At 62.8% G+C, this 57,059-nt stretch carries 48 protein-coding genes, 7 pseudogenes and 1 riboswitch (1 of these 56 running past the window's edge); of the genes and pseudogenes, 32 read left to right on the forward strand and 23 right to left on the reverse strand.

The genetic code is table 11. From position 1 onward, the window contains the following. Positions 1-178: 178 nt before the first annotated feature. Positions 179-547, reverse strand: a complete 369-nt coding sequence (locus V5B59_RS00005; protein ID WP_332351226.1) for a DUF4351 domain-containing protein — start codon at positions 545-547, stop codon at positions 179-181. 124 nt (positions 548-671) lie between these two features. On the opposite strand from V5B59_RS00005, the pseudogene V5B59_RS00010 reads away from it, so the two are divergent. Continuing rightward, a pseudogene (locus V5B59_RS00010) lies at positions 672-1,285 on the forward strand (nucleotide sugar dehydrogenase); the annotation flags it as partial. A 10-nt stretch (positions 1,286-1,295) separates the two neighbouring features. On the opposite strand, the gene V5B59_RS00015 reads toward V5B59_RS00010, so the two are convergent. Next, complete coding sequence (locus V5B59_RS00015; protein WP_332351228.1) at positions 1,296-2,831, reverse strand: DUF6399 domain-containing protein; 1,536 nt, start codon at positions 2,829-2,831, stop codon at positions 1,296-1,298. A 201-nt stretch (positions 2,832-3,032) separates the two neighbouring features. On the opposite strand from V5B59_RS00015, the gene V5B59_RS00020 reads away from it, so the two are divergent. The 3 genes from V5B59_RS00020 to V5B59_RS00030 are packed head-to-tail and all read left to right on the forward strand — an operon-like array spanning position 3,033 to position 3,524. Continuing rightward, a complete protein-coding gene (locus V5B59_RS00020; RefSeq protein WP_332352207.1) occupies positions 3,033-3,221 on the forward strand; it encodes a hypothetical protein in 189 nt (62 codons plus the stop codon). Further along, entirely contained in the window at positions 3,137-3,397 is a 261-nt protein-coding gene (locus V5B59_RS00025) for an ISAzo13-like element transposase-related protein (protein ID WP_332351230.1), read from the forward strand. The genes V5B59_RS00020 and V5B59_RS00025 overlap by 85 nt, the downstream gene beginning before the upstream one ends. Beyond that, positions 3,315-3,524 carry an ISAzo13-like element transposase-related protein gene (locus tag V5B59_RS00030; RefSeq protein ID WP_332351232.1) on the forward strand — a complete coding sequence of 70 codons (210 nt, stop codon included), beginning with the start codon at positions 3,315-3,317 and terminating at the stop codon, positions 3,522-3,524. The genes V5B59_RS00025 and V5B59_RS00030 overlap by 83 nt, the downstream gene beginning before the upstream one ends. 96 nt (positions 3,525-3,620) lie before the next feature. On the opposite strand, the gene V5B59_RS00035 is transcribed toward V5B59_RS00030, so the two are convergent. The 5 genes and pseudogenes from V5B59_RS00035 to V5B59_RS00055 all read right to left on the reverse strand — a co-directional run. Continuing rightward, positions 3,621-4,574 (reverse strand): ISAzo13 family transposase, encoded by a 954-nt coding sequence (locus V5B59_RS00035; RefSeq protein WP_332352159.1) that lies wholly within the window; start codon positions 4,572-4,574, stop codon positions 3,621-3,623. After that, positions 4,571-4,792, reverse strand: a complete 222-nt coding sequence (locus tag V5B59_RS00040) for a hypothetical protein (protein ID WP_248594609.1) — start codon at positions 4,790-4,792, stop codon at positions 4,571-4,573. The genes V5B59_RS00035 and V5B59_RS00040 overlap by 4 nt, the downstream gene beginning before the upstream one ends. Positions 4,793-4,997: 205 nt before the next feature. Next, a complete protein-coding gene (locus V5B59_RS00045) occupies positions 4,998-5,279 on the reverse strand; it encodes a hypothetical protein (protein ID WP_332351236.1) in 282 nt (93 codons plus the stop codon). 211 nt (positions 5,280-5,490) lie between these two features. Next, a pseudogene (istB, locus tag V5B59_RS00050) lies at positions 5,491-6,225 on the reverse strand (IS21-like element helper ATPase IstB). Positions 6,226-6,537: 312 nt separating this feature from the next. Further along, positions 6,538-7,481 (reverse strand): annotated as a pseudogene (locus tag V5B59_RS00055) (Mu transposase domain-containing protein); the annotation flags it as partial. A 101-nt stretch (positions 7,482-7,582) separates the two neighbouring features. Here V5B59_RS00055 and V5B59_RS00060 point away from each other — a divergent pair. Together V5B59_RS00060 and V5B59_RS00065 are read left to right on the forward strand one after the other, a co-directional pair. Beyond that, positions 7,583-8,362 (forward strand): ISAzo13-like element transposase-related protein, encoded by a 780-nt coding sequence (locus V5B59_RS00060; RefSeq protein WP_332351238.1) that lies wholly within the window; start codon positions 7,583-7,585, stop codon positions 8,360-8,362. Next, complete coding sequence (locus V5B59_RS00065; RefSeq protein ID WP_332351240.1) at positions 8,343-8,639, forward strand: BrnA antitoxin family protein; 297 nt, start codon at positions 8,343-8,345, stop codon at positions 8,637-8,639. Before V5B59_RS00060 ends, V5B59_RS00065 begins: the two co-directional genes overlap by 20 nt. A 282-nt stretch (positions 8,640-8,921) precedes the next feature. On the opposite strand, the gene V5B59_RS00070 is transcribed toward V5B59_RS00065, so the two are convergent. Beyond that, positions 8,922-9,920 (reverse strand): Rpn family recombination-promoting nuclease/putative transposase, encoded by a 999-nt coding sequence (locus tag V5B59_RS00070; RefSeq protein WP_332351242.1) that lies wholly within the window; start codon positions 9,918-9,920, stop codon positions 8,922-8,924. A 99-nt stretch (positions 9,921-10,019) separates the two neighbouring features. Between V5B59_RS00070 and V5B59_RS00075 the strand changes: the two are divergent. The 3 genes and pseudogenes from V5B59_RS00075 to V5B59_RS00085 form a co-directional block, all read left to right on the forward strand. After that, positions 10,020-11,039: pseudogene (locus tag V5B59_RS00075) on the forward strand (IS110 family transposase); the annotation flags it as partial. A 176-nt stretch (positions 11,040-11,215) separates the two neighbouring features. Next, positions 11,216-11,497: a type II toxin-antitoxin system Phd/YefM family antitoxin gene (locus V5B59_RS00080; protein WP_288129322.1), complete on the forward strand. Its 282-nt coding sequence runs from the start codon at positions 11,216-11,218 to the stop codon at positions 11,495-11,497. After that, complete coding sequence (locus V5B59_RS00085; protein WP_169071575.1) at positions 11,490-11,759, forward strand: Txe/YoeB family addiction module toxin; 270 nt, start codon at positions 11,490-11,492, stop codon at positions 11,757-11,759. The genes V5B59_RS00080 and V5B59_RS00085 overlap by 8 nt, the downstream gene beginning before the upstream one ends. Positions 11,760-12,531: 772 nt before the next feature. Here V5B59_RS00085 and V5B59_RS00090 read toward each other — a convergent pair. From V5B59_RS00090 to V5B59_RS00100, 3 genes and pseudogenes are all read right to left on the reverse strand, one after another. After that, positions 12,532-13,983 (reverse strand): annotated as a pseudogene (locus tag V5B59_RS00090) (DUF3375 domain-containing protein); the annotation flags it as partial. Then, on the reverse strand, positions 13,980-14,213 hold the full coding sequence (locus tag V5B59_RS00095) for a hypothetical protein (protein WP_332352208.1): 234 nt from the start codon (positions 14,211-14,213) through the stop codon (positions 13,980-13,982). The gene V5B59_RS00095 and the pseudogene V5B59_RS00090, both read right to left, overlap by 4 nt. A gap of 32 nt (positions 14,214-14,245) precedes the next feature. After that, positions 14,246-15,370 (reverse strand): annotated as a pseudogene (locus tag V5B59_RS00100) (alanine--glyoxylate aminotransferase family protein); the annotation flags it as partial. 260 nt (positions 15,371-15,630) lie between these two features. On the opposite strand from V5B59_RS00100, the gene V5B59_RS00105 reads away from it, so the two are divergent. Beyond that, entirely contained in the window at positions 15,631-16,578 is a 948-nt protein-coding gene (locus tag V5B59_RS00105) for a DUF808 domain-containing protein (protein WP_332351247.1), read from the forward strand. A gap of 40 nt (positions 16,579-16,618) precedes the next feature. Here the strand turns inward: V5B59_RS00105 and V5B59_RS00110 are convergent, their stop codons facing one another. From V5B59_RS00110 to V5B59_RS00125, 4 genes are all read right to left on the reverse strand, one after another. Continuing rightward, entirely contained in the window at positions 16,619-18,307 is a 1,689-nt protein-coding gene (locus tag V5B59_RS00110) for an AMP-binding protein (protein ID WP_211203495.1), read from the reverse strand. A 39-nt stretch (positions 18,308-18,346) separates the two neighbouring features. Continuing rightward, a complete protein-coding gene (locus V5B59_RS00115; protein ID WP_169071579.1) occupies positions 18,347-18,619 on the reverse strand; it encodes a hypothetical protein in 273 nt (90 codons plus the stop codon). Between the two features lie 565 nt (positions 18,620-19,184). Continuing rightward, positions 19,185-19,838, reverse strand: coding sequence for a TetR/AcrR family transcriptional regulator (locus V5B59_RS00120; RefSeq protein ID WP_169071581.1), 654 nt, complete (start codon positions 19,836-19,838; stop codon positions 19,185-19,187). A gap of 5 nt (positions 19,839-19,843) precedes the next feature. Further along, complete coding sequence (locus tag V5B59_RS00125) at positions 19,844-21,868, reverse strand: NADPH-dependent 2,4-dienoyl-CoA reductase (RefSeq protein WP_332351250.1); 2,025 nt, start codon at positions 21,866-21,868, stop codon at positions 19,844-19,846. Positions 21,869-22,001: 133 nt separating this feature from the next. Here V5B59_RS00125 and V5B59_RS26020 point away from each other — a divergent pair. From V5B59_RS26020 to V5B59_RS00155, 6 genes and pseudogenes are all read left to right on the forward strand, one after another. Then, positions 22,002-22,145, forward strand: a pseudogene (locus V5B59_RS26020) (helix-turn-helix domain-containing protein); the annotation flags it as partial. A gap of 195 nt (positions 22,146-22,340) precedes the next feature. Further along, on the forward strand, positions 22,341-23,567 hold the full coding sequence (locus tag V5B59_RS00135) for a TolC family protein (RefSeq protein ID WP_169071583.1): 1,227 nt from the start codon (positions 22,341-22,343) through the stop codon (positions 23,565-23,567). Beyond that, positions 23,564-24,136 carry a hypothetical protein gene (locus tag V5B59_RS00140; RefSeq protein ID WP_169071584.1) on the forward strand — a complete coding sequence of 191 codons (573 nt, stop codon included), beginning with the start codon at positions 23,564-23,566 and terminating at the stop codon, positions 24,134-24,136. Before V5B59_RS00135 ends, V5B59_RS00140 begins: the two co-directional genes overlap by 4 nt. Continuing rightward, the gene (locus V5B59_RS00145) at positions 24,129-25,301 is read left to right on the forward strand and encodes an efflux RND transporter periplasmic adaptor subunit (protein ID WP_169071585.1); all 1,173 of its coding nucleotides are present in this window, start codon (positions 24,129-24,131) and stop codon (positions 25,299-25,301) included. Before V5B59_RS00140 ends, V5B59_RS00145 begins: the two co-directional genes overlap by 8 nt. 9 nt (positions 25,302-25,310) lie before the next feature. After that, positions 25,311-28,415 (forward strand): efflux RND transporter permease subunit, encoded by a 3,105-nt coding sequence (locus V5B59_RS00150; protein WP_169071586.1) that lies wholly within the window; start codon positions 25,311-25,313, stop codon positions 28,413-28,415. 23 nt (positions 28,416-28,438) lie between these two features. Next, positions 28,439-28,864, forward strand: coding sequence for a hypothetical protein (locus tag V5B59_RS00155; RefSeq protein ID WP_169071587.1), 426 nt, complete (start codon positions 28,439-28,441; stop codon positions 28,862-28,864). A 536-nt stretch (positions 28,865-29,400) separates the two neighbouring features. Here the strand turns inward: V5B59_RS00155 and V5B59_RS00160 are convergent. From V5B59_RS00160 to V5B59_RS00170, 3 genes are all read right to left on the reverse strand, one after another. Next, a complete protein-coding gene (locus V5B59_RS00160; protein ID WP_034912537.1) occupies positions 29,401-29,829 on the reverse strand; it encodes a GlcG/HbpS family heme-binding protein in 429 nt (142 codons plus the stop codon). Positions 29,830-30,030: 201 nt separating this feature from the next. Next, positions 30,031-30,600 (reverse strand): hemerythrin domain-containing protein, encoded by a 570-nt coding sequence (locus V5B59_RS00165; protein ID WP_034912534.1) that lies wholly within the window; start codon positions 30,598-30,600, stop codon positions 30,031-30,033. A 248-nt stretch (positions 30,601-30,848) separates the two neighbouring features. Next, positions 30,849-30,940, forward strand: a riboswitch (cyclic di-GMP riboswitch). A 31-nt stretch (positions 30,941-30,971) separates the two neighbouring features. Further along, on the reverse strand, positions 30,972-31,307 hold the full coding sequence (locus V5B59_RS00170; protein WP_169071588.1) for a hypothetical protein: 336 nt from the start codon (positions 31,305-31,307) through the stop codon (positions 30,972-30,974). Between the two features lie 69 nt (positions 31,308-31,376). Between V5B59_RS00170 and V5B59_RS00175 the strand changes: the two genes are divergently transcribed. The 8 genes from V5B59_RS00175 to V5B59_RS00210 all read left to right on the forward strand — a co-directional run bounded on the left by V5B59_RS00175 (position 31,377) and on the right by V5B59_RS00210 (position 43,020). Continuing rightward, positions 31,377-31,814 (forward strand): type IV pilin protein, encoded by a 438-nt coding sequence (locus tag V5B59_RS00175; protein ID WP_034912522.1) that lies wholly within the window; start codon positions 31,377-31,379, stop codon positions 31,812-31,814. 3 nt (positions 31,815-31,817) lie between these two features. Next, positions 31,818-32,297: a pilus assembly FimT family protein gene (locus V5B59_RS00180; protein ID WP_169071589.1), complete on the forward strand. Its 480-nt coding sequence runs from the start codon at positions 31,818-31,820 to the stop codon at positions 32,295-32,297. Further along, positions 32,288-32,803: a hypothetical protein gene (locus V5B59_RS00185; RefSeq protein ID WP_169071590.1), complete on the forward strand. Its 516-nt coding sequence runs from the start codon at positions 32,288-32,290 to the stop codon at positions 32,801-32,803. The genes V5B59_RS00180 and V5B59_RS00185 overlap by 10 nt, the downstream gene beginning before the upstream one ends. 40 nt (positions 32,804-32,843) lie before the next feature. Then, a complete protein-coding gene (locus V5B59_RS00190) occupies positions 32,844-33,914 on the forward strand; it encodes a PilW family protein (RefSeq protein ID WP_332351263.1) in 1,071 nt (356 codons plus the stop codon). Beyond that, positions 33,911-34,501, forward strand: a complete 591-nt coding sequence (locus V5B59_RS00195) for a pilus assembly PilX family protein (protein ID WP_169071592.1) — start codon at positions 33,911-33,913, stop codon at positions 34,499-34,501. Before V5B59_RS00190 ends, V5B59_RS00195 begins: the two co-directional genes overlap by 4 nt. Before the next feature lie 64 nt (positions 34,502-34,565). Continuing rightward, on the forward strand, positions 34,566-35,114 hold the full coding sequence (locus tag V5B59_RS00200) for a hypothetical protein (RefSeq protein ID WP_332351265.1): 549 nt from the start codon (positions 34,566-34,568) through the stop codon (positions 35,112-35,114). After that, entirely contained in the window at positions 34,997-42,175 is a 7,179-nt protein-coding gene (locus V5B59_RS00205) for a PilC/PilY family type IV pilus protein (protein ID WP_332351267.1), read from the forward strand. The genes V5B59_RS00200 and V5B59_RS00205 overlap by 118 nt, the downstream gene beginning before the upstream one ends. Before the next feature lie 107 nt (positions 42,176-42,282). Then, positions 42,283-43,020 (forward strand): energy transducer TonB, encoded by a 738-nt coding sequence (locus V5B59_RS00210; protein WP_169069522.1) that lies wholly within the window; start codon positions 42,283-42,285, stop codon positions 43,018-43,020. A gap of 24 nt (positions 43,021-43,044) precedes the next feature. Here V5B59_RS00210 and V5B59_RS00215 read toward each other — a convergent pair whose 3' ends face one another. The 3 genes from V5B59_RS00215 to V5B59_RS00225 all read right to left on the reverse strand — a co-directional run bounded on the left by V5B59_RS00215 (position 43,045) and on the right by V5B59_RS00225 (position 45,711). Next, the gene (locus tag V5B59_RS00215; protein WP_034910952.1) at positions 43,045-43,458 is read right to left on the reverse strand and encodes an FxLYD domain-containing protein; all 414 of its coding nucleotides are present in this window, start codon (positions 43,456-43,458) and stop codon (positions 43,045-43,047) included. Between the two features lie 148 nt (positions 43,459-43,606). After that, on the reverse strand, positions 43,607-43,912 hold the full coding sequence (locus V5B59_RS00220; protein ID WP_308240065.1) for a cation-translocating P-type ATPase C-terminal domain-containing protein: 306 nt from the start codon (positions 43,910-43,912) through the stop codon (positions 43,607-43,609). Further along, a complete protein-coding gene (locus tag V5B59_RS00225) occupies positions 43,816-45,711 on the reverse strand; it encodes a cation-translocating P-type ATPase (RefSeq protein ID WP_308240059.1) in 1,896 nt (631 codons plus the stop codon). The genes V5B59_RS00220 and V5B59_RS00225 overlap by 97 nt, the downstream gene beginning before the upstream one ends. Positions 45,712-46,300: 589 nt before the next feature. Between V5B59_RS00225 and V5B59_RS00230 the strand changes: the two genes are divergently transcribed. After that, the gene (locus V5B59_RS00230) at positions 46,301-46,939 is read left to right on the forward strand and encodes a class I SAM-dependent methyltransferase (protein ID WP_169069523.1); all 639 of its coding nucleotides are present in this window, start codon (positions 46,301-46,303) and stop codon (positions 46,937-46,939) included. After that, positions 46,936-47,697, forward strand: a complete 762-nt coding sequence (locus tag V5B59_RS00235; protein WP_169069524.1) for a class I SAM-dependent methyltransferase — start codon at positions 46,936-46,938, stop codon at positions 47,695-47,697. Before V5B59_RS00230 ends, V5B59_RS00235 begins: the two co-directional genes overlap by 4 nt. A gap of 254 nt (positions 47,698-47,951) precedes the next feature. Here V5B59_RS00235 and V5B59_RS00240 read toward each other — a convergent pair whose 3' ends face one another. Beyond that, the gene (locus V5B59_RS00240; RefSeq protein WP_169069525.1) at positions 47,952-48,869 is read right to left on the reverse strand and encodes a DMT family transporter; all 918 of its coding nucleotides are present in this window, start codon (positions 48,867-48,869) and stop codon (positions 47,952-47,954) included. A gap of 125 nt (positions 48,870-48,994) precedes the next feature. Here V5B59_RS00240 and V5B59_RS00245 point away from each other — a divergent pair, with 125 nt between their 5' ends. From V5B59_RS00245 to V5B59_RS00260, 4 genes are all read left to right on the forward strand, one after another. After that, positions 48,995-50,008 (forward strand): aromatic ring-hydroxylating oxygenase subunit alpha, encoded by a 1,014-nt coding sequence (locus tag V5B59_RS00245; RefSeq protein ID WP_169069526.1) that lies wholly within the window; start codon positions 48,995-48,997, stop codon positions 50,006-50,008. Then, the gene (locus V5B59_RS00250; RefSeq protein WP_169069527.1) at positions 50,005-50,622 is read left to right on the forward strand and encodes an acyltransferase; all 618 of its coding nucleotides are present in this window, start codon (positions 50,005-50,007) and stop codon (positions 50,620-50,622) included. Before V5B59_RS00245 ends, V5B59_RS00250 begins: the two co-directional genes overlap by 4 nt. After that, a complete protein-coding gene (locus V5B59_RS00255; RefSeq protein WP_169069528.1) occupies positions 50,619-52,133 on the forward strand; it encodes a GH3 family domain-containing protein in 1,515 nt (504 codons plus the stop codon). Before V5B59_RS00250 ends, V5B59_RS00255 begins: the two co-directional genes overlap by 4 nt. Positions 52,134-52,258: 125 nt before the next feature. Further along, positions 52,259-54,109 carry a hypothetical protein gene (locus tag V5B59_RS00260; RefSeq protein ID WP_169069529.1) on the forward strand — a complete coding sequence of 617 codons (1,851 nt, stop codon included), beginning with the start codon at positions 52,259-52,261 and terminating at the stop codon, positions 54,107-54,109. Positions 54,110-54,294: 185 nt separating this feature from the next. Here the strand turns inward: V5B59_RS00260 and V5B59_RS00265 are convergent, their stop codons facing one another. Beyond that, on the reverse strand, positions 54,295-54,504 hold the full coding sequence (locus V5B59_RS00265) for a hypothetical protein (RefSeq protein ID WP_169069530.1): 210 nt from the start codon (positions 54,502-54,504) through the stop codon (positions 54,295-54,297). Positions 54,505-54,794: 290 nt separating this feature from the next. On the opposite strand from V5B59_RS00265, the gene V5B59_RS00270 reads away from it, so the two are divergent. Next, positions 54,795-56,423 (forward strand): DUF2138 family protein, encoded by a 1,629-nt coding sequence (locus tag V5B59_RS00270; RefSeq protein WP_169069531.1) that lies wholly within the window; start codon positions 54,795-54,797, stop codon positions 56,421-56,423. Next, positions 56,423-57,059, forward strand: partial view of a DUF1175 family protein gene (locus V5B59_RS00275; RefSeq protein WP_169069598.1) — the 5' portion only. 83 nt of this gene lie beyond the right edge of the window; only the first 637 of its 720 coding nucleotides appear in the window; it begins with the start codon at positions 56,423-56,425; its stop codon lies beyond the right edge, outside the window. Before V5B59_RS00270 ends, V5B59_RS00275 begins: the two co-directional genes overlap by 1 nt.

Here is a 57,059-nt window from a genome sequence, read left to right on the forward strand (position 1 = left end):
CTCAAGCAGCCGCTGATTTTTGTCTGCCGCGACCTGTTTGAGTGGACGCTGCTGCGCGGCCTGAGGATCGAGTATTACGCTGTCGAACGCGGTGTGGTGGTTCGACGGGCTGACGCCGAAGCCGGCAAGGCAGACGGCAGCGCCATTCGGGATTTTCTCATCGGAGTCAGGGGCTGCTTCAATGCGTACCCGTCCCGAAAACGTCGTCGAAGCGTGTCGCCTCGATGGCCAACCGGCGTTCAAGTTCCTCTAACGACGCTGTCGAAATTCGCGAGGATACCTCTGCCGGGATGGTGCCAAAGCGCTTGGCCAGCAGACGCTGAAGGGCTGCAGCTTCGCCTTGTTGCAGCCCCTTTTTGTTCGCGAATCGTTCGATCGACGTCACGTAGCGCATTTGTTCCTGCTCCTCGATTAGGTCAATAGTCTGCCACAACTGCTGCGTGAAATGCTCGGGGAGGCGCATCATCCAGTCGAGTACGACAAACAGGTTGATGATGTGCTGTTTTTCCCAACCGCGCCGGTACAGCAACTGGATCAACGCCCGCATGCGCTTCGCCGCGCGCGACAACGTCGATCACCCGGTCAGCCTGTACGCCGCGACCAGGAAGGCCAACGAGCTGATGGCTCACACCTACTGCCATCGTTGTCCTGCCGACCACCGGCGTGCGCTTGCCGCGGTCGAGGACTTCATGCGCCTCGACCGCATCCTCATCGGGGTCGACGACGAACGCGCCAGGGTGCTGATGCGGGCGATCTACGCGCCGTTTTCGCGCAACCGCGACAAGCTGCTGCGGATGGATACGCGCAGCGCCGAACTCACCAAGTACGCGGCGAACGCCATGCTGGCGACGCGCATCCGCTTCATGAACGAACTGGCGCGGCTGGCCGAACGCGTCGGCGCCGACATCGAACGGGTGCGCCACGACATCGGCAGCGATCCGCGCATCGGCACGCACTTTCTCTACGCCGGTACCGGCTACGGCGGATCGTGCTTTCCCAAGGATGTCAAGGCGCTGGTCCGCACCGGCCACGAGGCCACGACAGGGGCATTGATCTGCGCGTGCTGACTGCGGTCGAAGCGGCGAACGATAGCCAGAAGCGGGTGCTGGTCGACAAGGTCGTCGCCCGTTTTGGCGAGGATCTGCAGGGACGCAGCTTTGCCCTGTGGGGCCCGGCCTTCAAGCCGGACACCGACGACCTGCGCGAAGCGCCGGGTCGGGTGATCGTGCACGAACTGCTGCGCCGCGGCGCGGCGATCCGGGCATACGACCCGGTGGCGATGGACGGCTTCCCACTTAAGCCGGGACAATCTCTAACTTCAATGGGTTATGCACAACCCGGTGGCGGGACTTCCTCGGTAAGGGAAGTTCCCCCATCTGGTTGAGCAGCCAATCGAAAAGATCAGGGAAAGAGGTGCTAAACAGACGTTCGGCTGCGATAGTGCCGTCACTACGTCTCACCCCATAGTTGTGGATAACCGTTAGCGCAGCCAGGCGGCATTTCGTCAGACCTCGCCCGTTATGATACAACTGGGACAAGCGGCCATTGCGCCCTTCGACGGCGGAGGAGCTGCGATGGAACTGTCGCACCATCCATTCCCCCCATTCTAGCCAGCGCTGCAACTCACTCTCGGAGAATCCCGAATGGAACGGGTCTGCTTTCCAGGCCTCTAATGCTCGCTGCCAAGCCTCCTGATACCGTTTCCGGTGAACCCTGTTTTGCGTTTTCCGCATTTGGTAGTGCCAATAGAGTACGGGCAACAGCTTGCTCGTCAGCCATTGCCGAGTCGCTTCATCCAGAGACCAGCCCAGCAGGATTTCTTCTACCCAAAGCCACCAAAAGCTGACGTGACTCGATAAGGCGCCGATCTGGGCACGGAACTTCTTCAGGGCGGAACGGGTATCCTGGATCCCTTGTTGCGCCGCCAGAGTTTCCAGGGCCTGTGCTCGCGTTTCCAGTCCTGCCACTACGCTCTCCGCCGTCGTGCGAGTATTCTCCTCCAGGGAGAAGGGATGGATTTCCTCGGCGATTCCCAGCAACTGCTTCTGGTACTCTTGCTGCGCCTGTTCCACTTGCGCGCGGGCTTCCCAGGCACAGGCCTGTTGTGCCGCCAAAGCCGCCTTTTCCTCGGTACTGGCTCCGCGCGACGGCTGATCAAGGGCCTTCTGGGCCAGTTCGCAGCACTGATCCGCCTTGGCTTTTCGACGTCCCAAGGCCGGTGACAACCAGCGACTGAGGCCATATTGCTCGTGGAACGTATCCGCGCCCGAGGTACACTCAAAGCCTGTGACCGCTAATTTGATCAGGGCCTTCGCCCGGTCACTGATGGCGTGGTTGACTTCGATACCCAGTGCTTCCAGGCGCGGGGTCACCTGGGCAAACCAGGTATCGAAACCCCGGTCCTTCTGAATCGACTCCAGCAATAGGTAGCCCGAGGACAAATCCATCAGCACCAAGATCAGAATCTCCCCAAAGAACGTCTCATCCGCGGCCACCACCGCTTGGCGTGTCCGCGTCGGTACCGAGGCTTCACACTGTTGCTGAAACAGGGGCAACAGCGCTTCCATCCGGCTGAGTTGGGTCTGCAAGGCGCTGGGAGACACCCCCACATGGGTATGAAGGCGGATCAATTGGAAGAAATCCGACAAGGCACCCGCCCCCACATGATGTTGCAGCCCGAACGTGTACAGCACAGCAAATACCAGCAATCTCAGCCATGCCTCCCCCTCTTCGGTTTCCCAAAACCCCGATTCAGGATGTCGGTTCCTACGGGCTTGCGCTTGCAGGTGGCGATGAACACTGCTTTTCGGGCGATGAATTAATTCCCCCACTGCACGCAGGCTTCGTTTTCCCTGGTCTGTAAGTGCGGCAAAAATGACGCGGCTGGTTGTCCGTATGGCTTGAGTCGTAGAGTTTTTTTGTCATAAAACTGATGATACAGGAGATGCGGCAACCAGTTCCCATCTCCTCAGCTCCCTTCATCCTCAGACTCTATCGGTAGCATGACTGTCCCGCTTTAAGTGGGAAGCCCGATGGACGAAGCGCTGCGGGTGTTTGGTGACCTGCCGGGGCTGAGCTTCGCCAGCCAGCAGGCGGACGCGCTGCGCGATGCCGATGCGCTGCTGATCGTCACCGAGTGGCGGAAGCTCTCTGGTCCTTGGCGAAAACGCACTCCCAGCAGGACCCGATCTTCCGCAGCACGTCGTCATACAATCGACTGACGGCGGCCGAAGCGCTGAAGCAGTTGCAAGGGCTTGGTTTCGACCCAGAAGTCCTGCCGTCCCCCAGCACGATGGCGGACGTCCTCAACCGCAATGGCTACCGGCTGCGACCGGTGCTCAAAGCCAAGCCCCAAAAAAATTCCAGAAACCGATGCCATCTTCACCAATCTTCATGAAAAAGACAGACAAAACCAGGAGGGAGGTCAAACCAAACGACTGAGCATGGACGGCAAGGCGACCGTGAACATCGGCGACTATTCTCGTGGTGGGAAGACTGTGTATTCCACGCAAACTGGACACTGATTCCACGGCAAACTGGACAGTCGGAGCGTAGCGACGCGGGGTTGATGGGTGGTACTCCAAGACGCTTAGGAACGCCCACGAAATAACTTCCCGGTTTTATGCTGTTGAATTTGGCAGGATGGTGTAATTCCATGGGGGCAGTAGTGCATCGGCGACGATGCGCAGGGATGCCTTGAGATCAAGCGCCGCTTTCCGTCCGGTTTCGTAGACGCGATCGATAATATCGACGGTGACCTGAAGTCCAGTTCGAGTCTGGGTACGCTCGATCAGTTGTTTGACCAGAGGCACGCTTTCAAATACGACGCCTTCGCAAGCGCGCGTGACATGGGGGAAGACGCGGTGCTCAATCGGATTGTGCTTGGAGCAATACGGCGGGAAGTGGGCGATCCGAATTTCCAGCTTGAGCCGATTGGCAAGCGCTTGCAAGTCCTGCTGAAACAACGGCGAGCGTGAGGGGTTGCTGCCACCGCCATCGCACAGAATCAATATCTTATCGGCATTGGGATGATCGTGACGTCCGTGCAAAGACCACCAACGTTCCACGCTGTCACACGCGAACTGCGTGGTGTCATGACTCGTGCCCAGATTGACATGGGCTTTGTTCAAACCGATGTCGTACAAGCCATGCGGTACGACTTTGCCTTCGCTATAGCTGGGAAAGTCATGATCCAGCACGGCCAGGGTCTCTCGGGTGTAAAGCGTGCCGTTCCGGTAAAAATTGCCGAGCATCTCTTTCTTCTTGGTGTCCATGGAGAGTACGGGCTGACCAGCCGCCAGGTACGCGGCCTTGAGCGCTGTGATGTTTTCAAACTGCGGGTTGCGCTCAGGGTGCTGCTTGAACGACGTCTTCTTCTGCGCCTGACGGCGAACAAAGCCATGCTGCTTCAGCAACTGGCGAACAATCCGGCAACTGACCGGGGTTCCCGTCGCGCTAATGCGCCGGGCAATCTCCGGCTGGCGCAGATGGGTCCAACGAATGGCGTGCTGCGGACAGCCCGCCGTATGCTCTCGAACGACGTCCAGAAACGTCGTCGATAATTCGGGCGTCAGGTCGAGCTTACGCTTCCGCCCACCGCCTTTTTTCGGAGCTTATCCCCCGTCGCCTCTTCCGCTATGTCCAGGTCGGCCAGTCCTTGTCGGATCGTCTTGCTATCGATCTCAAACAACTGCGCGATGTACTGCTGGCCCCCATGCCCCAACTTGTCAGACTCCACCGCCGCGTACCGGCGACGATCCTTTTCCGATAGTCGCCGATAGAATTCCTTCATTCGCCGCTCTACGTCTTCCCGGTAATAGCCCACGCTGCATTCCCTTTGCTGTTTTCAGAACAACCAAGCAAGCAAGTGGCATGCCCGAGCGCACAGTCAAAACGGGAAGTTATTTCGTAGGCGTTCCTTACTCTGGTCAAGTTTTTAGCTCACCCGAATAAATGTCTTTGGTCTTTTTAGTGCGTGTCAGTCGGGGCGAATTTCGTTACGGCGTAACGATTTCCGGACCCAATCGACGCTGTTTCTCGTAGTAGTCGGCGCTGCCATTGGGAAGCCTCGACGCCTGCGTTGCGGCGTCGCTATCGGCCTGACGAAGAAGCCTCTCCAGGAACTCCTGTTGTGTTACGCCGTAACAGAATGCCAGACGTTCGAGTGCGCGTTTGGTGTGGAAATGAAGAACGATATTCAGCCGATCGCCGTGTCCGTTTTCATCTTTCAGATGACGTTCCCGGTATTCCAACTGTCGTTGCGCGTTGGTCTTGGCCATTCTTACCTCCTGATGAGCGTTACGCAGTAACGCACGGTTTGCGCGCTGGCACGCAGGAAATCCCTGAAACCGAGGCGCGGGCGGTGGAATGCCTGGCGCCCGGGAGGGGCAAAGCGCAGAGTTATCCACGGGCGCCCGCCAGACGGCGCTCCTTCTATAGCTGGACGGCTGGCGGGCGGCGGTGGATCACTCGTCAGTCTGGCGCGGCGGTTCATTCGGGTTTGCCGTTCTTGCGCAGCGATTCGCCATCGAGATCCAGGACAGGCGCCTGATGCACCAGGCGGTCGAGGATCGCATCGGCGAGCGTCGGGTCACCGATTGCGGCATGCCAGTGTTTGACCGGCAATTGACCGGTGATGATTGTCGAGCGAGTCCCATGGCGATCATCGAAGATCTCCAGGAGGTCGCGGCGGCTCTCGTCGGTCAGCGGCGCCAGCGCCCACTCGTCGATGACCAGCACCTCGGTCTTGGCAAGCTGCGCCAACGTCTTGAGGTAACTGCCATCGCCGTGGCCGATAGCCAGGGTCGGCAGGAGTCGAGTCAAGCGCACCTAGAGTACCGAATGACCCTGCCGGCACGCCTGATTGGCGAGTGCGCAGGCGAGAAAGGTCTTGCCGATGCCCGTCGGGCCACAGAGCAGGACGTTCTGGTGCTCGCCTACCCAGCGGCCGGTCATCAAGCGAGCGAACAGCGCCCGATCGAGGCCGCGCGGATGCCGATAGTCGACATTCTCCGGTGTGGCCGCCTGTTTGAGCCGGGCCCGTTTCAGACGGGCGGCGTTCTGCCGCGACTCGCGGTCGGCGGCCTCGCTGTCGACGAGCAACCCGAGGCGCTCGTCGAACGACAATTGGCCGATGTCCGGGGTTTGCGCCTGACTGGCCAAGGCACGGGCCATGCCGGAGAGACGCAATTGGTGGAGTTTCTCGACGGTGGGATGGTTGAGCATGGCGAGTCTCTTTCAGTGGTAGTAATCGGGGCCACGCAGATTGGCGTGTTCGACGGGCAAACAGGTCTGGGCCGGGGCGCTGACGACGCGCTTCTGGTCCAGACCGTTCTTCAGGATCGATTTCAGGCTGCTGTAGGAGGTGGCGCCGATGGCGACGGCCCGCTCGCAGGCCGCTTCCAGGCGGTCGTCCCCGTAGGCCTTGCCGAAGCGCAGGATGCCCAGGCACGCCCGGTAACCCTGCTGCGGAGGTCGGCGCTGATGCAGAACGCTCTGCACGACGGCAGCGGTATGCGGCCCGATCCGCGTCGCCCAGTCGAGCAGGCGTGGCGCATTCCAGCCGAGGACCGCCTGGTGGCCCGGGGTCATGTGCGCATCGACGGTGGTGTGCCGACCGCGGGCGTCGTTCCGGGCATGGCTCGCGATGCGCACGCCGCGCTGGAACCACTCGACGGTCGTCGCCGTCAGCCGACTATCGACCTTCTCCCGGGCAAAGCGGTAGGGCACCGAGTAGTAGTGGCCAACGACCTCGACGTGATCGTCGATGCCGACCCGCACCACTTTACGTCGGGTTGAGTTCGGGCTCGTAGAAGCAGGGGGGTGGTGACCCCGCTCTTGAGGTTGTCCGGGACCAGGAGAGCCGTACAACCATGGAGGGGCTCGAAGGTGCGCACATGGCTGCCAATCCAGTCCGACAGGCTCTGGCTCCAGGTGGCTTCGCAGTAGGTATAGTTCGAGGCGCCCAGGACGGCGAGGAAGATCGCCGCCTGGCGAATTTCGCCGGTCATCGTGTCGGTAATCGGCACCGTCGGGCCGGCGTAGTCGATGAACAGTTTCTCGCCCGGGGTGTGCGTCTGGCGCAGGCTGACCGAGAGTCGGACGACCCACCGCCGATAGTGGGCGCAGAAGCCGCTGTAGTGGTAGCCCGACGGATGCTCGGCTTTGTATTCCTGCCTCAGCAGGTCGAGCGTGACGCCCTTGCGCCGCAGCTCGCGGTGCACACCCGGCCAGTCGGGTTCGGGGCGACTCTGGCTCGACGCCACCGCCGGCGGGTAGAGCTGCGCCTCCAGCCACGCCTCACTCGTTTCGGCTGGCAGCGGCCACGCCACGCCAACGAGCTTCGCTCGGCGGAGAATTTCGCCGACTGTCGTCGGCGAGCTTTTGACCACTCGAGCGATCTCGCGATGGCTGAGGCTACCCTCGTGGGACAGCCGTAACACGTCAACAATCTTGCGCATGGATAACCTGGTATTCGCCATGTGGGCCTCGGCAAATTTACCGAGGATGCCACGGTTATCCCGCGCGCTACGCTAGTACAAATGACTGTCCAGTTTGCTGTGGAATTGGTGTCCAGTTTGCCGTGGAATACGCAAAGACCCGGGGGGACCATCAGGCTGCCGACCACGATATGGGTTGTGAGGAAAAGTACACGCCATTCGGTTTGGTCGACGAGGATGGCGGGCCACTGGACCTGGCCTTTGGCAGTTCCGCGAAGACCAGCGACTTCATCGCGGACTCCCGGTACGACTGGTGGGAGCGCCTGCCCCCGGACGAACGCCAAAATTTCACCCAGCTCCAGATCAAGGCGGACAACGGACCGGAAAGCAATGGCCGGCGCACCCCGTTCCTCAAACGCATAGTGGAGTTTGCCGACCACATCGGAAAGCCCATCCAACTGCTCTACTACCCGCCGTACCATAGCAAGTACAACCCGGTGGAGCGGTGCTGGGGGATCCTGGAAAAACACTGGAACGGCGCAAAACGAACGGACGTGGACGCCCTGCTGGGATGGGCCAAGAGCATGACCTGGAAAGGCGTCCATCCCGTGGTGGAACTCAGCCGCAAGGTCTACCAGAAGGGCATTTCCTTATCCAAAGAGGCCCAACAAGGCAGCCGCCAATCTGAAGGCCCATGGTGTGCGTTTAGCGAGGCGGCAACGGTGCTCTTGGATGAATACGCTTTGTCTCGGGAGGACCCCGATGCCATCGGGGAGCAACGGTTTGTCGCCCTGGGCATGAGTGCCACTGGTGCGTTGTTGGGAGTGGTGTACACGCACCGCCAGCCAGATGTTTACCGAATCATCTCGTCATGGAAGGCTTCGAAGCCGCAGAGGAAGGTCTATGAAGAAAATCGCTGCTGATCCCGTGAGGGAGATCGACTTTACCCAGGCAACCCGCGGTGCGGTGATTCCTATGGAGCCTGGTAAGACCAAGATTTCTATTCGGCTTGACAATGCAGTCATCGATTATTTCCGCGATCAAGTTGACCGGGCAGGCGGTGGTAACTACCAGACGCTGATCAATGATGCTCTGGTCATGTTCATCCAGCAACGCTCGATGATCGACGCGCTTCGGCAGGTGGTGCGTGAAGAGCTGGCGGGCGGGCAGACCAAACAGCGGGAAACGGGGAGCGTATAGTCGGAATATGGGGCGTGCCAGCCAAGCGCTGCCCAGAGGCTGCTTCAAGCCACCCCAGCCCGTCGTGCCAGGGGGGGTGATCGATTACCCCGCGGGTTGTTGTTGCGGAGGTGGCGCTAGAGGGGTAGAGGGCGGCGGTAGCAGCTGAGCTGTCCGAGCTTGCAATGGAGGGTACGGTCACCGAATTCGCAAGGGTCACCGTTTACCCCATAGCCCCGTTGGCGTGATCGATCCGGGCCGCCGCGGACAGGAACGCGGTCGGCCCGTCGCAGCAGGGGGTGTTCAGGATCGTTCGACGAACACGGCGTCCAGGGTCTGTGCGTCGAGCACGCGCTTCGCCCACGCCTCCAGGCGCTCCGGTTCAGCGCCTGCGAGCTGGCTCTCGACCCAGGCCGGCAAGGCCCCGAAGCGCCAGGTCAACAACTGCTTCAGCAGCCGTGCTTCGCCTTGCTCGATTCCCTTTTCAATTCCCCTTTCGATCCCTTTTTCGATCCATCTCTCCATCGCCTGTTGTTCCCATTGCTCGGCAATCGTCAGCATCAGTTCACCTCCACCACTCAAAGTTTCTGTCACGACCTGGCGCAACTGGTCACCGCTCAAGCGGTCGATGCTCGCCGCCTGCGCCAGGTACCGTAAAAGCGTATGGACATAGTCCAACCCCATCGAGCTCTGCGCGAGGTCCCGCAGCAGTCCCAGAATTTCCGGCAGCCGTTCGCGCAATTCGTTCCGGAAAATGTACTTCAGGGTCAGCAGCGCCGTATGCAGCATGACCGCGCCCTGCAGCTCGTCGTCCCGGTATCCGCTCAAGTCGATCAGGTGATAGACACACGCCGGCACATAGGCGCGCAGGGCCGGAGCATCTTCCACCTCATCGGCGAATTGCCGGCTGACGCGCCAGGTCGCCGTGCCGTGATAGACCACGACCGGCACGATCACCGGCAAGCGGCCGGAATTCCCGGCGTTCCTCCATTGTTCCCAGATCCGTACCCGGTAACGCAGGAGGTCCAGGCCGATTCGCGACTCGACGTAGCTCTTGTGTTCGAACAGCACGTGCACATAGCCGGTTCCGCCGCCGCAGAGATCGACGGTGTACAGCAAGTCCGCGGGATGCAGCGCAAGTTCCGGATCGAGAAACGAATCCTTGGCCGTGCGCAAGGTCTTCCAGTCCAGGGCCTGTCCGGCTGCCGCCGGCAGATAACGTTCCAGGAACTCCGCCGCCACCTCGGTCCGCCCGAACACCGCCTTGAAAAAGCGGTCGTGCGGGCTATTCAACGCTGTCATGTGCGATCTCCGCCAACTCGCTGAAGCTTCATCCTACCACTGTCTCGGTTCTGGCACCCACCGCTTCCCGCCTTCGAGTGTATTGTGAAAGGAGACGGTATGGAACTGGTTCCCATCCACAAACGAGTCATCGGACTCGACGTTCATCAGGCCCAGATCACGGCATGCGCGATCCTTGAGGAAGCGGATGGCGAGACACGCATCGAGCAGCATCAATTGGGATTGGGGGCCTTCAAAAAGGACCGGCGGGCGTTGGCGGCCTGGGCGGCGGCGCTGAATCCCGACGAAGTGGTCCTGGAAAGCACGGGCATCTACTGGAAGAGCCCCTATGCGGCGCTGGAGGTGGTGGGCATCCGGGCGAAGGTGGTCAATGCCCGTCACGTCAAGCAGGTGCCTGGGCGCAAGACCGATGTCGGCGACGCCCAGTGGCTCGCGACCCTGGCGCGTGCCGGTCTGCTGCGTGGGTCATTCGTGCCGCCGGCCAAACTGCGTGAACTCCGGGTGATCTCCCGGCAGCGACAGAAGCTGGTCAGCCTGCTCACCTCCGAGAAGAACCGCCTGCACAAAGTGCTTTCCGATGCAGGCATTCGCTTGGGCGTGGTCGTCAGTGATCTCCATGGCCAGTCGGCACGCGCCATGATCAAGGCGATTCTCGACGGCCAGCCTCCGCATGAGGTGCTCCATCTCGCCAGCCGACGTCTCAAAGCCAGCCGCGAGGAATGGTACGATGCCCTCCAGGGTGAATGGACCGCGAGCCATGGGTTCGTTCTCGACGAACTGTTGCGGCATATCGAAGAACTGGAAGCGAGCATCGCCCGTTTCGACGCCCGCCTGCTCAGTGAGTTGGCGAGCGAGAAAAATGCCCTGGCACTGCTGCAAACCTTACCCGGTGTCGACGTCATCGGTGCGGCCATGCTGCTGGTCGAAATCGGCAGCGACAGGAGCGTTTTCGGTACCCCCGACCGCCTGGCTTCCTGGGTTGGCATCTGTCCAGGAAACTATGAGTCGGCGGGGAAGCGCAAGTCGGGGCATATCCGCAAGGGCAATCCCTACGTCCGCCGACTCCTGTGTGAGTTCGCTCACGCCGCCAGACGCACCAAGTCGGCGTTCCAGTCCAAGCTCTGACTCGCTTCGGCTTCATCCCCGCAGCCGCTTGATTCACGCCAACCCATTTGCATGACCCAGGGGGGTCAGGCCTTCGTTCGCCTTCCGGGTGGCTTCTTTCACATTAAAAAGGTGCAGGATGCAACGGGCTTCATGTACAATAATTCTGTACAATTTATCTGGAGTTGGACATGACCATCGAGACAACCTACAGCCAGGCCCGTGATCAGTTGAAAGCGCTGATGGATCGGGCCGTGGATGATCGCGAGATTGTGGTGGTGCGTCGCCGTTCCGGCGGGGCAGTGGCCATGATTGCTGCGGACGAACTGGAGAGTCTTACAGAAACCGCACACCTTCTGCGTTCTCCCAAGAATGCAGAGCGCATGCTCTCTGCCCTGGCACGCGCTCGGGGGGGCGAAGTGCAGCCGACGCCTGTGCATACCCTGAAGCAGGAACTGGGGCTTGATGGCTAAGGTCGCCCGGCTTGCGGTTTTCCAGCCGGAGTTTATCGAAGATCTGCGCTATTGGGTGGAGACTGATCGCCGTACAGCCAGGCGTCTGCTTGAACTGGTAGAGGCGGTGTTGGGGGATCCGTTTGACGGGATCGGCAAACCAGAACCTTTGAAGTACCTGGGGGGTGACGTATGGTCGCGGCGCATCACCCAAGAGCATCGCTGTGTCTACCTGGTGAAAGCCGATCGCGTGGAGTTCTTGCAGGGGCGGTATCACTATTGAAATTCACGTGACTCGGAGGCGCCGTTAGCCTAGCCTAGGAAAAAAGCGAAAAAAGGGGACAGTATAGTTAATTCCCCACGAGCCCTCGCAACTTCGGTCAAGGTAAACCCGAACGGTTGCTTGGGCGAAAAAGCCCGCATTTTTGCAAGGATGGGTAAACGGTCATGACTTTGCAAAACACCCCCGATGATGAAAGTCATGACCGTTTCCCCTCCCACGGCCCTCGCTGCATCGCGGGCCGGCTGCGGCGGCGCGGAGCAGTGCTTCGCGAAACCCCGCCTTCGCCCCCGCGAGGGGGAGGAGGGCCTTCGACAAGGTTCAGGGCTGGATTCGACACTCCGGCGACGAGAGAAAGAGATACTCGATTGTTCAGACAAGGGTCGGTGCTCGTGTTGTCAGCGGCAACGACATTCGGCTCGCTGTACAGGTTCGCGCCGCCGGGACCGACTCGCCCGGCGGCAGCCATCGGCCCAGCTCCTTTCCGATCACGAACTTCGGCGTGAATCGACTGTCACTTTTGTCCGGTTCGAGAAACTCCACGCCGCAGAGAATCCCTTCGTCCTCCACGCCGCAGCATCAAGGTGCCAGCCAGAGCCGCCGCCGCTACCACCGCGAACAAGGCTGCGGCCTGTACCCAGTGCGCGATCCGCGACAGCCGCCCGCGTTCGGGCTCGGTCAGAGCCAGTTGTTCCCCCACTGATGCGCCAATCCGGGATTCCTGGTCGCGGAGTTGCGTCAGGCCTGGCTCATCTCGCCGGGTTCTCACTCCATTGACGAAAATCACCCGCGACAGCCGCGCCTGCTTCAAATGTTGCTCACCGTCCGCGCCGATGCCTTGCCAGGTGATGACCTCGGTCGCCGTTTCGTCGATCACTGCCTTGAAGGTATCGTCGGCGAGCTGCAGGTAGGCGACGAGTTCGGCCAGGCCATGCTCGAGCGGCCTCGTTCTCGCACAGTTCGCGCAGCGTCACCTGCGAGCGATCCTGCAGGGCATGGCGGATGTGGCGTGCGAGCTGCGCGCGATCGACCACCACCTGCGAGAACAGCACCGCGGCATCGACATCGCCATCGCCCGCCTGCGAGCGCCAGGTCGGCGATCGACGGCTTGATCGCCGGCGTGTACAGCGGCCGCTCGATCGGCAGTTCGATGTCGGCGGCGGTGTCGGCGATGCTCATCACCGATCCCGTCGGCGGCGTGTCGCGCAGCGCCAGCGCCTTGGCCTCGATGCCGTGCAGGATGTCCATGATGCGGCGATTTTCGAGCCAGGCCTGGTCGTCGAGAAAGCGGCGCAACTGCTGCGAGAGCTGGGCGACCGTACGCTGCGTGTGCTCGCCGGCTTCCAGCCAGTCGTAATGCACCCGGCGGGTGCGCACGTCGGGCCGCAGTTCGAGCACCGGTTGCAGCGCCAGCACCCGCTCGAGCAGGTCGTCAGCTCTTCCTGACGGCGGCTCGACATCAGGAAATCCCAGAAGGCGCGAAAGCTGCGCCCCTGGTCGGAGTCGGCAATCGCATCGCGCTCGCCCATGATCTCTTCGAGCAGCGCCCCCTTGGCGCCTTCCCACAAGGCGATGCGCTCGCGCACGCGCCGGTCGAGGCCACGAAAATTGTGCTCGACCTCGCGAAAGTCGGTCAACAGTTCGCGCGCCAGCGTCGTGAACTGCTGGAAGCGATCCTTCAGCCCGGTGTCGTCGAGCATCGGCAGGTCACCCGACAGGACGCGCGCGATCTCGGATGTCGATCTCGTCGCGCCGGCGCTGCAATTCGGCGATGCGCGCCTGCGGGTCGGTCTCGCTGCCCTCGCTCATCTGCTTCAGGAGCTCGAAGAGGGTCAGCAGGCGCGACTCGGTGCCGACGAAGCTGCGTTCGGCGAGCGTCGCCAGCCAGGCGATCGCCTTCTCGGTCGCCGGCATCAGGTCGAAATGCGGTTCGTCCGACCCCTGCGCGTAATACTTGCGCAGCCAGCCCTTGTCGTTCGCCGCCCAGTCGTTGAGGTAATCGAGCGCTGATTTCGGGAAAGCCGCGCCGCCGAGGCGCTCGCGCAGCGCATACAGCTCGTCTTCGAGCGCTTCGGCCAGGTCGGCCTGCGACCATCACCCGCACATTCGGCGCGATGAACACGCGCTGCAGAAAGCTCGCCAGCAGCGGCGCGTGCTCCGAGCGCAGCAAGCGCCAGGCCGGATGGCTCTGGCGCAGCAGGTCGAGGGTGGCGTAGTCGAGGGTCATGACAGCAGCGCGTCAATCGCGTCCCAGCACTTTTCCTGGACCATCACGAAGCAACAGCGGCCCTCGGAAAGCGCCGCCCATAGTCCACTGATCAAGCTCGGCACCAGCATCAGGTTGCCGCTGTCGCTGGCTCCACAGGCCAGTTCCGGCACCGACTCGAGCAGACGGAAGGGTACGTCCTTGGTGATGCCTGACGACGGCTCCTTACCGATCCAGTTGAGCGTTGGCAAGTCTCAGGCCCCGGCTGCGGGTTCATACGCGTCACCGCATCGAGCGCATCGGCGAGGTTGCGCACCGTGCGGTCGGGATTGTGGAGTTTTTCGAGGCCGAACAGGCCGATGCGGAAGGTGGTGAAATCGGCCGGCTCGTCGCACTGCAGCGGCACGCCGGCCGCGGTCTGGACGCCGATGGCGACGAACTTCCTGCCCGACTGGATTTCCGGGATCGTCGGTGTAGCTGACGACGACGCCCGGCGCCTGGAAGCCCTCGGCGGCGACGCTCCTGAAGCCCTTGCCGGTCAGCAAGTGCGCGCACGCGCAGGCCGACTTCGAGCTGCTCCTGGCGTACGCGCTCGAAACCGTAGTTTTCGGTTTCGCGCATCACGTCGCGCAGGGCTGCCAGCGCGTCGGTCGGCATCGTCGCATGATAGGCGTGGCCGCCGTTTTCAAAGGTCTCCATGATCTGCATCCACTTCTTGAGGTCGCAGGCAAAGCTGCTGCTGGTCGTGGCGTCGATCCTGGCGCGGGCGCGCTCGCCAAGCACCACCAGCGCGCAGCAGGGCAGACCGGTCCAGCCTTTCTGGGGGGCGCTGATCAGCACATCGACCGCGTTGGCAACCATGTCGACCCAGACCGCACCGGAAGCGACGCAATCGAGGACGAAAAGGCCATCGACTGCGCGCACCGCCTCACCGACGGCACGCAGGTAGTCGTTGGGCAGGATCATTCCGGAAGCGGTTTCGACGTGTGGCGCGAAGACGAGGTCCGGCTTCTCGGCGTGAATGCGAGCGACGACCTCCTCGATCGGCGGCGGCACGAACGGCGCCTGCCTTTCGTCGCCGAGACGGCGCGCCTTGCAGGACGATGCTGGCCGAAGGAATCCGCCCCATGTCGAGAATCTGCGTCCAGCGGAAGCTGAACCAGCCATTGCGGATGATCAGGCACTTCTTGTCGGTGGCAAACTGGCGGGCGACGGCTTCCATGCCGAAGGTTCCGCTGCCCGGCACGACGATCGCCGTCTTGCCGTTGTAGACCGTCTTGAGAATCCGCGCGATGTCCTTCATCACGCCCTGGAAGCGCTGCGACATGTGGTTCAGGGAGCGATCGGTATAGACCACCGAGTATTCGAGCAGACCATCGGGATCGGGTTGGGGCAGCAGTGCAGGCACGATTGTCTCCAGTTGTAGGGTGAGAAGCGAGAGTTTGATTGGTCAGGGAAGGACGGGGAGCATAACGCCAAGTCCGCATGGCGCGCTAGTCACAAAGCGGCCTGGCGGTGGAAGCGACCCCCCTGGATTCGCGCGCAAAGCATCCTTGACCGGGCACTTCCGGCGACAGCGCAAGCGCCTTATCCCCTAGAATGCAATCCTGCTTACCGCAACCCCGGTAGCGCTCGAATGCACAACCCACTCCTGGAACGGGAACCACCATGGCCGGAGCCAGCCTGCTTGCCCTGATCGATGACATTGCCTCGGTCCTCGACGACGTTGCCCTGATGACCAAGGTCGCCGCCAAGAAAACCGCCGGCGTCCTTGGCGACGATCTGGCACTCAACGCCCAACAGGTGTCGGGCGTACGGGCCGAGCGCGAATTGCCGGTGGTCTGGGCGGTCGCCGTCGGTTCGCTGAAGAACAAGCTGATCCTGGTACCGGCGGCGCTGGTGATCAGCCGCTTCATGCCCGCGGCAGTGATGCCGCTGCTGATGCTCGGCGGCATGTATCTGTGCTTCGAAGGGGTCGAGAAACTGGCTCACCGCTGGCTGCATGGCGCTGGCGATGACGACGCCCAACACGCCGAGCAACTGGCTCTGCTGGCCGACGAAAATGCCGACCTGCCGGCACGCGAAGCCGACAAGGTCAAGGGAGCAATCCGCACCGACTTCGTGCTCTCGGCCGAGATTGTCGTCATCGCGCTCGGCACCGTCGCCGACCAGTCCTTCAGCACGCAGGTCGCGGTGCTGTCAGGGATCGGCCTGATCATGACGGTCGGTGTATATGGCGTCGTCGCCGGCATCGTCAAGATGGACGACATCGGACTCCATCTGCTGACCAAAAGTGGCGCACTGGCGCGAACGATCGGCAAGGGCCTGCTGCTGGCGGCGCCGCGCCTGATGAAGGCGCTGACGGTCATCGGCACGGCTGCGATGTTCCTGGTTGGCGGTGGCATCCTGACGCACGGCATACCGCCGCTACATCACCTGGTCGAACACCTCGCCGGGCTGGCTGGTACCATTGCCGGCGTCGGCGGCGTGCTCAAGGCGCTGCTGCCGCCCCTGCTTGACGTGCTCGTGGGTGTCGTTGCCGGCGGCCTGGCCCTCCTTGGTGTCCAGGCTTTTGCAGCCATCCGTGCTGCGCTTCGCAGGCAGAAAAGACAGTAGCCGACGAGCGCCAGCGGCAACCCCGAAACGCGCGCGCCGCTTACTCTTTCGGCGCGTCACGCAGTTCGCGCCGCAGGACCTTTCCGATCGGCGTCTTGACCAGGGCATCGCGAAACTCGACATGGCGCGGCAGCTTGTAGCCGGTCAGATGGGCCCGGCAGTGCTCGATCACGGACTCCCTGTTCAGCGTCGGATCCTTCCTGACAATCACCACCTTGACCGCTTCACCCGATTTCTCATCGGGCACGCCCACCACCGCGCATTCGAGTACGCCCGGATGCGCCGCGACGACACTTTCGACCTCGTTCGGATAGACATTGAAGCCCGACACCAGAATCATGTCCTTCTTGCGGTCAGTCAGGGTCACGCGGCCATCGGCACACAGATGGCCGATGTCGCCCGTCTTCAACCAGCCGTCCTGCAATACCTTGGCTGTTTCTGCGGGATTGTTCCAGTAGCCCTTCATCACCTGCGGACCACGAATGCAGATTTCGCCGGTGTGTTTCTCGATGTCGCCCGCTCCGGTCCATGCCGGCAACTCCTTGAAATCCTCGTCTCTGATCGACAGCTCCGTGGACGGCAGGGGCAGGCCAATGCTGCCATCCCAGGGTGCGCCCAGAGGCACGGCGCAGGCGCCTGGTGAGGTCTCGGTCAACCCGTAGGCTTCGGTGAGACAACGTCCGGTCACTTTTTGCCAGCGCTCGGCCACCGGCTTCTGTACGGCGGCGCCGCCACCGACCACCACCTTGAGCATCGAAAAATCGAGTTGCTCGAAACCCGGCGTATGTAGCAGACCATTGAACAGCGTATTGACGCCGGTCATGCCGGTGAATGGCCAGCGCCCGAGTTCCTTGACCAGCGCCGGCAGATCACGCGGATTGCTGATCAGCACGATCAGGCTGCCCCACTTCATGAACGACAGCGTCGAGGTCAGGCAGAAAATGTGGTACAGCGGCAGCGGCGCAATGATGATTTCGCTGCCTTCCTTGAAACTGCCCGAGATCCACACACCGGTCTGCTCCAGGTTGGCAAGAATATTGCGGTGGGTCAGCATCGCCCCTTTTGCGACACCGGTCGTGCCACCGGTGTACTGCAGGAAGGCGATGTCCTCACCCTGCAGATCGACCGGCTGCAGGCGCGCCGCCATGCCTCGTTCGAGCGCGTCGCGAAAGGTCACGGCGCCATCGATCTGCCAGGCCGGCACCATTTTCTTCACGGCCCTGATCATGAAGTTGACGATCCAGCGCTTCGGGATCGGCAACAGATCACCGACCTGTGTGGTGATCACATGCTTGAGCGGCGTGCTGCTCAACACCTGCTGCAGTCCACTGGCGAAGTTCTCGACGATGACGATGGCCCGAGCCCCCGAGTCATTCAACTGGTGCTCCAGCTCGCGCGGCGTGTACAGCGGATTGACATTCACCACCGTCATGCCGGCGCGCAGAATGCCGAACAGCGCCACCGGGTATTGCAGCAGATTCGGGGACATGATCGCCACGCGCTCGCCCTTGCCCAGACCCGGCAAGCCTTGCAGGAATGCGGCAAAAGCACCCGACATGCGCTCGAGTTCGGCGTAGCCCATGGTGTAGCCCAGGTTGTGAAACGCCGGTCGCTCGGCAAATTTGCCAAAAAGCCTCTCGAGCAGGTCCGGGATCGACCTGAACTGGTCGGGATCGATCTCGGCGGGGATCCCGGAAGGGTAGTTCCTGAGCCAGATGCGATTCACCATGCTCTCCTGCTCGATGATGGCATAAGTAATTGACCGGATTCAAATATTGAAGCTGCTGCAAATGACATCTGATAGAGAATAGTTTTGATTTCCACGCCAACGCTTGATGGCCACGATCTGCCTCATGCGTAGTGATAACTCAAGACCCCTGATACCATCCGAGTAAAAATTGGTGGGGAAGGCCTCGACCAGGTCAAACTTTCGCTCATGCAAGACTTCCATGATGCGACCAGCCTTCATCATGGCCAACGATCTCTGAACTGCTGCCTCTTGCTTGGCATAAATCTCGTCTGTCTTGACCTCAGCGAACAATAGGAATTCTTGAATTGAAGCGACATGGAGTCGCCGTCGTACAACCAGGTCCAGCGATTATTGGCTTTGTCATGATTCATGCACGACATCGCGGCAAATTTTTTCAGAACCATATTCATATTGCGGATTTTATAGTACAGGCGGACTGGCTGAAATATCTCGCCTGTCATGGTCATTACCAGTGCAGCTTGCTTGTTCATGGCATTTAAATAGGAAAGGGAATCAAACGAAGGGGTGTAAAGTGCTTCCGACCGTCCTGGCATCGACACCTTACACCATCGATGCGAGGGAGAAGGTAGATGCTCGAAAATCCCGCCAGGATTGACTATAGCCCAGACACGTGGCCGATGCCACTGCACGCTGCACGGCCATCGATGGTCGATGGGTCGTGAGGCGCTGGTCGCCGTCGCGTGTGAGCAGCGCGCGGCGCTGGCGCGGGACATGCCGCACCGGCAGATCACGGTATGGCCTGAACCACGGATTCCAGGGTAGGTGGTCTTCAAATACCAATCCGAACTTCTTGCCCTGCTGTGTTACGGTCGATCGCCGTCAATCGCTCACCAACTCACCCTGCGCCGGATTGCTGTCCTGTGCCGATGTCGTCGACATGCTCTTGGCGCAGCTCCGAAAGAAAGGGTAACAACAGCTCGGCTGCTGCGGTGGCGATCTCGTCGAGTGACAGCGCGCCATCCGGCCGGTACCACTGACTGCTCCAGTTGAGCATGCCGAAGAGCAACAGGCGCAGCGGTGCTGCCGAACTGCGCAACCTGCCGCTGGCAGCCAGTTCGTCCAGTGTTGCCTGCCATACCTCCTGGTAGCGGTCAGTGACCGCAGCGATTTCGGCCCTCGCCTCGGCGTCGAGTGCGCGCGATTCGTAGAGCAGCATCGGCACCTGGCAATCGCCTTCGAGAAGGTTCCCGAGATGGGCGCGGATCATCATCCGCAGGCGCTGCGCAGGGTCGACGATGCCATCGCTGGCCGCCTGCAGGCGCCGGTAGCCGGTCTCCAGGCCTGCGATCATCGCCGCCTTGAGCAGTTCCTGCTTGCTGCGGAAATGGTAGAAGGGGCTGCCCGAGCGCATCCCGACGGCCTCGGCGATATCGCGCGTGGTGGTCGCGTCAAAACCTTTCTCGACGAACAGGCGGGCCGCCGCGTGCAACAGTTCTTCGCGGCGGTTCGCTTCCAGCGTGCCTTGCCGTTGTTTGCGGCCGGCCGGCATGGTGATCAGAGCGCCGCTGCCAGGCGCGTTCCCTGATCGATGGCGCGTTTGGCGTCGAGTTCGTTGGCGACATCGGCGCCGCCGATCAGCGACAGCGGCACATTGGCGGCGCGCAGACCGGCTTCGAGATCGCGGCGCGGTTCCTGACCTGCGCAGACGATCACGTGGTCCACCGGCAGGCACTGCGGCTGGCCATCGACGATGAGGTGCAGGCCGGCGTCGTCGATGCGCTCGTACGTCACCCCGGAGAGCATCTGTACGCCGCGTTTCTTGAGCAGGGTGCGGCGAATCCAGCCGGTGGTCTTGGCCAGCCCGTCGCCGACCTTGGCGGCCTTGCGCTGCAGCAGCCAGACCTGGCGTCGTGTGGCTTCCGGGACCGGTGGACGGAGGCCGCCGCGGTTGGCGAACTCGGGGTCGATCCCCCATTCGCCCTGGAAGCGCTCGATTTCGTCGCGATCGTCGTCGGTATGGGTCAGGAACTCGGCGACGTCGAAGCCGATGCCGCCGGCACCGATGATCGCCACGCGTTCGCCGGCAATACGAAAGCCTTCGATCAGGTCGACATACGAGATCACCTTCTCGTGCCCGATACCGGGCAGTTCAGGCTGTCTTGGCACGATGCCGGTGGCGAGAACGACATGCTCGAAGCCGGCATCGGCCAGCTCGGAGGCTTCGCAGCGTTTGCCGAGTTCCAGGGTGACCCCCGCGTCCTGCAGGCGGTGATCGAAGTAGCGCAGCGTCTCGCTGAATTCTTCCTTGCCCGGGATCCGGCGTGCCAGCCTGAACTGCCCGCCAATTTCCGCGGACGCATCGAACAGGGTGACCCAATGCCCCCGTTCGGCCGCAGTCAGCGCGCAGGCCATACCCGCCGGTCCGGCGCCGACGACGGCGATCCGCTTGGGCGCTGCTGCTTTCTCGATCAATAGTTCGGTTTCCCGGCAGGCCCGCGGATTGACCAGACAGGAAGTCAGCCGGCCGGCGAAGATCTCGTCGAGGCATGCCTGGTTGCAGGCGATGCAGGTGTTGATCGCGTCGGCGCGTCCAGCCGCCGCCTTGTTCACGAAGTCGGCATCGGCGAGGAAAGGGCGTGCCATCGAGACCATGTCGGCGCAGCCGGAAGCGATCACTTCCTCGGCGACATCCGGCATGTTGATGCGGTTGGTGGTGATCAAGGGGATGTCGACCTCGCCCATCAGGCGTTTGGTCACCCAGACGAAGGCCGCGCGCGGCACCATCGTGGCGATCGTCGGAATACGTGCCTCATGCCAGCCGATACCGGTGTTGATGAGCGTTGCCCCGGCGGCCTCGATCGCCTTGGCCAGGGTGACGATCTCATCCCAGGTACTACCGCCTTCGACCAGGTCGAGCATCGACAGACGGTAAATGATGATGAAGTTCGGCCCGGTCGCCGCGCGCACGCGCCGAACCGTTTCGACGGCGAGGCGGATGCGGTTCTCGAAAGGGCCGCCCCAGCCGTCCTCGCGGAAATTGGTCTGCTGGGCAATGAACTGATTGATCAGGTAGCCTTCCGATCCCATCACCTCGACACCGTCATAGCCGGCGAGTTGCGCGAGGCTGGCGCAGCGGGCGTAGTCCTTGAGCGTCCGCTCGATGTCCTCCTCACTGAGTTCGCGCGGGCGGATCGGCGAGATCGGTGCCTGTACTGCCGACGGCGCGACAGCACCGCGATGATAGGCGTAGCGGCCAGTATGCAGGATCTGCAGGGCGATCTTGCCGCCTGCCTGGTGGACGGCGGTCGTGACCTGCCGGTGCTGCTCGGCCTGCGCCTCGTTTTCGAGTACCGCTGCGCCGGGCATCACCACCCCATCCTGGTTGGGGGCGATGCCGCCGGTCACGATCAGTCCGACGCCCCCACGCGCGCGCTCGGCATAGAAGGTGGCGAGACGGGCGAAGCCTTGCGGAGCTTCTTCGAGGCCGGTATGCATCGAGCCCATCAGGACACGATTCTTCAGTGTCGTAAAGCCGAGATCGAGCGGGGCGAGCAGGTGGGGATACGGGTGGTGGCGCATGCGGACAGTCTCCTGAGACGGGTTGAGCGTGGCGTGAGTGATCAACAATTAAGCAAGCAATCGCTTGTTGGATTATCGAGGATTGGCTGGCTGCACGCAAGTGGAGTCCGGAGATGGCCGGAAGTCATGGCTCGTAAAGCAGGTGTCGGAATTCTTTCTATCGCAAAGCGAGTTTGCCCGTCTGATGCGGGTCAGCACCAAGACGCTGCAAAACTGGGAACAGCACCGCCGCAACCCAACCGGCCCCGCGCGCTGCCGCCTTGCTCAAGAGTACTAACGTATCGACCTTCCAGGTGATGCTCTTGCCGTCCACATCGATCAGCACGCTTTCGAGACGTGAGACATTCAGGCTTCTGTCGAGCTGTTACGCACAAGCGACGCAGATAACAAATTTGTAATTCTGCAGTCAGCTTTCTGTTGGTCAGCGTCCGGCAACATCACGCCCATCAGTGATTGACAATGGGTGCTTCCGATGCAAAGCAGTGCGCAGCGTACGGTGAAGGCAGGCCTCGCAGTCAAGCTCCTGACCTGGTTGCTGGCCATGACGACAGCTTCCGCGCAGGCGGAGACCTTGCGCGAAGTGTTCGAGAAAGCGTGGGCGAATTCCCCATCGGGGCGAACGGCAGAGGCGAAACGGGAAGAAGTCGCCGCCAGCCGAACGGTGGCCGAATCCTGGTTTCCTGCCGCCCCGAAAATTGACGCTTTTCACCGCACCGACCGCTGGAACAGCGATCTCGGTAACCAGGAGAGCGAAATCGGCATTTCGATTCCGCTCTGGCTGCCTGGACAGAAGGCTGCGCGCAGGAGCCTTGCCGAGGCCGAAGGCGAAGAGAACGAAGGCGACATCCAGGCGACACGGCTCGCCGTGGCCGGTGAATTGCGCCGAGCGCTGTGGACGCTGGTCATGGCCAGGAGTGAAGCAGAGGTTGCCGCAGAACGCCTGAAAACCGCGCTAGGACTCGAAGCGGATGTCGGCAGGCGGTTCAAAGTCGGAGAAATTGCCCGCTCCGACCTGCTGCTCGCCCGGCAGGAAACCGCCAGTGCGCGCGCAGCCGCTGCCGATGCCCAACTCACGGTGGTGCGCAGCCTGCAACGCTACCGGGTGCTGACCGGTACGGAGCGCTTGCCGGACGATCCGCAGGAGCCCCTCGCGGTGGCCGGCAATCACGCTGTCGATCCCCGCATCGCCGCCGCGCAGGCCGTTGTCGAGCGCGCCCGTGCTGCTCTCAAACTGGCTCAGGAGTCGCGCCGCGAGGCGCCGAGTATCGGTGTGCTCTATCGCCGCGATCGTGACGTATCCGGTGCCACCCCGCGCGACAGCATTGGTTTTGCCATCAGCCTCCCGATGGCCGTCGCAGCGCGCAATGCGCCGCTGATGGCCAGCGCCAACACCGCCCTGATCGAGGCCGAGGCCCGCTATCGACGGTTCGTTGCCGAAGTCGAGGCGGAGGTGTTCGAAGCCGAGGCGCAGCTCGCATCGGCCGCTCTCGGTGCGGTGCTGGCGGTCGAGCGCGAGCAAGCCGCGGCGGAGCGTCTGGCGCTGATGCGCCGCTCGTTCGAGCTTGGCGAAACCTCGCTCGTCGAGCTGCTGCGCGCCCAGTACCAGACCACCGAGGCTCGTATCGAAGGGGTCCGCAGCCGTTCCCGACTATCCGCCGCACAGGCCAATCTGAACCAGGCTAGAGGAATCACGCCGTGACCCGACCAACCTTCATTCCGACCTGGGCCGCTGCTGGTATGACGGCCATTCTGCTGGCGCTGTTTTCCCTGTCTGCGCCGATCATCGCCCATGAAGGCCATGACCACGGGGGCACCGCGAAGCCTGCCGACGCCCGACTGGCACCACGCTTCGAGGTGCGCAGCGAGGATGTGGAAATCGTCGGGGTGCTGGCCGACAAGGATCTGCTCATCTATGTCGACCGCGCCAGCGACAACGGGCCGATTCAAGGCGCACAGATAGAAGTCGAAGGGCAGGGGATCAAAGGGCTTGCCAGTGCGATGGGCGACGGGGTCTATCAAATACCCGCGGCCGCCCTTGCCCAAGCCGGCAAACACCCCCTGACGCTGACGATTCAGGCAGGGGAAATCGTCGATCTGCTCTCCGCCACCCTGGAGGTGGGAGAAGTCCCGGCGGCAGCGTCCGCCAAGGAAACTACCGAACGTCCGTGGTGGCTCTTCGCAGGGATTTCGCTGCTCCTGCTCTGCGGCGGCCTGGTCACGCGTCGCCTGCGGCGCCAGGCAAGAGAAAGGGCGATTCACCATGTCTGATTACCGCAACACCAGCCGTGACGCCCTTGTCCTGCTGTTGGCCGGTCTGCTCACGGTTCAGGTCTGGGCGCACGGCGGTGAGGACCACGGCGACGAGAAGAAATCCACCTCAGCCCCGCTGGCGGTCGCCCCAGTCCACGCCCAAGGCCAGGTGGCCTTCATCGAGCCTGCCTTGCGCTTGCCGGATGGCAGCGTCTTCGTGCCGAAATCGGCACAACGGCAACTGGCGCTACGCACCCAGACGGCACGCAAAGGCGAGTTTCCCCGCACCGTCGAACTCAATGGCCGCGTCGTCGGCGACCCCAATGCGGGCGGACGCGTGCAGACCTTCCAGAGCGGGCGGATCGAGGCCGGCCCGAAAGGACTCGCCGTACTCGGCCAGCGGGTCAGCAAAGGACAGCTGCTCGCCTGGCTGCAGCCGGCGTCCAGCGCCATCGAACGCGGTTCGCAGCAATCGGTGCTGGCCGAACTCGCGGCCCAGGAAACCGTCCTCGAACGCCGTGTCGCACGCCTCAGGCAACTGGAAGGCAGTGTTCCGCAGAAGGACATCGAGCAGGCACAGATCGAACTCGCCGCGTTCAAAAAGCGAAAAGCCGCGGTCGGCGGCAGCCTCGGCCGCGAAGCGCTGGTGGCGCCGGTCAGCGGTGTCGTCATCGCGGCCAACGCCGTCGTGGGTCAGGTAGTCGATGCGCGGGAGGTGGTCTTCGAGGTGATCGATCCACAGCGCCTGGCGGTCGAGGCGCTGGCCTACGACCCGCTGTTGCTCGCCGGCTTGGCCAAGGCCAGCGCGCCGGTGGCCGGCGGCGTTCTCGAGCTTGCCTTCGTCGGCATCGGGCGCACTCTCAAGGAGCAGGCCATGCCGGTACTGTTCCGTGTCGAATTGCCGAAAACCGGCGAGTTGCCTGCGCTTGCGGTCGGCCAGACACTCAAGGTGCTGGCTCAGACCAGCGGGCTCCAGTCCGGCGTCGCTGTTCCTGTCGTCGCCGTGGTGCGCAATGCGGCCAATGAATCGGTGGTCTGGGTGCACGAAAGCGCCGAGCATTTTGTCTCGCGCAAGGTCAGGATCGCGCCGCTCGACGGCCATTCGGTGGCCGTGACCGACGGGCTGAGCGGCGGCGAGCGGGTCGTCGTACAGGGCGCCGCATCGCTGTCCCAGATTCGTTGAGGGCGCGCCGTGTTCAATTTCATCATCAACACCAGTCTCAAGCAGCGCCTGATCGTGCTGGGCGTCTCGTTGCTGCTGATCATTTATGGCGCCCTGACCGTGCGCAGGATGCCGGTAGACGTCTTTCCCGACCTCAACAAGCCGATGGTCACGCTGATGACCGAAGCCGGCGGCATGGCGCCGGAAGAGGTCGAGCAGTTGATCACCTTCCCCGTCGAATCGGCGATGAACGGGATGCCCGGCGTGACGCGCGTGCGCTCCGTGTCGGGTATCGGCCTGTCGGTGGTGTATGTCGAGTTCGCGTGGGGCAGCGAGATCTACCGTAATCGCCAGCAGATCGCGGAGCGTCTCAACCTGGTGCGCGAGCAGTTGCCGCAGGGCATCGTTCCGCAGATGGGGCCGATCTCGTCGATCATGGGCGAGATCCTGCTCATCGCCCTGCCAGCCGACCCCGACAAGGTCAGCCCGATGCAGGTCCGCGAATACGCGGACTGGGTCATTCGCCCGCGCCTGCTGACCATCGCGGGCGTCGCGCAGGTCATTGCCATCGGTGGCCAGGTCAAGCAGTACCGCATTGAACCCGATCCGGCCCGCATGCAGGCGCTGGCAGTGACGCTGAGCGAACTGGGAGCGGCGCTGAAAAACTTCGGCGGCAACACGGCCGGCGGTTTCGTCGATGCGGGTGGGCGCGAATATCTGATCCGCAACATCGGCCGCAGCAGCCGGCTCGAAGACCTGCAGAACCAGCCGGTGGCGACGCGTCAAGGGCAGGTGATCCTGCTCCGCCAGGTCGCCTCGGTCACCTTGGCGCCGGCCATCAAGCGTGGCGATGGCAGTTTCCAGGGCAAGCCGGCCGTCATTCTCTCGGTGCAGAAGCAACCGACGGCGGACTCGGTGGCCTTGACGCGTGCCGTCGAAAGAGCCCTCGCCGAGATGGGCAAGAGTCTGCCGCCGGGGGTCGAAACACCGCAGTTCCTCTTCAAGCAGGCCAATTTCATCGAAGCGTCGGTCAATAACGTCGAGGAAGCGCTGCGCGACGGCGCCATCATGGTGGCCGTCATCCTGTTCCTGTTTCTCGCCAATCTGCGCACGACTTTCATTTCGCTGACTGCCATTCCGGTATCGCTGCTGCTCACGGCGCTGGTCTTCCACTACTTCGGCCTGTCGATCAACACCATGACGCTCGGCGGGCTGGCGATTGCCATCGGCGAACTGGTGGACGATGCGGTGATTGGCGTGGAAAACGTTCTGCGCCGCCTGCGCAGGAACCGCCGCCTGCCTGATCCGAAGCCGGCACTGGAAGTCATTGCCACGGCCTCGAAGGAGGTGCGCTCGGGGGTCGTCTATGCCACACTGATCGTCGTCCTGGTATTCATTCCGCTGTTTGCGCTGCCGGGCATCGAGGGGCGGCTGTTCACGCCGCTCGGAGTGGCCTATATCGTTTCCATTCTGGCCAGCATGGCGGTGGCAATGACCCTTACCCCGGTGCTGTGCTACTACCTCTTGCCGGCAATGAAGCCCATCGATCACGGCGACAGTGCCCTGGTATCCCGGCTCAAGACATGGGACGAACGCCTGCTCAACTGGTCGTTCGATCGCGGCCGACTCCTGCTCGCCGGTGCGGTCATCACCGTGGCGCTGGCGCTGGCATCGATCCCCTTCTTCCCGAAATCCTTTCTGCCGCCGTTCAACGAAGGCACCCTGACGGTCAGCGTGCTGCTCAACCCGGGCACCTCGCTCGCCGAGTCGAATCGCATCGGCACGCAAGCGGAGAACCTGCTTCTGACGGTGCCGGAAGTCACCGAAGTGGGTCGCCGGACCGGTCGGGCCGAACTGGACGAACACGCCGAAGGCGTCCATTCGTCCGAGATCGAGGTCGACCTGAAAGCCTCGGAACGCGGCCGCGAGGTGATCATCGCCGACATTCGCCAGCGCCTCTCCAGCCTGCCGGCGGTGGTCAGTGTGGGACAGCCGATTTCGCACCGCCTCGACCATCTGCTTTCCGGTGTGCGGGCGCAGATCGCGCTGAAGATCTTCGGTGACGATCTGGATACCCTGCACGGGCTGGCCGGTGACCTCAAGGAGCGCCTCGCCCGGATACCCGGCATTACCGATCTGCAGATCGAGAAGCAGGTGCTGATCCCGCAGTACAAAATCCGCGTCGATTACGACGCCGCCGCGCGCTACGGCGTCACCTCCGGCGAGCTGCTGCAACGGCTCGAACAGTTGCTGGCCGGCGAACGGGTCGGCCAAGTCCTGGAAGGCAATCGCCGTTTCGACCTCACCCTGCGCTTGCCGGAAGACGCCCGCGGCGAGCGCGGCCTGGAAAACCTGCTGATCGAGACGCCGACCGGCCGGGTACCGCTCTCAAGCCTTGCCACGATCGAGGATGGCGACGGCCCGAACCAGATCGGTCGCGAGAACACGCGCCGGCGCATCGTCATCTCGGCCAACAGCGATGGTTCCGACATGAGCCGGATCATTGCCGACATCCGCTCCGAAATCGACCGAACAGCGATGCCGGAAGGTTACTTCCCCCTCCTCGAGGGGCAGTTCCAGGCCCAGGAGGAAGCTGCGAGACTGATTGCTGTACTGGCGCTGGTATCGCTGGCCATGATCTACCTGGTCCTCTACAGCCGCTACCGTTCGGCAGTGCTGACGGCCATCGTCATGGGCAACGTGCCACTCGCGCTGGTCGGGTCGGTGGTGGCCTTGTGGATCTCCGGCCAGCCGCTGTCGGTGGCGGCCCTGGTCGGCTTTATCACGCTGACCGGCATCGCCACCCGCAACGGTATTCTCAAGATCAGCCACTACATCAACCTGTGCGCTTTCGAGGACGAGGTATTCGGGCGAAAGATGATTGTGCGCGGCTCGCTGGAGCGGCTGACCCCGGTGTTGATGACCGCACTGGTCGCCGCCTTCGCCCTGACGCCGCTGTTGCTCTCCGCGGACGCAGCGGGCAAGGAAATTCTGCATCCGGTGGCGGTGGTCATTTTTGGCGGACTGATCAGCTCCACCGTGCTCGACACCTTGCTGACGCCGGTCATGTTCTGGCTGTTCGGTGAGAAACCCCTGCAACGCTTGCTGGCCGAAAAAGCGAAAGAGTCCTTTTAACCCTACCCTGTGAGGAAGAATCCATGCAACGCACCCTGATTTCCAGCCTGGCCATGGTGGCTGCTTTAATGTCCGTCGGCAACGGCGTGTTCGCTCATGACGATGCTGTTCTCGACAAAACCAGTGGCTCCCACGGTGGCCAGCTGCGCATGGCCGGCAGCTACCATTTCGAGCTGGTAGTCGCCAAGGACAGCAAGGAAGCCAAAGACAACCCGGTCACGGTCTATCTCACCGACCACGGCGACAAGAAAGTCCCCGCGGCTGTTGCTACCGGTACGGCGACGATTCTAGCCGCGAAATCAAAAATCACGATACCGCTGGCTGCGTCCGGCGACAACAAGCTGACAGGGATCGGGAAATACGCCTCGGATCCCCAGATGAAGGTCGTCGTGTCAATCACTTTCGCTGACAAGAAGACCGAGCAAGCGCGGTTCACGCCGTTAATGTGAAAGTCGCGTATGCGACTCACGAATCTCCCCTCCCCACTTGCGGGGGAGGGGTCGGGGGAGAGGGAAACGGTCATGACTTTCATGATCGGGGGTGCCTGGAAAAGTCGTGACCGTTAGCCACAGCAGCATCCGATGGGCATGGAGATCACCAGCATTGAAAACTGTGGACGGCACCGCGGTGTCGCAATTCGCCCTCACTGCCGGTGTCACCTTCCACTGCAGAGCGTTTGTAATGATCGTACGTTCTGGCCAGCAAACAAGAAGACGAACCCCTCATCGGGTTGGTCTGTTTTTGCGTACTCCCGCGTGTTGGCGCGGGTTCGTGCGGGTTCCTGTGGACTTCGAGGCCTCCCGCAGGCGCCCGGATTTGGCCGTTTCCGGCCAGGAGCAGACGGCGAGGTAGTCCAAGATTTGATCGTTTGGGCGACTGCCCTTCTGTCGAATCCGGCCGCTGCGCGTCGGCCATGAGACGTCCGGAATCATCGATCGGCAGGACAGCGGCTGAAACTGAGTCGAAAAACGTTGGCGATGGCGTTTCAGCTTGGCTCTTTCCCGGTTTCGATGATGGCGTCAAGCGCGGCGACGCCGGCACGCGCCACCTGGGCGTCTTCGCCGGCCTTGACGCCGGAGACCCCAACCGCACCGATGACCATTGCATCGCACAGGATGGGCTCGCCACCTTCCAGGGGAACCACCGGCATGGCGAGCGCGGCAATACGGCCATTGTTCACCATATCCTCGAAGACCTTGCTCGGTTTGCCACTAAGGACGCAGGTGCGGGCCTTTTCCGGGGCTACGGCAGCACTCATGAGCGGTGCACCGTCCATACGCTGCAACCACAAGGCGTGTCCACCGGCATCGCATATGGCTATGCTCACTGCCCAGCCGCGCGAGATGGCTTCTGCCTCGGCTGCCGCCGCGACGAGTTTGGCGTCGTCGAGAGTCAATGCTTTGATGGTTCGCATCGGAAGTATCCTTGAGTCATGCGCTTCGGTTTTCGATCAGGTGATCAGGATGGCGCGTAAATAATAATTGACGTTGGTCAGCGTCGGCCCGGTCACCACCGAGTCGCCGAGCGCTTCGACCTTGTGGACCGCGGGTCCGCAGGCGCGCCGGCCAATACTGCGCGCGCGGCTGATCGAGCGCCGGGGGCGCGACGAGCCTTTTCAGCTCGCCCCGTATACCATCGCCGTCGCCATGATCTCCTCGGCTTCGTGGCGCCGGTGCAGCGCCAAGCCCAGCGCCGCCATGTCTTCGGCCTGGCGCGCCAGAACCAGCTGCGCAAAGGGCAGGAACTCCACTTCCTCCGTGCGCACGTGCTCGTTGAAGCGCCTCACCAGTTCGTGCAGCAGCGCGGAGTCCAGCCGGGGCAGGTCGCCGTTCGCGATGGCTTGCACGGCTGGTTCTAGCTGCTTCCACAGCTGCGCGATCTCGCGATGCTCGCGGACGAGTTGCGCGACCATGGCCTGTGCCCGGTCCGCTTCGTCGCCCGGCCCCGCGATCTGCAGTACCGCAGGGAACAAGTCGCGCTCCTCGTCATCGTGGTGGGCGAGCAAGCGGTCGCGGAACATTTTCAGCACGTCCGCGGCGCACCCGCGCGCCCGTGCGGCGGTGGAGACCATCTCGGGCAGGCCGAGTGAGGTTTCGAGCAGCGTCACGAACCCGACGTGACATCTGGAAAAGTCCTGCAGCGGGGCGGCGGCTTCGGCCGCCTGGCGGGTCGATGTCTCGGACATGGTACCTCCCTTCTCCGAGTTTGCATGTTCGTTTAAGAATACGCAATCCAACGCCCCTCCGCAAGTATGAGTCTGAACGAGGGGTGCGATCGAAAGTATTGTGGGAGAGTGTGTGCCCGGGTGCCGAGACCTGCCACGCCATAGGCGACGTCCATCCCGGCGCCTATGGCCGGATCGTTCGCATCAAGATCGAAAAGACTGGCCTTGAATTAGCGAAATTATAGGTGTATGCTTGATTTCAGTAGTCTCACTGAAAAAGGCAAACCCGTCGAAAGGCGGGGACGCAAAGTCACCGATCTAACGGAAACGGCATGTTTCCCAGGATAGCGGGGCCGCCAGGCTCACAGAGGCAACGTCCGGACAAGTTCCGTTCACGGTACATCCCTCACCAGCCCGTCGGATTTGCAGGCGGTTTCATTCCTGACCCGTAGTTGACCTTGCGCCAGCCCTCGATTGTTGTGGCTAGGCAGTGCGTCCTTATGGCGCTTGCAACAAGGAAACTCGGCGATGGCATTTCCATTCGAAAAGGTAAGCAGCTTCCCCGGCGGTGCCCGCTCGGTGGTGGATTTCGGTCGTCCCCAGATCCTTGTTGAAGCGCCGGCTCGCGTCGCCCAGGGGTTCGAGCGAATGCGCATTGAACTGCCCGTCTGCGCAAGAATGCCCCACGTTTCACCCTCAAGTTTGGCCTCAAGTTTGGCGGCTTGCATGCCGTTGTTTCAACCATACCCTTCGGCAACTTGTTGCCTTGCTCGCCGTAAACATCTCAGGCCAATGAAATGAAAGCGAATTCCGGATTCACCCTGATCGAGGTGATGATCGTCATCGTGATCATCAGCATTCTGGCGGCCATCGCCGTTCCAAACTACATCGAATATCTGACCAAGGGCCGCATCACCGAGGCGGTTAGTGCGCTTTCCAGCATGCAGGTCAGGATGCAACAGCATTTCCTCGACGAGCGTACATACGTTGGCGCCTGTACGGCCAGCTCGGTAGCACCACTGCCGGCCAATACCAGCAATTTCACGTTTGCGTGCTCCGGTCTTGGCGCGGCGGCTTATCAGGTGGATGCCACCGGACAAGGTAGCATGGCTGGCTTTCAATACCGGATCAACATGCTTACGGCGTCTGGCAAGAGCACGGTTGCCCTGCCGAGTGGCTGGACGCTCCCGGCCCCCAGTACCTGTTTCGTCCTGAATAAAGCCGGGGGGTGCTGAGCGATGTTGGGCCGTCGGCGTGGATTCACCCTGATCGAATTTCTGGTGGTGATTACCCTCCTGAGCGTTCTTCTGTCGCTCGGTGTTCCGGCCCTCAGCACCTATATGGCAAATGTCCGTCTGCGTACGGCGGCAGAAAAGGTCCTTGCCGACCTGCAGACGGCCCGCGCCGAAGCCATCCGTCTGAACAGCAATTCCTCGCCTTTTTTTCCTACCGAGACGCCGGCCAACATCGTGATCACCAGCAGTGTGACCGACAGTAGCGGCGGCAATGATCTCGTCTTCACGCCGTTCGGTGGCACCACCCTGGTGGCCCCCGCGGTGTACAGCTTCACCAATCCGGTTGCCGGGGCCTGTCATGCGGACGGTGGCCCGATACGCTGTCTGAATGTTTTTATCACCACCGGTGGCGGGGCTCGCCTGTGCGACCCCGGACTGACCGCCGCTCAAAAAGCAGCGGGAGATACGAGGGCATGTCCATAATGAAGACTCTTGAACGTTCACAATCCGGCATCGTGTTGCTGGAAGCACTGATCGGCATTCTGATCTTTTCTCTGGGTATCCTGTCGATGGTGGCGCTGGGCGCCACCGCCGCCACCGTGCAAGCCGATGCACAGTATCGCACCGAGGCGATGAATCTGGCCGAGCGAGTTTTGAGCCAGATCTGGACCGGGGTCGACCGGACCCAGCAGACCATCAATGGGGTGGTCATGTCCATGGTGAGCGCAAGCTCTCTGACCGATTTCCAGCACTTCAGCGATGGGGACAACTGCGTGTTCACCGGGTCGGCTTCCACCAATCCGGCGATTGTCGACTGGGTAGCCACCTTGCAGCCTACCGGCAAGCCATCCCCGCTTCCCGGCTCCACGGGAAAACAGCAGATCAGAGTAAATACCGCGGTCAACAATCAGGTCAGCATCACGATTTGCTGGCAGGCGCCTTCAGATAACAAATTGCGCCACTATACCCTGGTGAGCTATGTCAACTGACCCTTCCAGGCGACGCATTCTGCCGCGCAAGACTGCGCCGATGCGTCCTGGCAGGGGCTTCACACTGACCGAGTTGCTGGTCGGCGTGGCAATCGGATTGATCGGCATCATCGCCATGTTTCACGTGCTGTCGACCTGGGACAAGACGAAGCGGACGACAGCTGCCGGGAGCGATGCGCAGATTGCCGGGGCGGTGGGTTATTTTCTTCTGGAGCGCGATCTCAAGCAGGCGGGCATGGGATTTGGCGCGGCCAAGAGTACGGTGATGGGTTGTAACATTTCCGCGATCGTCAACGCAACGGCCACGACGACGGCACGTGCCGCATTCACTTTCCCGCTGGTACCCGTGAGAATCAGTCAGGGTGCCAGTGGCGCACCCGACAGCTTGCAGGTGTTATATGGCAATTCTTCCTTCTTTACCGCTGAGCAAGCCTTCAAGGCCTCCACGAGTATCAGCAAGAAAACTGACTCGCGGAATGGCTTCAAAGTGGGAGATGCGGTCATCGTCTCTGACGGTGCAGCGAATTGTGCGCTGATCGAAGTCTCCGGTGATACCAATACCGATTTGCTGACGCTTGATCACGCTGCGGGCAGCCTGCGCTTCAACGCCGCTGCGGGCACGGGAGCGACCTTCAGTTCCGGCCTTCTCTTCAACCTGGGAAAGACGCCTCAGTTGAATACCTGGCAGGTGGCCAATGGTACCCTGGTTGTTACCGACGGCCTGTATCGCAATACTGCCATACCGGTCGCCGATGGTGTGGTCAATCTGCAGGCGCAATATGGCATCGATAGCGATGGCGACTTCAAGGTCGATACCTGGCAGGATGCCGATCCGGTCGACTGGACCCGTCTGCTGGCGGTACGCGTGGCCATTCTGACCCGCAGCCAGCAGTATGAGCCGACGAGCACCGGACCCGTCTATGTCACCCAGACGGCACCTGTTCTGCCCTGGCTGGACAGCAGCAATGCCGCCATTCCCTTCACCATGAAAAATGTGGACGGCACCGACGATAATAATCCGGGGGATGACAATGACTGGCGAAATTACCGTTACCGGGTCTATGGCGGGATGATTTCCCTGCGCAACATGGTCTGGGGAGTATCGCCTTGAGCGCTCCGGCAAAACCGATCGCCCGGCCTGAAGTTGCGCCACGCGGCCATCAGCAAGGCCTGGTGATGCTGATTGCGCTAGTCATGCTGGTCGCCATGACCATGGCGGGTCTGACCATGATCCGCGGGACCGGGGCCGGTCTGGGGATCGCCGGCAATCTGGCCTTCAAGCAGACGGCGACCTCGGTTGCGGATTACGGAGTGGAAAACGCGATCGCCTGGCTCACCAATCCCCTGCGCACATCCGAGGTTCTCAAGACCGACGACACCGCCGCCGGATATTACTCGGCATGGGGCACCGACTTCTCGCCCCTGACCTACGACTGGACGAATTCAAAACTGCTGACTGCCGATGACGGTTTGGGTAATGAAGTGCGATACGTCGTTCATCGTCTCTGCGAGACACCCGGTCTGGCCCCGAACGCCGCTCTCCAGAAGTGTGCGACGGTGAATACACCCTGTGCCAGTTGTTCGAAGGGGGGCGATGCCAGCTCGCTGATCGATTCGGTTCAACCCTATTACCGGATCACTTCACGGGTCAAGGGTCCGCGAAATACGGTCAGCTATATCCAGGTGATCATGTATTAATGGGAAAAGTGACAAAGCATCAAGTCGGATCCCGCCGGGGTTCGATTCTGGTTCGGTAGCGGCAATGCAGGTTGCTGCCAAGGAGACTGCGATGGGAGATTTCGGGAAATTGATGGTGGCTGCTGTCCTGCCAGGCGTGTTCCGTGTTCTTGCGGGCCTTTCAATGGTCATTGCATCGAGTGTGGCGCAGGCCGCATTGACCGATATTTCCGACGCCCCGTTCTACAATTCCACCTCATCGCAGCTCAAGCCGAACATCATGCTGCTCATGGATACTTCCAATTCCATGCGTTTCTCGCACATGCCGGATCAGATCGAGGGAACCAATAGCGGTTTGATGCCGATCGGTTACAAGAGCTATCAGTGCAACATCCTCTATTACAACCCGAACCGGGTTTACGAGATTCCCAAGGATAGTTCCGGGAATCCCTTGCCAACCCCAGTTTCACCGCCGCACCCTACAATTATTACTCGACGGACACGCGGACCGTCGATTTGTCCAGCCTTTTCCAGGCCTATGACACCTCGACCCGGCAATATCAGACGGTCTCGGATCCCCCCCAAGCCGCCTATTACTACCAGCATTCGGTTGCCGGTGCGAAGAACTATCTGAACACTCCCTGTAGCGATGCGGATGTCGGGGCAACGGTTCCCGCCGGCGACGGCGGCACGTGGACGCGCGTCCTGGTTTCGTCGACATCGGGAACCGGCGGGGTCGATGAACGGCAGAATTTTGCCAACTGGTATACCTTCTACCGGACACGGATCAGTCTGATCAAAAGCGCCGTCAGTCTCGCCTTCATGCCGCTGACGGACAGCAGTCGTGTCGGTTTCATCACCGTCAATCCCGATCTGACCGGCAGCGCCAACTACCTGCCGATTGCCGATTTCAATGCGACGCAGCGAAGCAACTGGTTCAGCAAGCTGTTCAGCCAGGTGCCGGGCGGATCTTCTCCTTCCCGTGAGGGGTTGGCGCGTGTCGGTCGACACTATGCCGGCAAGCAGGACAGCATCAACAGTGGCATGAGCGGTGACCCGATCCAGTTTTCGTGTCAGCAGAACTTCACCATCATGACCACTGACGGCTACTGGAACGTGGCCGCCGAAACCGCCGGACCGGTGCAGCTTGACGGTGCGACGCTGGTCGGTCAGCAGGATGGCACGCTGGATACCGTGATCGACAATACCCACTGGACGCAGCGCCCGATGTGGGACGGTGGACCCGACACCTCCCGAGTGAGCACCGACAAGACCACCCAGTACCAGTCGGTCATCTGCGTCAGTCCCTATGCCAACCGGACAACGTCCCAGAACCTGCAGAGCACCTCGCAGAATCTGCAAAGCACCTCGCAGAATCTGCAAAGCACCTCGCAGAACCTGCAAAGCACGCTGCAGAACCTGCAGAGTACTTCTCAACTCACGAAAAGTACCTCGCAGATCACGCAAAGCACGCTGCAGAACCTGCAAAGTACGCTGCAGAACCTGAAGAGCACCTCGCAACTCACGAAGAACACCTCGCAGCTCACGAAAAGTACGCTGCAGAACCTGCAAAGCACGCTGCAAAATCTGAGGAGCACTTCGCAACTCACGAGGAGCACCTCGCAACTCACGAGGAGCACTTCGCAGCTCACGCAAAGCACGCTGCAAAACCTGCGGAGCACTTCTCAGATCACGAGGAGCACCTCACAACTCGCGAGGAGCACTTCGCAGCTCACGCAAAGCACGCTGCAAAACCTGCAAAGCACTTCTCAGGCCACGAGGAGCACCTCGCAGCTCACACAAAGCACCTCGCAGCTCACGCAAAGCACGCTGCAAAACCTGCAAAGCACTGCTCAGCTCACGAGGAGCACCTCGCAGATCACACAAAGCACCTCGCAGCTCACGCAAAGTACGCTACAAAACCTGCAAAGCACTGCTCAGATCACTCAGAGCACCTCGCAGATCCTGGTCAGCACGCTCAAGAATTATCAGTCCACCAGCCAGATTCTCAAGTATGACGCTGCGACCGAACTGACCACGCCCGTGGCAAGCTGTACGCCGGGCGGCAATATTTCTTGCTCGACGGCAACCACCGGTCCGACCCTGGTGGCTTCATGCACTCCCGTGGCGGCTGCAGCGGGCAACCAGTATACGGCAACGACCTGCTCCTCCTCGACCACCGGGCCAAGCGCTGCGGCATCCTGTACGCCTGCAAGCGCTTCCGCAGGCAATGGCTATACCACCACGACCTGCAACACCGTCGCCACCGGGCCAACCCCGGTAGCCGCGTGTACGCCTGCGGCTGCGGCTGCCGGCAACAACTATACGGCGACGACCTGCAACACCGTGAGCACCGGACCCACTGCGGTGGCGTCGTGTACGCCCGTGACCGCTTCTGCCGGCAACAGCTATACGGCAACGACCTGCTCCACCGCCAGCACCGGACCCACCGGCGTGTCTTCGTGTTCGCCAGTAGCGGCGGCGGCCGGCAACAACTATACGGCGACGACCTGCAATACCGTGACCACCGGTCCCACCGGCGTGTCTTCGTGTACGCCGGCGACGGCAGGTGCCGGCAACAGCTATACGGCGAAGACCTGCAACACCGTGACCAGCGGCCCCACCGGCGTGTCTTCGTGTACGCCTGCGACCGCCGCTGCCGGCAACAACTATACGGCGACGACCTGCAACACGGTGAACACCGGGCCCACTCCGGTAGCGACGTGTACACCCGTGACAGCGGCTGCCGGCAACAACTATACGGCGACGACCTGTTCCACCGCCACCACCGGCCCCACCGGCGTGTCTTCGTGTACGCCTGCGGCCGCTGCCGCCGGCAACAACTATACGGCGACGACCTGCAACACCGTGACCACCGGCCCCACCGGCGTGTCTTCGTGTACGCCTGCGACGGCCGCTGCCGGCAACAACTATACGGCGACGACCTGCAACACCGTGACCACCGGCCCCACCGGCGTGTCTTCGTGTACGCCGGCGACGGCCGCTGCCGGCAACAACTATACGGCGACGACCTGCAACACCGTGACCACCGGGCCCACTCCGGTAGCGACGTGTACGCCCGCGACGGCTTCTGCCGGCAACAACTATACGACGACGACCTGTTCCACCGCCAGCACCGGCCCCACCGGCGTGTCTTCGTGTTCGCCAGTGGCGGCGGCTGCCGGCAACAACTATACGGCGACGACCTGCAATACCGTGACCACCGGCCCCACCGGCGTGTCTTCGTGTACGCCTGCGGCCGCTGCCGCCGGCAACAGCTATACGGCGACGACCTGCAACACGGTGACCAGCGGCCCCACCGGCGTGTCTTCGTGTACGCCTGCGGCCGCTGCCGCCGGCAACAGCTATACGGCGACGACCTGCAACACCGTGACCACCGGGCCCACTCCGGTAGCGACGTGTACGCCCGCGACGGCGTCTGCCGGCAACAGCTATACGGCGACGACCTGTTCCACCGCCACCACCGGGCCTACTGCGGTGGCGTCGTGTACGCCTGTGGCGGCCAGTGCCGGCAACAACTATACGGCGACGACCTGCAACACCGTGACCACCGGGCCCACCGGCGTCGCCTCGTGCACCCCTGTAGCAGCCAGTGCAGGCAATAACTGGACCGCGACGACCTGCAACACGGTGACCACCGGGCCCACCGGCGTGGCGTCGTGTACGCCCGCGACGGCATCTGCCGGCAACAACTATACGACAACGACCTGCAATACGGTGACTACCGGGCCCACTCCGGTGGCGTCGTGTACGCCTGCGGCTGCTTCTGCCGGCAACAGCTATACGGCAAGGACCTGCTCCACTGCCACCACCGGGCCAACCCCCGTGGCTACCTGTACACCTGTGTCCGCCTCTGCGGGCAACAGCTACACGGCAACGACCTGCTCCACTGCCACCACCGGGCCAACCGGCGTAGCGTCGTGTACGCCGGTGGCGGCATCGGCCGGCAACAGCTATACGGCAACGACCTGCAACACGGTGACCAGCGGGCCCACCGGCGTGTCTTCGTGTACGCCTGCGGCCGCTGCCGCCGGTAACAGCTATACGGCGACGACCTGCAACACGGTGAACACCGGGCCCACTCCGGTAGCGACGTGTACGCCCGCGGCCGCTGCCGCCGGCAACAGCTATACGGCGACGACCTGTTCCACCGCCGCCACCGGGCCAAGCCCTGTCGCTTCTTGTACGCCTGCGGCTGCCGCTGCCGGCAACAGCTATACGGCGACGACCTGTTCCAGCGTGGCCACCGGACCCACCGGCGTGGCGTCGTGTACCCCTGCGGCGGCCAGTGCCGGCAACAGCTATACGGCAACGACCTGCAACACCGTGACCACCGGTCCCACCGGCGTGGCGTCGTGTACGCCTGCGGCGGCGTCGGCCGGCAATAGCTATACGGCAACGACCTGCAACACCGTGAACACCGGGCCAAGCCCTGTCGCTTCGTGTACGCCTGCGGCGGCTGCCGCCGGCAACAGCTATACGGCAACGACCTGCAACACCGTGGCTACCGGACCAAGCCCTGTGGCCACTTGTACGCCGGCTGCGGCGGCTGCCGGCAACAACTATACGGCAACGACCTGCAATACCGTGACCACCGGGCCAAGCGGGGTAGCCACCTGTACACCGATCTCGCCCTCCGCAGGTAATGGGTATACCACCACCACCTGTACTACCTCGACCACCGGGCCAAGCGCCGTGTCCACCTGTACGCCGGTGACCGCCAGTGCCGGCAACAGTTATATGACGACGACCTGCTCGACCGCGACCACCGGACCAACCCCGGTGGCCTCGTGTACGCCTGCGACGGCAAGTCTGGACAACAACTGGGTGGAGCAAACCTGTTCGCTGATCGAAACCGGTCCGACCGAAGTGGCGTCCTGTACCCCGGCCTTGCCCATTGCACCGGCTTACGAAACCATCAATTGCGCATATCTACCTGGCCACAAGCTGCAAAAGCGCATTCAGACGGAGGTGACCACGACCCTCTTTAACGGAGGAGTCACCGGCTTCGAAATCGGCCGATCGACGACCAGCGATGATCCGGCTTACGTCGATGTCGACGGCGTCTGCCACCCCGATGCCTCGACACTGACGGCCCCCCTCGGTCCCGTGCCGGACTCCGGACGTTCGAGCATCAGCGACGCCCCACCGCCGAGTCCCTGCAGCGAATGGCCATGCGTCGTCGATTCGAGCATTACCGGAGGCAGCAGCAATTCGCTGGCTGACGTCGCGCAGTACTACTACGTCACCGACCTGCGACCGGAGCTGACCAACGATGTACGCGTCAAGGAAAGTACCGGAGCCGAGGGGGATCGTGCCACTCACCAGCACATGACGACCTTCACTCTGGCACTCGGCGTCTCCGGCACCCTGAATTACAGCCCGACCTACAAGAGTGATCCGGTGGGGGACTTCGCACGCATCCGCTGCAATCCCTTGAGCGGAGGTTGCAACAACACCTGTACGGCGACCGATCCGAGCTTCCCGAACTGCACACCGAAGTCCTGGCCGGTGTGGCCCGATCCGACCCTTGATTACTCCGATGCCACCCGTTACAGCGACCCGAGGTCGATCGACGATTTCTGGCATACCGCGGTCAACGGCCGCGGGCTGTATTTCAGCGCCGACGACCCGAACTCGGTGGTCAGCGGCCTCCAACAGGCGTTGGCAGGCATCCAGTCGATGCTTGGCGCCGGCTCGGCGGCAGCCACCTCGACCATGTCGCCGGTGGCCGGCGACAACGCCGCTTACCGCGCCAGCTACATCTCGCAGGAGTGGGTGGGCGATCTGGCAGCCTATCAGATCAACCCGGCTACCGGGGTCATGAGCACGAGCACTGAGTGGCGATCGCAGCCCTTGCTGGATGCCAAGGTCGGCTCGGCTTGCGACAGGCGGGCCATCTATCTGTTCCGCTCCGGAGCGAGCAACAATCTTGCCAACTTCACCTGGAATACGCAGACCTGTGATGCCTCCAGCCAGCCGACCGGCGATCCCATGACCGGACTGCTTGCCGAAGAGCAGGCCTACTTCGGATCGGCAAACGTGGCGCAATTGAGCCAGTATCCGAGCATGTCGGACGGCAGCGGCGCCACGGTCGACCAGCGGACAGCCGCTGCCGGCGCGAATCTGGTGAATTATCTGCGTGGTCAGCACACCCTCGAGGGGACTGCACTATTCACGACCAATGATCTGACGAAACTCTACCGCGCCCGCACCCATGTTCTGGGTGACTTCGTGAACTCCCAGCCGGCTTTCGTCAAGGGGCCATTCGCCTCCTACGCGGATAGCGGCTATGCAACATTCAAGAGCGACCATGCCGGGCGTACGCCGATGCTCTATGTCGGCGCCAACGATGGCATGCTGCATGCCTTCATCGCGGCGACCGGAGAGGAGGCCTGGGCATTCATTCCGAGACTGGTTCTGCCCAATCTCTTCAAGCTGGCGGACAACAACTACGCCAATACTCACCAGTTCTACGTCGATGGTTCGCCAACGGTGGGGGACATCTATGCAAGTTCCGCCTGGAAAACGATTCTGGTCGGCGGACTCAACAAGGGCGGCAAGGGTTATTACGCCCTGGACGTGACCGATCCGGCAGTTCCGAAAGCCTTGTGGGAGTTCGGCTGGAGCGATGCCTGCTGGGATGGCGTGACTGCCGGGGTAGGGTCCGACTGCCATCTCGGCTACACCTTCGGCCGCCCGATCATCTCGAAGCTCCAGAATGGCACCTGGGTGGTCTTCGTGACCTCCGGCCTGAACAATGTCAACAGCCCCGCCAAGGCCGGCGATGGCGACGGTTATCTGTACGTGCTCAATGCCGCCACCGGCAAGTTGATCTCCAAGATCGCCACCGGTGTCGGCGATGCCACGACGCCAAGCGGACTCAACCAGATCAATAATTTTGTGGATAACACGCTGCTCAACAACACTTCGCTGCGGGTGTACGGGGTGGATATGCTGGGCAATGTCTGGCGTTTCGACGTCAATGACAATCTCGATCCCGATGGTCTGGAGGCTACGCTGCTGGGGACCGCGAAGGACTCGGGGGGGAATCCGCAGCCGATCACGACGCGTCCCGAACTGGCTGAACTCGAAGGAAAGCCGTGGGTCTTCATCGGTACCGGGCGTTTGCTGGGACTCGGCGACCTGCCTGACCTTCATACCCAGTCGGCGTATGGCTTCAAGGACCCGCTGGCAGGAACCCCGGCCTATGCCGACTTGCGCGCTGCCTTGAATCCGCTGCAAATGACGCAATCCGGCCTGTACCGGACCATGGCCTGCAGTGTCGCAAGTTGCACGGGCACCAATGGCTGGGTGTTCGATTTGCCCGACTCCGGCGAGCGGGTCAATATCGATCCGAAGCTGCAACTGGGTACCCTCACCTTCGCCAGCAACGTACCGAGCAATTCCGCGTGCAGCATCGGCGGCTACAGTTGGCTGAACTTCGTGGATTTCCGTACCGGTCTGGCGGTGGCCACCTCACCGGATGCGGCGGTCTCCAGACGTTTGAACGAAACCCTGGCCGTGGGTCTCAACTTCGTGCGTCTGACGGATGGGCGGATCGTGGTGAATGTGATCGGATCCGGTGACAAACCGCCGCAGGTCGTGGAGCTTCCGGTGCTGGTGCCGCCTCCGGCAGGCAAACGGGTGAGTTGGCGTGAGGTGATGAATTAGGGCACTTGGGCACTCGGTTGATTGGCAGGCGTTCTATGGATTCATTATGGAGCGGGTGCTGGCGTTCGGGAAACCGGGCGCCAGAGAACCGTCATCTGAGGGTGGCGGTGGCTTGTTCGTTCGTTCTGCACGCCATGCTGATGCTGTTTACCGGCGGCGGCGCCGAGCACTCGAACGGGGCTGGCCCGCTCCTCTCCTCTGCCGCTCGTTCGGCACCGGCTTTTCTGATGGTGAGTTTGGCGGAGAACCGTCGAGCAAGCGTTTCCGCGCCAGCGGGTCGGGGTGAAGCCGATCGTTTTGAATCTGCACCGCAGATTCAGGAATCGCCTGCCGGTGTGGCGACGAGTCGACCGCAGGATGCGCAAAAGGAGACGCATGCTCCTGATCGCCAGGTTGCAGCGAGATCATCCGGTTCACCGGAATCTCCCGCACCGGGGGAAGCGGTTTCGCCTGCGGCGCTTCCGGCTGCAACTGCCGGGCCTACGTCCTCCGCCGAGGAAAGCGCTCGTCTCGCCCGGCATGCAAGCTATGCGCTGGCCGGCCTGCTCGATGTACCACCGATGCCCTTGTCGGACATTCAGCCCGACTATCCGGAGTCCGCCGGGAATCAACAGGGAACGGTCGTATTGCGGCTGTTCATCAGCGCCAGCGGCGAAGTGGATGAACTTTTCGTCGTGCGTGCGCTGCCGAGCGGATTTTTTGAAGAAGCGGCTCTGACGGCATTCGCGCCGGCCCGCTTTTCGCCGGGCATGCACCATGGCCGCGCGGTCAAGAGCCAGATGGTGGTGGAGGTGCAGTTCGTTCCCTTCAACCGGGGCGCAGGCGTTTCCGGCAGAGGGTATTAGAGGATTGTGCGCCTTGTTCAGAGGCTAACTGCCGGTAAATCCGACCAGCGTCGCGCTGACCGCGTCCTTCTGCTCGATCGCGGTTTCAAAGTTCCAGGAAAAACCTGCCTGCAGCGTATCGACTGCCGGAGTGACCGAGCCGATTGCGACGCCGTTCTTGTCGAAGAGCTTGAATTCGGCTTCGGCGTGGCCAATGGTCTTGCTCGACGTATTATTGACCTGGCCCTGGATTACCAGTTTTCCCTCGCTGTTCCGGGTAATTTTTGCCTCGACGAGCGAAAGCCCGGCGACAGCGGCCTTCCTGCCATCGGGCGCGGCTGCCTGTGGCGGCTGCGCCGAAGTCGCTTGTTCAGGCGCGGTCTTGTTGCAGGCGGCGGTCAGGGTGACGATGACGGCAGTGATCAGTAATCGGTAGTGCGAAGTCGTTGCCAGTTTCATTTGCTTCCTCATTGATTCGGAATGCTTCGGCGAACATGCCCTGGACGCGGCAGATTCACAATCTGCAATTCTACTTGTTCTGAGTGCAATCTTGAGCGGGAGACACACACTTTGCCTGGTCAGCGCTTCAGAATGTGGCGGAGGCGGGTCATCTCGTCTTTTCCGGTCCGGCCCGAGCCAGCCGGCGGCGGGCGCAGTATTTCCGCATTTCCTCGAGCAGGATCATGCCCGCCGCCCAGGGCAGCAGGAAGAGCCACACTTCCAGCGGAATCGGAGCGGTGCCGAGCAGTTCGTTGCCGAGCGGCGTGTAGTCGATCAACAGGATGAGCGCCACCTCGAGTGCCACGCCCCACAGGATCAGGCGGTTGCCGGTAATGCCGGTAGCGCAGACCGAGCGCAGCGCGCTGCGGCACAGGAATACATTGACGATCTGCAGCAGGACGATCGCCGACAGGCAGGCGGTGGTCGCCTGCCGGTACAGGAGATCGTTGGCGGCCAGATCAAGACCATCAGCTCGGCGACGTTGTGCACCAGCACATAGGTGAGGAATTTGCGGATGTTCTGGAACACCGCGCGGCCCTCCTCGATGGCGCTGACGATGCTGGCGAAATGGTCGTCGAGCAGCACCATGTCGGCAGCTTCCTTGGCCACATCGGTGCCGGTGATTCCCATGGCGATGCCGATGTGCGCGGTGCGCAGGGCAGGGGCATCGTTCACCCCGTCGCCGGTTACCGCAACGATATGGCCCTTGGCCTTGAGGGCGTCGACGATGCGCATTTTCTGGTCGGCGGCGACCCGGGCAAAGAGGATTTCCGATGCATCGAGCGCGAGCTGGAGCTGAGCGGGGGCGAGCTTGCGCAACTGGTCGCCGGTGATTACCTGCACTTCCTTGCCGCGCACGAGTCCGATCTGCCGGGCGATGGCGATCGCCGTACCGGGGTGGTCGCCGGTGACCATGATGACCTGGATGCCTGCGCCGTGGCAGGTGGCGATCGCGGCTTCCACGTCGGCGCGGGGTGGGTCTTCAATGCCGGCCAGGCCACAGAAGGACAGTGCCTGTTCCTCTGCGTCGCGCGGGCAGTCGGGCGGCAGGTGGCGGCTGGCCAGGGCGATGACCCGCAGTCCTCCGGCGGCCATTTCTTCCTGGGCACGCAGGATGGTGCTGCGCGTCTCGGCGTCGAGCGGCTGCACGCCGCCCGCCAGTACGATGGATTCGCACAACGGCAGAACGCTTATGCGGTTCTCGGTGAGGGTGCCGGTCTTGTCGGTACAAATCACCGTTACCGAGCCAAGGGTTTCCACCGACGGCAGGTGGCGGATCAGTACGTTGCGGTGGGCCATGCGCTGGGCGGCGAGGACCAGCGAAAGAGTGAGGGTCGGCAACAGGCCTTCGGGCACCAGGGCGACAATGATGCCGAGGGTCAGGATCAGGTCGCGCCAGAAAGGCACCCCGACCACGCTGCCGAGAACGAAGAAGAAGGTGCCGATGCCCAGAGCCAGATAGGCGATGCGCCGGCTCAGGTGGGCGATTTCCCGGCGCAGCGGCGAGTCCTCGCTGCCGCCAGACTGGGTGAGGTGGGCAATGCGCCCGAATTCGGTATGCGCGCCGGTGGCAAAGACCACCGCTCGTCCCTGTCCCGCCACCACCGAGGTCCCGGCGAGGAGGATATTGCGTGCGTCGAAAGCCTGCTCTTCGCTGCAGGGAGCCGCGTCGCAGCTACGCGGAAGGGATTCACCGGTCACCGTGGCGCGGTTGATGCGCAGCCCGAAGGCTTCGATCAACCGGCAATCCGCCGGCACATTGTCACCCTGGGCGAGGAGGATCACGTCGCCTGGCACCAGTGCTTCGGCGGCTACCGTCAGCACGGCTCCGTCGCGGAGCAGTTCGATCTGGCTGGGCAACAGGCCCTGCAAGGCGGCGAGGGTACGCTCGACGCGCGCTTCCTGCCAGAACGAGAACAGGCCGGAGAGCAGGATCACGACGATCACCGCCACCCCGACCCGGGCCATTCCCTGGCCCGGGTCGTACCAGTCGGCCAGAAAGGCAAGCGCCGCGGCTACCCACAGGATCACCGAAAAGAGGTGGGTGAACTCCTTCAGCAGGCGTAGCGCCCAGTGTTCCCGTGCCAGCGGCTCGACCCGGTTGGTGCCGTATTCCAGCAGCCGCGCCGCCGCGTCGGCCGACGCCAGTCCCTGCGGCGTACTGCGCACACTGGCGAGGGCTTCATTGATCGGGAGTTGATGAATTTTCATGGCTGGCCGGAAGTCGACCGCCCACTCCGGGCAGCAAGGGTCCGGAGCAAGGAAAGGAACAGGAGAGGCAATTCGACGCTACCGGCGGGAGTATAGGTTTCCCATCAGGCGTGATCAAACGTGAATTTTGGCCTGAAGCATAAGGAGGATGTGGACGATGTCCGTTGGCTGGCGCACTTGTTGCGTTTGGGCATCCTGCCGGTAGGGTACATTTGTTCGAAGGAAGCGCGTGGTGTGCGAGATCTGATGCGCAAGCGCAGCCAGTTGGTGGGGTAAAGATCACGGCAAATTTTGAGCATCGAGAACCTGCTGAGCCACGACATAGATGGTCGCCCCGGTATGCCAAGCAGTCGGTCGATGATGGGAAAAAGGAAGAGATTGCAGCCATAGTTTGCCCGTCGCGAATAGGCCCATTTGAGGGGAGAGCGGCGGAAATCCTCCGGCTCTGCCGGTGGATCATTAATATAAACAAGATGTTAGGTTTTTTAACGCGCTTTAAGGCTTCCTTAAGGCACCATTGCTATCATGATATGTTTACTCGGTTCTCTGCCGGGGCGGTGACAAGGCATTACACGCCGGAGGCAGCCAGATGAGCCAAGTGGATCCAGAGCAACAGCCGGAACGTTATCGGCTACTCGATAATGCCGAGAAATACAACGCCAAAATCATTAAGCCCAAAGGCGTCCGCCGCTTTTCCCATTGGCTGGAGGCCTGTGCCGTCGAGCATGCATTGAACCATGCCAGCGGCAATCGTGTGCTCGACTGTCCGTGCGGAACTGGTCGTATCGACGGACTGTTGCGCGCCAAGTTCAGCCAGGTGGTCGGACTGGACAGTTCAGAAGCGATGCTGGCGGTCTATCGCCAAGGACATCCGGAGCGTATCGGCCATCAAGGAGATGCCTTTGATCTACCGTTTGCCGATGGCGAGTTTGATTGGGTCGTGTGCCATCGACTATTGCACCATTTTTCTGTGGACGAGGATCGCGTTCGTCTGCTGAAGAGCTTGGCGCGAGTCGCCAGAATCGGTGTGCTTGTGTATGCCTGGCTGGACACGCCGTTCAACCGCCGCCGCAGTTCGCGCCGGCAAACGCTGCCGCGTGATCATCTCTTGCCCCTGCTGGATGCCGCCGGCCTGATGCTGGATAAAGTCTATTTTGCGTTCTGGCCGTTCCAGCCGAAAGCGGAGCTGGTTTGCCGCAAGAAATCGGTCAAGGAGGAGACGCCGTGACGCCCGTTGAACACGGACCCCTTTCCGGATCCAGCAGCCCGGCGGCGAAACCCGCCATCAAGGAATGCGAACCCGGCGAACACGTCCAGGAACAGGCGTATTACCTGGATACCTGCGCGCGCTTCGACCGCGCCGAGGTGGCCAGCGAGTACCGGGCGCGCAAGAACGTCTCCACTGCCCGCAACCGGCGCGAGTGGCAGTGCATCGAAAAGGCCCTGGCCACCATCCCCTCCGGCGCCGCGGTGCTGGACCTTCCCTGCGGCAGCGGGCGGCTGGAACCCCTGCTGGAAAAGCGCGGCTACCGGGTGACCGCTGCGGACTACTCCAGTCACATGGTGGACACTGCCAGGGCCGCCTACCTGGAGGCCAGCAATCAGCCGGATCTGCTGGAGCACATGCGTTTCATGCAGCAAGACGTGATGCAGATGAACTTCGCCGACGGCGAGTTCGATGCGGTGATCTGCAACCGCCTGCTCCACCATTACCCGACCCCCGGCCTGCGCCAGCAGGCGCTGCGTGAGTGCAAGCGGGTCTCACGCGGCATCGTCGTGATCTCCTACTTCTCCAACCTTGCGCTCTCGGCCCTGCGTTTCCACCTGAAGAACCGGTTCAAGTCCCGCACCCCTACCGATCGTGTGCCGATCTGGTTCCGGGTGTTGGAACAGGACCTGGACGCCGTGGGGCTGCGCTGCACTGGCACCTACCCGGTGCGCTACGGGCTTTCCCCCCAGACCTACCTGCGCCTGGAAGGATGTTGAGCTGATTGTGGCCGGAAGAACGGCTTCCGTCGACTGAGCCGCCGGCCTGACCGTGTTCACGCCGGGCTGCGGGCGGATCGGATCGGAGGGACCGCGCAGCGAAATTTGCGGCATGCTGCTTGCTGTCGGGCCAGCAGATTGAGGTAGTGAACTCCTGTCACTCTGCCGACGAAATCCCTGGTGGATAAATGACTTCCGATAGCGCTGAATGGCAACAATGCGGCAGTACTGCCCGCGTTGCGGCCAGATCGTGCTCATGCCGAATCTTTCTTGCGTGCTGCCTGCCGCCGGGCCGGCAGATTGACCAGCACGATGCCGGCGCTGACACAAGCCGCTGCGGCGGCGAAGCTCGTCGTCAGGCGGTCGCCGAGCAGGAGAACGCCGAAAGAGACGCCAAACAGCGGGGTCAGGAAGGAGAACACCGACAGTCTTGTGGTGAGGTAGCGGGTCAGCAGCCAGAACCAGACGAGATAACTGGCGAAAGCGACGATCACGCCCTGGTAGGCCAGAGCCAGGAGAACCGGCGCGCTCAGGTGGGTGATACCGGTCTCGCCGATCAACAGGGAGAGCGGCAGCAAACAGGCGGCCGACACCGCGAGCTGATAGAAAAGCACCTTGGTGGCGCTGATCCTCGCCAGTCCGCTGGCGCGAATCAGTACCGTCGTCGTCGCCCAGCCAAGCGCCGCCAGCAGACCCAGGAGATCGCCGATCCAGGCGTCCGGCCTGGAGCCGCTCGCATCGGCGAAGCCAAGAACGATGCCGGCGAAAGCAAGGACGACACCCAGGAGGTGTCGCCGACGCATCTCTTCTCCCGGAACGAAGCAATGCAGGCCGAGCACCGTGAAGCAGGGTGCGGTGTAGAGAGCGACGATCATCCGCGACGCAGTGGTATACGAGAGCCCGAGGTAGATGAAGGCGAATTCGAGGGCAAACAGGGAACCGGCGAGCAAGCCGGCGCGCAGGGTGCCGTCGGCCTGGGAGAGCGCCAGGCCGCGCCAGCGTGCCCAGAGGATCAGCAGCAGCAAGGCGATCGCCGAGCGCAGGCCGGACTGCAGAAGCGGGCTGACGCCCTGGCCGGCAATCTTGATGGTCACCTGCTGAAAACCCCAGGTGGCGCAGAGCAGGATCATCAGAGCGAAAGCGGTGGCTCCCGGTGGCGTACGTTGGTTCATGGAATGGCTGTCTTGCCGTCGATTTTCAGTCCACCAAGCGTACTGGCGAAATGGCTATTCCCGCAAGCTTACCGGTATCGGTCTTGCCGCGCATCGTATTGCGATCTCTCTGGTAGACTGTTGCGATGCCCTTTGACGACTACTGGTACATCGTAGCGGAGTCGCGTGAATTGACTCCGGTTCGAGCGCTTGCACGGCGCGTGCTCGACGAGTGGCTGGTGTGTTTCCGTGGGATGGACGGCGCACCGACGGTGCTGCGCGACCGCTGTCTGCATCGCCATGCGCCGCTGTCGGCGGGGGTGCTGCACAATGGTTTGCTGTCTTGCCCGTACCACGGCTGGCGCTACGATGGCGCGGGGAGGGTGGTGGACATTCCTTCGCTGGCCGGCAGCGATCGGCCGGCGCACTGTTCGCCGCCTTATCCGGTGATCGAGCAGGACGGTTTCGTTTACGTGCGAGTCAAGCGCGACGCCGCCGCCGGGATCGTCCCGTTCCCGATACCGCACTACGGTGAGGCCGGCTGGCTGACCCTGCGCTTGCAGAACCGGTTTGCCAATAGTGTCGCCAACTGCGTCGAGAACTTCATCGATGTGCCGCACACGGCTTTCGTGCATCAGGGCATCTTCCGCTCGACGCGCGGCCAACGGCTGGCAGCGACGGTCAGACGATCGAACGCTGCGGTGCATGTCGACTATCGCAACGAAAGCGACAACCTGGGCAGTTATCGCTGGTTCCTGAATCCGCGCGGGCACGCGATTCGCCACACCGACAGTTTCCATGCGCCGAACGTGACCAGCGTGGTCTATGAAATCGGCGCCCGCGTCTTCATCATCACCTCGCAGGCGGTGCCGGTCGATGATCGCGAGACGCTGGTGTACACCGACCTGACCTATCGTTTTGGCGCCTGGAACAGGCTGGTAGCGCCGTTCGTGCGTCGCCACGGCCAGCGTATCATTGACCAGGACATCGAGATTCTCGCCCGGCAGGGGGAGAACATCGGTCGCTACGGCGCCCAGTTTCGCGATACTCCGGCAGACCTGATCCATCGGCTCGTGGATTCGCTGCGCGACGCCATCGCTCGCGGCGACGACCCGCGCGCTCTGCCTGCCGTGGAACACGAGATTGAATTCTGCATATGACGCTGCGGGCCCGCCTCTTTGCCTGCTTTCCCTTGCTCTGGCTCGCCGGGTCGGGCGCGTGTGTGCTCTACCTGGCGAGCACGCCGGGTCTGTGCAGCGTGCTCCTGCTGCTCGGCGTACTGTACCTGCTGCCGGTTGCCGCTTATCGACTGCACGAGGCCCTGTGGCCACTGGTCGAGGGACCCTCGCGCATCGACACGCCGGACTACGCACCGTGGTGGGGTGGGCATCAGTGTCAGGTGATGTACAGCGCCTTGCCGGCGCTTGAAGCCGCACTGCGTCTGGTTCCGGGTCTCTACAGCGCGTGGTTGCGGCTGTGGGGCAGCCGCGTCGGCTGCGGTGTCTACTGGACTCCGCTCGTCGAGATCAGCGACCGCGGCCTGCTGGAGGTCGGGAATGGCGTCGTCTTCGGGCACCATGTCGCCTGCTACGCGCACCTGATCAAGCGCCGAGAGGCGGGGCTCGTGCTTTATGTGCGGCGAATCCGTATCGGCGACGGCGTGTTCCTGGGCGCCGGTGCGCGGCTCGGGCCGGGAGTGTTCATCGAAAGCGGCGTGGTGCTGCCGATCCGGACCGACGTGGGCGTCGGCCGTCGTATCCGGAAAACCGCGTGAGCCGGTTCGGCACGCTCGTGACGCCGCTACTGCGGGCGTATTGTGCGCCGCGCGCCTGGCGTTTTGCGCGGGCGCTCGACGATGTGGCGACGACGCAGCGGCGCACGCTGGCGCGGATTCTGCGTGCCGTCGTGAGCACCGGTTACGCAAGTTCGCTGAGCCTGCGCGCCGACGAGACCCCCGACACTTTCCGGACAAAAGCGCCGATCATCGACTACGCCGCCATCGAGCCGTGGATCGCTGCGCAGCGCAGCGGCCAGATCGCTGCCCTGGCAGCGGGGCGGATCCGTTGTTACGAGCCGACTTCGGGCAGTTCCGGCGAGATCAAGCGCATTCCCTACAACGATGCGCTGCTCGGCGCCTTTCGCAGCACTTTCGCGATTTGGACGCACGATTTGCTGAGGCACGTGCTGCGGCTCAGATCCGGACGAACGTTCCTGAGCGTTTCGCCGCCGCTGGTCGGCGAAACGGGCTTGCAGGATGACCGCGAATATCTCGGAGGTGTATTGCAATCGCTGCTCGGGCGTTTCCTCGTGACGCCACCGCGCTTGCGCGATCCCGCAGCATTCCGTGATGCCCTGGCGTGCGCACTGGTCGCCGCGCATGATCTGGAGATCGTGTCGGTCTGGAATCCGAGCTACCTGCTGATTCTGCTGGAACACTTCGAGGTCCATCGCGAACGGCTGTTGCCCACGCTGCCGGCCGAGCGGCGTGCACTGCTGTCGGCAGACCGGCTGTCGTGGCAAGAGGTGTGGCCGTCCTTACAACTCGTTTCTTGCTGGACCGCCGAGGCTGCCGCCGCGCCGGCACGCCAACTGGCGCGCTGCCTGCCGCAGGCCCTGCTGCAGGGGAAAGGCCTGCTCGCCACCGAGGCGCCGATCACCGTACCGCTCATCGAGGCGGGCGGCGCGCTGCCGCTGATCGACGAGGTGTTTCTCGAACTGGAAGATGGCCAAGGTGGCCTGCACCTGCTCGCAGAAGCCGAAGATGGCGCCGAGTACGCCCTGCTCGTCACGCAGGCGGGTGGCCTGCTGCGCTACCGGCTGGGCGATCGCCTGCGCGTGTGCGGGCGCCATCGCGACACCCCGCTCCTCGAATTCATTGGCCGTGCCGATGCCGTCTCCGACCTCGTCGGCGAAAAGATCGGCGAGGCGTTCGTTGCTCGCATACTCGCCGAGAACGCCCGCGCCGACGCCTTTTGCACCGTCCTGCCGCGGCTGCCAGAGGTGGGACGGCCACGCTATTGTCTGCTCACCGACGACCCGAATCCCGAACTCGCGCGGCGACTGGAAGAGGGCTTGTCGCAGGCTTTTCGCTATCGCGAAGCGCGTCTGCTCGCGCAACTCGATGCCGTCGAGGTGAGGGTGCGTCCCGACATGCGCCGCTGTGTGCATGACGCGCTCATCGCCTCTGGCAGGAAGGCCGGCGACATCAAGGACCGCGCGCTGATCCCCTCGCTGGAGATCGCCCGGCAAGTCCATCTCCGCAGCGATCGGCGGCTGTTGGTATAGAATTGCTGCTCTGTCTTGACACTCCTTGATGGAGCTTCATGTACATGGTACCTTTGAATTTCCATCCTTTTTACACCCACCAGTGCACCGACAGGCACCCACCGAGCGGCCCGAGGGGAGAGAAGATGATGAAATCATTGCGCGCGTTGTACCACCTTGCACTGGTTCTGACGGGGCTCTCTCCGACACCGGCCTGCGCACAAGCGGTCGGTTACAACCCAGTTACCGGGCTGGTGACGATCCCGTCGGTGCGGGCCGGCAATGAGGTCTTCGTCGACGTGCAACTGCGGCGGCGGTTCCAGGCCGCGACGCTGCAGTTTGACCTCGTGGCGGCAACCCCTGGCTTCGGCGGCGACCCGGCGGTGGCGGACTACGACACGGCCAGCGGGCGGCTAAGCTTGCCGTTGGTGCGCGTGGCCGGCGACCGGCCCTACGCGGCAACGCTACAGCATGTCGGCAACTCCGTCTTCGAGCTACGCTCGGCCACGCCCGTGGCGCCTCCGCCGGCCTGGGACGCGCTGCGCTCAGGTCACCCGTTCACCGGCCTGAACGTGCCGTGGCAGAACTATGGCCGCGACTTCGGCGCCAACCTCTGGGGTTATGTCGGGTTGGCCAGCGAAGGCGTTGCCGGCTGGCACCACGAAACCCGCGGCAGCGACGGCGCCGCGCTGCGGCTGCGCGCGGCGAGACAGACGACCGGTACCGCCTGCCTGGGCGTCGACGTCGCGCTGGTAGGCAACCCGGCCAACAGCGCCATCGTCTTGTTTCCGGTCGAGGACGCGGCCACGCAGCCGCCCGGAGCGACACTGGACCTACGCGGGCAGACGCTAAAAGCGCAAGTGTTCGTCCCCGCTGGAGCGCGCGGGCCGTCGTTCGCGCCGACGGGCCTGATGCTGTTCGCGCAGGATCGCCACTTCCGCTGGAGCCAAACGCCGTGGCGCAACCTCAGCGGACCCGACGGCTGGGTCACGCTGTCCGTCACGACCGACGAGTTGGCCGCCGCAACGCCACAGTTCGATACCGCACACGTGCGCGCCTTCGGCTTCAAGCTCGGCGTCAACACCGGCGCCACAGATTTTGCGTACCGCGGCAGCCTGTGCCTGGACAACGTGGGCGTCTCGGGTGTGCCGCCGATCGGCTTCGACTTCGAGAGCGGGCTGACGCGCACCGAGACCGAGTTCCGCGACATCGCGAGCAAGGCCATGGTCGCCCGGTACTGGCTGTTCGCCGACCTGCGCGCCGGCGTGCGCTTTGCCACCGACGGTTCGGTCTCGGGTCTGGACGATCGCTTCCTACGCGACCTCGACGAACTCGTGCGCGTCGCGCGTACCAGCGGCGTGTACCTGATCCTGACGCTGTTCGACTTCCTGCTTGGTGCCGAGCCGGTCGTCGTCGATGGCGTGCGCACCTTCGGCCGCGCCGCGCTGATCACCGACACGACGCTGCGGCGGTCGCTGCTCGACAACGCATTGCGTCCTCTATTCCAGCGTTATGCCGACGAACCCGTGATCCTGGCCTACGACGTGATCAACGAGCCCGAATGGCTGCTCACGGATATCACGATACCTGCCGGCAAGCGCCCGGCGGAGATCCGCACCGGCGGGGTAGTCAGCCGCGCGACTATGCGCTCGTTCATCGGCAAAGTCGCCGAGGTTCTGCACGCCGCCGGTGGCCGGCAGCTGCTGACGGTGGGCTCGGCGAGCCCGCGGTGGGTGGGGCTGTGGCGGGATCTCGTCGACATCGACCAGTTTCACTGGTGGGCTGGGCCGGGGCAGATCGACGAGGGATCCACACTGCCGGCACCGGCGGCCGGCCGCGTCGGCTTCATCGGCGAGTTCGCAGCGCCACCGGCGGCACTGTGCACCTTCATCGCCACCGCGCGGACAATGGGTCATGTCGCCGCGATGCCTTGGTCGTACCGCGCGAAGGACGGCGTCTCCGCTGCGTTGATCGGCAACGACGGTCACTGTCCCTGAGATTACGGCGTCACCCAGTCCGCCGGCGGGCAGGTGCAGGGTCACCACGCTGCTGCCGGCCCTCGCGGCCCTGTTGCCACAGCACCACCGTGCCGCGGCGCAGTTCGACGAAGCGCGGTGCAACGTCGTCGAGCAGTTCGCCGAGGTCGGTGAAAGGGGTTGCCGTGAAAGTTGCCGGGGTGGACCTACGCAGCCGCCTTCAAATTCAGCGGCATGACATTGCCGGCCTGATCATAGTCAGCCAACTTGCCGATTCCGAGGCGCTTCATGGCCTGCCGGATTTGCGTCAAGTAATGCTTGTCCACCTTGCCCCCAGCTTCCGGCGTATGCCAGTATTGGCTGCCTCGGTCGGAGAAAAGCTCGAACTTGGGAGCAACATATACCGGACAGATCATACTACACGCCGCCAATAAGCAGCATATCGACCGGCCTGAACAGCATACAATACGCGCTTCGGCCGGGCCGACGGATATTCTGGCGCTGGCGATCCCGACGATGCAGAAGGTTGCGGATCGCAGGCAGAACGGTTTGCAGGGAGTAGGGGAGGACTTGACATGACGAGTACTTTGCCGTGCCCAGTGCGGGAAGGATTACGACAGCGGACGTTACGTCGTCCTGCCCGTCAACCCATCCACCGCTCCCGACGCCAGCCCGCGTGCCCGGACTATCCTGGTGGTGGTCGCCCATGCTGACTGAGTCACAGCCGTCTGCCCTGCGGGGGCGCCGTCGCGGGCTCTATGTCTTCCTTGGGCTGTTGGCCATCGTTCTCGCCTTCGGGGCTTACCGCTACTGGCACAAGGTGCCTCGATACAAGGGGGTATCGCGCCTGCAGGTGGACCTGCGACAGCCGGAAATGCTGCTCGCCACCCGCAATCTGGCCGAATTGCCGAAGGATATCGCGGCTGCCCCGATTCTCGCCGGCCTGGTGGATGAGCAACTGGTCTTTCACTACGAAGAGGACGAGGCGCGGCTGTCGATCGAGGGAAGCCTGCGCCGCCTCGCCTATGAGCACAAGATCGGTATCGAGGACCGTTTTCTATCGACGCTGCTGGCTGGACCTGCGGAAATCGGGCTATGGCGCTCGGGCAAGGGACGCCCCGAGCATTTCGTTGCCCGGCTGGAACGTGGCGTGCTGGCGAAGTTGAGTGAAGCATTTGCGCGCATCGCTCTCGACGATCGGCAGTTGAAACAGGCCGGCAGGTTTTCCGTGGGCGGTGACCAGATCACCCTGTACGCGCTCGATTACGGCGCTGGTCGCACACTCGCTTTTGCCGGGCGCGGTGAGCACTGGGTATTCCTGTCCGACCCGGCACTCGCGCTCGACGCTGAAGGCATGCTGACCGGCGATGCCGAGGCGGTTCTCGGCGACCTGCTGCGCGGCGGCCACCCGTGGCAGGCGAAGCTTCCCTGGTCGACCGCCGCACAGCACTCCTTCGTGATCGCTCAGCAGGCGCTGACGCTGGGCTACGCGCATTTCCTGCCGGCGCTGGCCGGCTTGCGTCTCGATCATCAGGATGGCAACTGGCAGGCCAGCCTCCGCCTCAAGCAGACCAACCATGCTTCCACGCACGACACGACCAGCATCTGGCGCGCCGCACCGCTCGGCGCCGCCTTGTGTACCGCGCTGCCGGTCGACTGGCCGGCTACCGCGGAGCCTTTGGCAGCGCTGCTCGGCAAGGACGCAGCCATACCGCCCACACTCGCTGCCCTGGATCCGATCGCCGCAGTGTGCTGGTATGCCGGTTCCCGGCTCTCGGCGCCGCTCTTCATCGCGCGCGCTGCTGGCGTACTGCCGCCCGATACGGGCCCATTGATTGCCCGCCTGGCAGAAAAATCCTGGTCCGTCGCCGGGGTCAACACTTCGGCCAAGGAAGCTGCAAGCCAGATCCACGCCGCGACCGTCCCTTCGCGACACGGCATCCGCCAGCCCGACGGCGGCGCCCGCGCTTTCGAGCCCGCGCTCGCCTGGCACGCCGGGACGATCTTCTTTTCTCCCGACCGTCGCCAGGTGGAAGCGGCACTCGCTGTCGCTGCCAAGCAAGCTGCGGCACTGGGCGACGAGCCGGGTTTGCGCGCTTCCGGCTGGCTGGTTTTCGACCCGCCGCAGGTGGCCCGACTCGTGCGTGCGGAAGTGCAGGAAGTGCTGCCGGCCGATGAGGAATCGTTTTTTCGTGAAGTGGCCCGGAATCGCCTCTGGCCGCGCCTGGAGGCCTGGGGGAAACAACAGCAGGCGAGCGTCGCAGTTCCCGCCGCCGCCGGCCAGGACGGTTTCGTCGCCCTGGAGATCAGGCCGCTGCAGGAGAATGCCCGGTGATGAAGCGCCGGGGCTTCCTCGGCGCTCTCGGATGCCTGTCCCTGAGTGCCGTCTGGCGACCGGCGACGGCCCTCGACGCCGGCCATCCGACGCCGTTCGCCGGGGCCTTGCTCGACGGCGTGCAATCCGACCGTTGCCGCGCCTGGATGTCGTTCATCGCCGCCGACCAGATTCGCCGCGGCCCGTCGCCGCGCTGGTTCCATCGCGACTGTGCCGGCCTGGCGCGCTTTGCGGTGGCGGAAGCGCTGCGCCCGCATGATCTGCGTTGGCGCCGGGCGAATGGTTTCAGCGGCCGCCTGCCGCCGGAAGTCGAACTGCGACCGGAACAGGCGTCGCTGCTCAATGGCTGGACGACCTTGACTGGAGAGCAGCAGGCTTTCGTCACGGCGCTGGCGCTGATCCAGAAGAACAGCCGCTGGCTCGGCCGCGAGAGCGCCATGGCCAGACCCGGCGACCTGCTCTTTTTCGATCAGGGCGACGATCAGCATCTGATGATCTGGATGGGTAGCTGGATCGCCTATCACACCGGCCAGCCGCCGGCGGCAACGCCGGAGCAGGGCAGCGGCAGGCGGCGGCCGGCTGCCGAGACGGTCTACGACCACGGTCTGCGTGCGGTCACGCCGGCCCAACTGCTGC

Source organism: Candidatus Accumulibacter contiguus (assembly GCF_036625285.1).
GTDB classification, from domain to species: Bacteria; Pseudomonadota; Gammaproteobacteria; order Burkholderiales; family Rhodocyclaceae; genus Accumulibacter; species Accumulibacter contiguus.

Excerpts from the sequence above, each read along its gene's own strand:
- V5B59_RS00030 (WP_332351232.1), top strand. The coding sequence starts at position 3,315 with ATGGCTACCGGCTGCGACCGGTGCTCAAAGCCAAGCCCCAAAAAAATT.
- V5B59_RS00245 (WP_169069526.1), top strand. The coding sequence starts at position 48,995 with ATGCCCTTTGACGACTACTGGTACATCGTAGCGGAGTCGCGTGAATTG.
- V5B59_RS00260 (WP_169069529.1), top strand. The coding sequence starts at position 52,259 with ATGATGAAATCATTGCGCGCGTTGTACCACCTTGCACTGGTTCTGACG.
- V5B59_RS00165 (WP_034912534.1), bottom strand. The coding sequence starts at position 30,600 with ATGTCCGAGACATCGACCCGCCAGGCGGCCGAAGCCGCCGCCCCGCTG.
- V5B59_RS00230 (WP_169069523.1), top strand. The coding sequence starts at position 46,301 with ATGAGCCAAGTGGATCCAGAGCAACAGCCGGAACGTTATCGGCTACTC.
- V5B59_RS00125 (WP_332351250.1), bottom strand. The coding sequence starts at position 21,868 with ATGCGCCACCACCCGTATCCCCACCTGCTCGCCCCGCTCGATCTCGGC.
- V5B59_RS00110 (WP_211203495.1), bottom strand. The coding sequence starts at position 18,307 with ATGGTGAATCGCATCTGGCTCAGGAACTACCCTTCCGGGATCCCCGCC.
- V5B59_RS00145 (WP_169071585.1), top strand. The coding sequence starts at position 24,129 with ATGTCTGATTACCGCAACACCAGCCGTGACGCCCTTGTCCTGCTGTTG.
- V5B59_RS00045 (WP_332351236.1), bottom strand. The coding sequence starts at position 5,279 with ATGGCCAAGACCAACGCGCAACGACAGTTGGAATACCGGGAACGTCAT.
- V5B59_RS00215 (WP_034910952.1), bottom strand. The coding sequence starts at position 43,458 with ATGAAACTGGCAACGACTTCGCACTACCGATTACTGATCACTGCCGTC.
- V5B59_RS00225 (WP_308240059.1), bottom strand. The coding sequence starts at position 45,711 with ATGAAAATTCATCAACTCCCGATCAATGAAGCCCTCGCCAGTGTGCGC.
- V5B59_RS00085 (WP_169071575.1), top strand. The coding sequence starts at position 11,490 with ATGGCTAAGGTCGCCCGGCTTGCGGTTTTCCAGCCGGAGTTTATCGAA.
- V5B59_RS00070 (WP_332351242.1), bottom strand. The coding sequence starts at position 9,920 with ATGACAGCGTTGAATAGCCCGCACGACCGCTTTTTCAAGGCGGTGTTC.
- V5B59_RS00020 (WP_332352207.1), top strand. The coding sequence starts at position 3,033 with ATGGACGAAGCGCTGCGGGTGTTTGGTGACCTGCCGGGGCTGAGCTTC.
- V5B59_RS00270 (WP_169069531.1), top strand. The coding sequence starts at position 54,795 with ATGCTGACTGAGTCACAGCCGTCTGCCCTGCGGGGGCGCCGTCGCGGG.
- V5B59_RS00200 (WP_332351265.1), top strand. The coding sequence starts at position 34,566 with ATGCAGGTTGCTGCCAAGGAGACTGCGATGGGAGATTTCGGGAAATTG.
- V5B59_RS00160 (WP_034912537.1), bottom strand. The coding sequence starts at position 29,829 with ATGCGAACCATCAAAGCATTGACTCTCGACGACGCCAAACTCGTCGCG.
- V5B59_RS00250 (WP_169069527.1), top strand. The coding sequence starts at position 50,005 with ATGACGCTGCGGGCCCGCCTCTTTGCCTGCTTTCCCTTGCTCTGGCTC.
- V5B59_RS00190 (WP_332351263.1), top strand. The coding sequence starts at position 32,844 with ATGCGTCCTGGCAGGGGCTTCACACTGACCGAGTTGCTGGTCGGCGTG.
- V5B59_RS00155 (WP_169071587.1), top strand. The coding sequence starts at position 28,439 with ATGCAACGCACCCTGATTTCCAGCCTGGCCATGGTGGCTGCTTTAATG.
- V5B59_RS00240 (WP_169069525.1), bottom strand. The coding sequence starts at position 48,869 with ATGAACCAACGTACGCCACCGGGAGCCACCGCTTTCGCTCTGATGATC.
- V5B59_RS00175 (WP_034912522.1), top strand. The coding sequence starts at position 31,377 with ATGAAAGCGAATTCCGGATTCACCCTGATCGAGGTGATGATCGTCATC.
- V5B59_RS00135 (WP_169071583.1), top strand. The coding sequence starts at position 22,341 with ATGCAAAGCAGTGCGCAGCGTACGGTGAAGGCAGGCCTCGCAGTCAAG.
- V5B59_RS00170 (WP_169071588.1), bottom strand. The coding sequence starts at position 31,307 with ATGCAAGCCGCCAAACTTGAGGCCAAACTTGAGGGTGAAACGTGGGGC.
- V5B59_RS00105 (WP_332351247.1), top strand. The coding sequence starts at position 15,631 with ATGGCCGGAGCCAGCCTGCTTGCCCTGATCGATGACATTGCCTCGGTC.
- V5B59_RS00005 (WP_332351226.1), bottom strand. The coding sequence starts at position 547 with ATGCGGGCGTTGATCCAGTTGCTGTACCGGCGCGGTTGGGAAAAACAG.
- V5B59_RS00065 (WP_332351240.1), top strand. The coding sequence starts at position 8,343 with ATGAAGAAAATCGCTGCTGATCCCGTGAGGGAGATCGACTTTACCCAG.
- V5B59_RS00040 (WP_248594609.1), bottom strand. The coding sequence starts at position 4,792 with ATGAAGGAATTCTATCGGCGACTATCGGAAAAGGATCGTCGCCGGTAC.
- V5B59_RS00265 (WP_169069530.1), bottom strand. The coding sequence starts at position 54,504 with ATGATCTGTCCGGTATATGTTGCTCCCAAGTTCGAGCTTTTCTCCGAC.
- V5B59_RS00120 (WP_169071581.1), bottom strand. The coding sequence starts at position 19,838 with ATGCCGGCCGGCCGCAAACAACGGCAAGGCACGCTGGAAGCGAACCGC.
- V5B59_RS00185 (WP_169071590.1), top strand. The coding sequence starts at position 32,288 with ATGTCCATAATGAAGACTCTTGAACGTTCACAATCCGGCATCGTGTTG.
- V5B59_RS00080 (WP_288129322.1), top strand. The coding sequence starts at position 11,216 with ATGACCATCGAGACAACCTACAGCCAGGCCCGTGATCAGTTGAAAGCG.
- V5B59_RS00180 (WP_169071589.1), top strand. The coding sequence starts at position 31,818 with ATGTTGGGCCGTCGGCGTGGATTCACCCTGATCGAATTTCTGGTGGTG.